This is a genomic window from Endothiovibrio diazotrophicus (assembly GCF_054657215.1).
Genome location: NZ_BAAHXB010000025.1, coordinates 1 through 54,477, shown reverse-complemented (window position 1 = coordinate 54,477; position 54,477 = coordinate 1). Strand labels below are relative to the sequence as shown.

50 protein-coding genes and 1 riboswitch are annotated in these 54,477 nt (G+C 65.1%); of the genes, 10 read left to right on the top strand and 40 right to left on the bottom strand.

The features are described 5' to 3' along the window. On the bottom strand, positions 1–231 hold a 231-nt coding region (locus tag ACYQ2W_RS08980), incomplete at its 3' end, for a nucleotidyltransferase domain-containing protein (protein WP_459865431.1). Between the two features lie 217 nt (positions 232–448). Between ACYQ2W_RS08980 and ACYQ2W_RS08975 the strand changes: the two genes are divergently transcribed. The 5 genes from ACYQ2W_RS08975 (at position 449) to ACYQ2W_RS08955 (ending at position 4,243) form a co-directional block, all read left to right on the top strand. Beyond that, entirely contained in the window at positions 449–823 is a 375-nt protein-coding gene (locus ACYQ2W_RS08975) for an HVO_A0114 family putative DNA-binding protein (RefSeq protein ID WP_459865429.1), read from the top strand. 179 nt (positions 824–1,002) lie between these two features. Next, positions 1,003–2,067 carry a DNA methyltransferase gene (locus ACYQ2W_RS08970; protein ID WP_459865427.1) on the top strand — a complete coding sequence of 355 codons (1,065 nt, stop codon included), beginning with the start codon at positions 1,003–1,005 and terminating at the stop codon, positions 2,065–2,067. Continuing rightward, positions 2,045–2,968, top strand: coding sequence for a hypothetical protein (locus tag ACYQ2W_RS08965; protein WP_459865425.1), 924 nt, complete (start codon positions 2,045–2,047; stop codon positions 2,966–2,968). Before ACYQ2W_RS08970 ends, ACYQ2W_RS08965 begins: the two co-directional genes overlap by 23 nt. 123 nt (positions 2,969–3,091) lie before the next feature. Further along, complete coding sequence (locus tag ACYQ2W_RS08960) at positions 3,092–3,658, top strand: hypothetical protein (RefSeq protein WP_459865423.1); 567 nt, start codon at positions 3,092–3,094, stop codon at positions 3,656–3,658. 294 nt (positions 3,659–3,952) lie between these two features. Beyond that, positions 3,953–4,243 carry a hypothetical protein gene (locus ACYQ2W_RS08955; protein ID WP_459865421.1) on the top strand — a complete coding sequence of 97 codons (291 nt, stop codon included), beginning with the start codon at positions 3,953–3,955 and terminating at the stop codon, positions 4,241–4,243. 19 nt (positions 4,244–4,262) lie between these two features. Here ACYQ2W_RS08955 and ACYQ2W_RS08950 read toward each other — a convergent pair whose 3' ends face one another. After that, positions 4,263–4,646 (bottom strand): homoserine dehydrogenase, encoded by a 384-nt coding sequence (locus ACYQ2W_RS08950; protein ID WP_459865419.1) that lies wholly within the window; start codon positions 4,644–4,646, stop codon positions 4,263–4,265. A gap of 173 nt (positions 4,647–4,819) precedes the next feature. Next, complete coding sequence (locus ACYQ2W_RS08945) at positions 4,820–5,464, bottom strand: cysteine hydrolase family protein (RefSeq protein ID WP_459865417.1); 645 nt, start codon at positions 5,462–5,464, stop codon at positions 4,820–4,822. 95 nt (positions 5,465–5,559) lie between these two features. Between ACYQ2W_RS08945 and ACYQ2W_RS08940 the strand changes: the two genes are divergently transcribed. After that, the gene (locus ACYQ2W_RS08940) at positions 5,560–6,537 is read left to right on the top strand and encodes a GlxA family transcriptional regulator (protein ID WP_459865415.1); all 978 of its coding nucleotides are present in this window, start codon (positions 5,560–5,562) and stop codon (positions 6,535–6,537) included. A gap of 343 nt (positions 6,538–6,880) precedes the next feature. Here ACYQ2W_RS08940 and ribB read toward each other — a convergent pair whose 3' ends face one another. Further along, positions 6,881–7,546, bottom strand: a complete 666-nt coding sequence (gene ribB, locus ACYQ2W_RS08935) for a 3,4-dihydroxy-2-butanone-4-phosphate synthase (RefSeq protein ID WP_459865413.1) — start codon at positions 7,544–7,546, stop codon at positions 6,881–6,883. A gap of 149 nt (positions 7,547–7,695) precedes the next feature. Then, positions 7,696–7,845, bottom strand: a riboswitch (FMN riboswitch). 331 nt (positions 7,846–8,176) lie between these two features. Here ribB and ACYQ2W_RS08930 point away from each other — a divergent pair. Next, positions 8,177–10,693, top strand: a complete 2,517-nt coding sequence (locus ACYQ2W_RS08930; RefSeq protein ID WP_459865411.1) for a beta propeller repeat protein — start codon at positions 8,177–8,179, stop codon at positions 10,691–10,693. Positions 10,694–10,972: 279 nt separating this feature from the next. Here ACYQ2W_RS08930 and ACYQ2W_RS08925 read toward each other — a convergent pair whose 3' ends face one another. Both ACYQ2W_RS08925 and ACYQ2W_RS08920 read right to left on the bottom strand, forming a co-directional pair. Next, a complete protein-coding gene (locus ACYQ2W_RS08925; RefSeq protein WP_459865410.1) occupies positions 10,973–11,296 on the bottom strand; it encodes a HesB/IscA family protein in 324 nt (107 codons plus the stop codon). 205 nt (positions 11,297–11,501) lie between these two features. Then, on the bottom strand, positions 11,502–11,918 hold the full coding sequence (locus ACYQ2W_RS08920; protein ID WP_459865409.1) for a hypothetical protein: 417 nt from the start codon (positions 11,916–11,918) through the stop codon (positions 11,502–11,504). Positions 11,919–11,974: 56 nt separating this feature from the next. On the opposite strand from ACYQ2W_RS08920, the gene ACYQ2W_RS08915 reads away from it, so the two are divergent. Beyond that, positions 11,975–12,292, top strand: coding sequence for a hypothetical protein (locus ACYQ2W_RS08915; RefSeq protein WP_459865407.1), 318 nt, complete (start codon positions 11,975–11,977; stop codon positions 12,290–12,292). A 92-nt stretch (positions 12,293–12,384) separates the two neighbouring features. On the opposite strand, the gene ACYQ2W_RS08910 is transcribed toward ACYQ2W_RS08915, so the two are convergent. The 33 genes from ACYQ2W_RS08910 to dnaE all read right to left on the bottom strand — a co-directional run bounded on the left by ACYQ2W_RS08910 (position 12,385) and on the right by dnaE (position 51,377). After that, positions 12,385–12,750, bottom strand: coding sequence for a hypothetical protein (locus tag ACYQ2W_RS08910; RefSeq protein WP_459865406.1), 366 nt, complete (start codon positions 12,748–12,750; stop codon positions 12,385–12,387). After that, positions 12,747–13,076 carry a (2Fe-2S) ferredoxin domain-containing protein gene (locus ACYQ2W_RS08905; RefSeq protein ID WP_459865405.1) on the bottom strand — a complete coding sequence of 110 codons (330 nt, stop codon included), beginning with the start codon at positions 13,074–13,076 and terminating at the stop codon, positions 12,747–12,749. Before ACYQ2W_RS08905 ends, ACYQ2W_RS08910 begins: the two co-directional genes overlap by 4 nt. Before the next feature lie 112 nt (positions 13,077–13,188). After that, complete coding sequence (locus ACYQ2W_RS08900; protein ID WP_459865404.1) at positions 13,189–13,461, bottom strand: DUF6129 family protein; 273 nt, start codon at positions 13,459–13,461, stop codon at positions 13,189–13,191. A 367-nt stretch (positions 13,462–13,828) separates the two neighbouring features. Further along, on the bottom strand, positions 13,829–13,981 hold the full coding sequence (locus ACYQ2W_RS08895) for a hypothetical protein (protein WP_459865403.1): 153 nt from the start codon (positions 13,979–13,981) through the stop codon (positions 13,829–13,831). Positions 13,982–14,016: 35 nt separating this feature from the next. Continuing rightward, positions 14,017–15,825 carry a glycosyltransferase family 2 protein gene (locus ACYQ2W_RS08890; RefSeq protein WP_459865402.1) on the bottom strand — a complete coding sequence of 603 codons (1,809 nt, stop codon included), beginning with the start codon at positions 15,823–15,825 and terminating at the stop codon, positions 14,017–14,019. Between the two features lie 20 nt (positions 15,826–15,845). Then, positions 15,846–16,628 carry a hypothetical protein gene (locus ACYQ2W_RS08885; RefSeq protein ID WP_459865401.1) on the bottom strand — a complete coding sequence of 261 codons (783 nt, stop codon included), beginning with the start codon at positions 16,626–16,628 and terminating at the stop codon, positions 15,846–15,848. Between the two features lie 74 nt (positions 16,629–16,702). Further along, positions 16,703–17,737, bottom strand: a complete 1,035-nt coding sequence (locus ACYQ2W_RS08880) for a hypothetical protein (protein WP_459865400.1) — start codon at positions 17,735–17,737, stop codon at positions 16,703–16,705. A gap of 897 nt (positions 17,738–18,634) precedes the next feature. After that, a complete protein-coding gene (locus ACYQ2W_RS08875; RefSeq protein ID WP_459865399.1) occupies positions 18,635–19,684 on the bottom strand; it encodes a glycosyltransferase family protein in 1,050 nt (349 codons plus the stop codon). After that, positions 19,681–22,104 carry a glycosyltransferase gene (locus ACYQ2W_RS08870; protein ID WP_459865398.1) on the bottom strand — a complete coding sequence of 808 codons (2,424 nt, stop codon included), beginning with the start codon at positions 22,102–22,104 and terminating at the stop codon, positions 19,681–19,683. The genes ACYQ2W_RS08875 and ACYQ2W_RS08870 overlap by 4 nt, the downstream gene beginning before the upstream one ends. A gap of 9 nt (positions 22,105–22,113) precedes the next feature. Further along, positions 22,114–25,179, bottom strand: a complete 3,066-nt coding sequence (locus ACYQ2W_RS08865) for a glycosyltransferase (protein ID WP_459865397.1) — start codon at positions 25,177–25,179, stop codon at positions 22,114–22,116. Between the two features lie 64 nt (positions 25,180–25,243). Then, positions 25,244–26,041: a PIG-L deacetylase family protein gene (locus ACYQ2W_RS08860; RefSeq protein WP_459865396.1), complete on the bottom strand. Its 798-nt coding sequence runs from the start codon at positions 26,039–26,041 to the stop codon at positions 25,244–25,246. Positions 26,042–26,212: 171 nt separating this feature from the next. After that, entirely contained in the window at positions 26,213–27,193 is a 981-nt protein-coding gene (locus tag ACYQ2W_RS08855; protein WP_459865394.1) for a class I SAM-dependent methyltransferase, read from the bottom strand. A gap of 4 nt (positions 27,194–27,197) precedes the next feature. Beyond that, positions 27,198–28,082 (bottom strand): hypothetical protein, encoded by an 885-nt coding sequence (locus tag ACYQ2W_RS08850; protein ID WP_459865392.1) that lies wholly within the window; start codon positions 28,080–28,082, stop codon positions 27,198–27,200. Then, a complete protein-coding gene (locus tag ACYQ2W_RS08845; RefSeq protein WP_459865390.1) occupies positions 28,079–29,284 on the bottom strand; it encodes a glycosyltransferase in 1,206 nt (401 codons plus the stop codon). The genes ACYQ2W_RS08850 and ACYQ2W_RS08845 overlap by 4 nt, the downstream gene beginning before the upstream one ends. Continuing rightward, positions 29,284–30,027, bottom strand: a complete 744-nt coding sequence (locus ACYQ2W_RS08840; RefSeq protein WP_459865388.1) for a class I SAM-dependent methyltransferase — start codon at positions 30,025–30,027, stop codon at positions 29,284–29,286. Before ACYQ2W_RS08840 ends, ACYQ2W_RS08845 begins: the two co-directional genes overlap by 1 nt. A gap of 10 nt (positions 30,028–30,037) precedes the next feature. Further along, positions 30,038–31,738, bottom strand: coding sequence for a GNAT family N-acetyltransferase (locus tag ACYQ2W_RS08835; protein WP_459865386.1), 1,701 nt, complete (start codon positions 31,736–31,738; stop codon positions 30,038–30,040). 44 nt (positions 31,739–31,782) lie between these two features. After that, positions 31,783–32,970: an ABC transporter ATP-binding protein gene (locus ACYQ2W_RS08830; RefSeq protein WP_459865384.1), complete on the bottom strand. Its 1,188-nt coding sequence runs from the start codon at positions 32,968–32,970 to the stop codon at positions 31,783–31,785. Then, on the bottom strand, positions 32,967–33,779 hold the full coding sequence (locus tag ACYQ2W_RS08825; RefSeq protein ID WP_459865382.1) for an ABC transporter permease: 813 nt from the start codon (positions 33,777–33,779) through the stop codon (positions 32,967–32,969). The genes ACYQ2W_RS08830 and ACYQ2W_RS08825 overlap by 4 nt, the downstream gene beginning before the upstream one ends. Before the next feature lie 56 nt (positions 33,780–33,835). Continuing rightward, positions 33,836–34,906: a type II secretion system minor pseudopilin gene (locus tag ACYQ2W_RS08820; RefSeq protein WP_459865380.1), complete on the bottom strand. Its 1,071-nt coding sequence runs from the start codon at positions 34,904–34,906 to the stop codon at positions 33,836–33,838. Then, complete coding sequence (locus ACYQ2W_RS08815) at positions 34,903–35,574, bottom strand: prepilin-type N-terminal cleavage/methylation domain-containing protein (protein ID WP_459865378.1); 672 nt, start codon at positions 35,572–35,574, stop codon at positions 34,903–34,905. The genes ACYQ2W_RS08820 and ACYQ2W_RS08815 overlap by 4 nt, the downstream gene beginning before the upstream one ends. Beyond that, positions 35,571–35,951 (bottom strand): type II secretion system protein, encoded by a 381-nt coding sequence (locus ACYQ2W_RS08810; RefSeq protein WP_459865376.1) that lies wholly within the window; start codon positions 35,949–35,951, stop codon positions 35,571–35,573. Before ACYQ2W_RS08810 ends, ACYQ2W_RS08815 begins: the two co-directional genes overlap by 4 nt. After that, positions 35,948–36,487, bottom strand: coding sequence for a prepilin-type N-terminal cleavage/methylation domain-containing protein (locus ACYQ2W_RS08805; protein ID WP_459865374.1), 540 nt, complete (start codon positions 36,485–36,487; stop codon positions 35,948–35,950). Before ACYQ2W_RS08805 ends, ACYQ2W_RS08810 begins: the two co-directional genes overlap by 4 nt. 62 nt (positions 36,488–36,549) lie before the next feature. After that, positions 36,550–36,969, bottom strand: a complete 420-nt coding sequence (gspG, locus tag ACYQ2W_RS08800) for a type II secretion system major pseudopilin GspG (protein WP_459865372.1) — start codon at positions 36,967–36,969, stop codon at positions 36,550–36,552. Positions 36,970–37,082: 113 nt separating this feature from the next. After that, positions 37,083–39,251 carry a type II secretion system secretin GspD gene (gspD, locus tag ACYQ2W_RS08795; protein ID WP_459865370.1) on the bottom strand — a complete coding sequence of 723 codons (2,169 nt, stop codon included), beginning with the start codon at positions 39,249–39,251 and terminating at the stop codon, positions 37,083–37,085. A gap of 74 nt (positions 39,252–39,325) precedes the next feature. Continuing rightward, positions 39,326–40,534 (bottom strand): type II secretion system F family protein, encoded by a 1,209-nt coding sequence (locus tag ACYQ2W_RS08790; protein ID WP_459865368.1) that lies wholly within the window; start codon positions 40,532–40,534, stop codon positions 39,326–39,328. Positions 40,535–40,767: 233 nt separating this feature from the next. Further along, complete coding sequence (locus ACYQ2W_RS08785; protein WP_459865366.1) at positions 40,768–42,219, bottom strand: GspE/PulE family protein; 1,452 nt, start codon at positions 42,217–42,219, stop codon at positions 40,768–40,770. After that, a complete protein-coding gene (locus tag ACYQ2W_RS08780) occupies positions 42,216–42,779 on the bottom strand; it encodes a hypothetical protein (RefSeq protein WP_459865364.1) in 564 nt (187 codons plus the stop codon). Before ACYQ2W_RS08780 ends, ACYQ2W_RS08785 begins: the two co-directional genes overlap by 4 nt. 30 nt (positions 42,780–42,809) lie before the next feature. Next, entirely contained in the window at positions 42,810–44,123 is a 1,314-nt protein-coding gene (locus ACYQ2W_RS08775; RefSeq protein WP_459865362.1) for a PilN domain-containing protein, read from the bottom strand. Further along, positions 44,120–45,049 carry a dTDP-4-dehydrorhamnose reductase gene (gene rfbD / locus ACYQ2W_RS08770; protein WP_459865360.1) on the bottom strand — a complete coding sequence of 310 codons (930 nt, stop codon included), beginning with the start codon at positions 45,047–45,049 and terminating at the stop codon, positions 44,120–44,122. Before rfbD ends, ACYQ2W_RS08775 begins: the two co-directional genes overlap by 4 nt. 107 nt (positions 45,050–45,156) lie before the next feature. Next, a complete protein-coding gene (gene rfbC, locus ACYQ2W_RS08765) occupies positions 45,157–45,717 on the bottom strand; it encodes a dTDP-4-dehydrorhamnose 3,5-epimerase (protein WP_459865358.1) in 561 nt (186 codons plus the stop codon). Next, the gene (rfbA, locus tag ACYQ2W_RS08760) at positions 45,714–46,598 is read right to left on the bottom strand and encodes a glucose-1-phosphate thymidylyltransferase RfbA (RefSeq protein ID WP_459865356.1); all 885 of its coding nucleotides are present in this window, start codon (positions 46,596–46,598) and stop codon (positions 45,714–45,716) included. Before rfbA ends, rfbC begins: the two co-directional genes overlap by 4 nt. 2 nt (positions 46,599–46,600) lie before the next feature. Next, positions 46,601–47,659: a dTDP-glucose 4,6-dehydratase gene (rfbB, locus tag ACYQ2W_RS08755; RefSeq protein WP_459865354.1), complete on the bottom strand. Its 1,059-nt coding sequence runs from the start codon at positions 47,657–47,659 to the stop codon at positions 46,601–46,603. A 124-nt stretch (positions 47,660–47,783) separates the two neighbouring features. Continuing rightward, complete coding sequence (dnaE, locus tag ACYQ2W_RS08750; RefSeq protein ID WP_459865352.1) at positions 47,784–51,377, bottom strand: DNA polymerase III subunit alpha; 3,594 nt, start codon at positions 51,375–51,377, stop codon at positions 47,784–47,786. 582 nt (positions 51,378–51,959) lie between these two features. Here dnaE and ACYQ2W_RS08745 point away from each other — a divergent pair. Together ACYQ2W_RS08745 and ACYQ2W_RS08740 are read left to right on the top strand one after the other, a co-directional pair. After that, complete coding sequence (locus ACYQ2W_RS08745) at positions 51,960–53,033, top strand: hypothetical protein (protein WP_459865350.1); 1,074 nt, start codon at positions 51,960–51,962, stop codon at positions 53,031–53,033. Positions 53,034–53,058: 25 nt separating this feature from the next. Further along, positions 53,059–54,162, top strand: coding sequence for a hypothetical protein (locus tag ACYQ2W_RS08740; RefSeq protein WP_459865348.1), 1,104 nt, complete (start codon positions 53,059–53,061; stop codon positions 54,160–54,162). A 202-nt stretch (positions 54,163–54,364) separates the two neighbouring features. On the opposite strand, the gene ACYQ2W_RS08735 is transcribed toward ACYQ2W_RS08740, so the two are convergent. Beyond that, positions 54,365–54,477 (bottom strand): type II toxin-antitoxin system YoeB family toxin (locus ACYQ2W_RS08735; RefSeq protein ID WP_459865433.1); only part of this gene is annotated, 113 nt, incomplete at its 5' end.

Here is a 54,477-nt window from a genome sequence, read left to right as displayed (position 1 = left end):
CGAGACCACTACCAACAGGTCGTAGTCCGAGAAATAGCGGTGGATCGGGTCCTCGACCCAATCCCCGCGGGCGTAACTGCCGAAGAGCACCAGCCAGTCGAGGGAAACGGTCGAGCAGAGCACCTCCTTGATGCGTTCGAGCTGATACCGCTTCGCCTCCGGGAGGTGGTCGAGGGTGTTGGTAAGGCAGCGAGGGGCCTTGTCGGGTGGATCGGAAGGGGCGGTGGTCATGGCATGAGCGACGAAATGACCGTGTTGTTTTGCACAGTATCGGAAGGTTGCCGCCGTCTTTCAAGGGAGGGCGATCAATTTCCTCCCCATTCCGGTGGCACCCAGCGCCCCTTGACCCCTATATACCCTGCTGATATGGTATGCGCATGAGGCCCACCGACACCGATTATTCGCTGGGGACACTCCTGGATCTGGACGGCAATGTGGTGGCTAAAACATGAGCATAAAGACGATTAAAGTCGGGATTCTGTCTTGGGAGAAATATCAGGAAAGAACGCTGGCAATTGCTCGGGGCGAACTCAAGCCCAAGCCGAGCGACCCGAAAATTTACTTCCCCTCTCTCAAGGCCGCTGGAGAAATCCTCAGCGAAAAGAATCTTGAGCTATTACGGGTAATCGCCACAAGAAAGCCCGGCTCCATATCCGAATTGGCACCCATGGTCCATCGGGCGCAGTCGAACCTGACGCGCACTCTCCGCAAAATGGAGCAGTACGGTCTCATTGAAATGGTGCCGGAAGGTAAGGCCGTCAGACCGGTAGCAAAGGCGAACAAAGTTCATGTCGAGGCCGATTTCAATCTCGCAGCAGCCTAGTCATGAGCGAGCTCCCCCCTCACATTGCGTCACAGGTGGCCTTGATTCAAATGCTCATACTAGCCACATCTTGAACGTAGGCATTGCACAAAAACAAAGACCTGACCCTAACGGTTTTCCTAACGATTTCCATAAGTCTTGGTAAAATAGTAGAACGAGTCCTAAGTAGGAACTAAGACATGGCTAAAATCCTTAAATATCAAAAGCGTAGAACCTCCCCAATGTTGGTCGAGGATACCGCGCGCCCTCTCATAAGTCTTCATCTAGGAGACTCTCTTGAAAACTACGAAAAGTGGCCTAGCCCCACAGCAATTGTTTCTGATGGCCCTTATGGATTAGCCAAATTTCCCGGTGAGCCTAACGGTGTAGATAGTCTAGCTGAATGGTATGCCCCACATATCGCCGAATGGAGTAAAAAATCAACCGCCGAAACAACACTTTGGTTTTGGTGTTCCGAATTGGCCTGGGCGGAAGTTCATCAAGTTTTAAAGCTTCACGGGTGGAAGTACAAAGCCGCGCATATTTGGGATAAAGGTATAGGTCATGTCGCTGGCAATTGCAACGGAGATACAATTCGAGGTTTTCCCGTTGTAACGGAAATATGCGTTCAGTATGTTAGAGAAATACAACTTCGTGATATAGAGGGAAAACCCTGTTCAATAAAAGAATGGCTCCGTAGCGAGTGGCTGCGAAGCGGTTTGCCTTTATATAAAACTAATGAAGCATGCGGAGTAAAAAACGCAGCCACAAGAAAATACTTTACTCAATGTCATTTATGGTACTTCCCGCCTCCCGAAAAGATGGAAATATTGGCTAACTACGCTAATAAATATGGCCAATCCACAAATAAGCCATATTTTTCTCTCGACGACACTTCTCCATTAACGGCAATAAAGTGGAGTCGCATGAGAGCAAAATGGAATCATACGCATGGAATAACCAACGTATGGCAAGAACCCGCTGTTCGAGGGAAAGAACGTATCATAAAGAAAGGAATGAAATCGCTTCATGCAAATCAAAAACCTTTAACTTTAATGGATCGAATTATCTCCGCGTCCACCGATCCAGGTGACATCGTATGGGAACCCTTCGGTGGACTATGTTCTGCATCGGTAGCTTCGCTAAAGCTTGGTCGCGCTTGCTATGCATCAGAAGTAATACCGGAGTATTTTGATGCTGCATCTGAACGAATAAAAGAAACTTATAAGGAACTGCCGTATTATGAGCGAAAGCGTAATACCTAATCCCCCGGAACCCATCGGTCCAAATGAGAGCTGGGAACACTACGAGCTATACTTGGCAGTTAAGAAGGCGGTCTATTCACTGCCTTCTAATTTTGAAAGCTCGTTAAATATTGACGGTGTTCTTGCAACTGACCTCTTTGCCTTCAACTCATCACTTGGGGCCACAATTGAGCAACAAGTTGTCAATTCACTGAATAGGCTTCGTTCCGTCTGGGATCCAGAGCAGCATTATGCACTTTATGAATTTGAGCGGCAGCCTCAAACATTCCCAGACGTCGTACTAAAAGCAAGTGCTCCCAATGTAACACCAACAATTATTCTTGGTATTGAGCTCAAAGGTTGGTACATCCTTGCAAAGGAAAAGGAACCTAGCTTTAGGTACAAAGTAACTCCCGCCGTATGCGCGCCAGCTGATTTACTTGTTGTAGTTCCGTGGGCTTTGCAAAACGTAATTTCAGGATCTCCTATAGTATTTGAACCTTTCGTAATGGGGGCGCGTCACGCTGCCAAGTATCGAAACTGGCATTGGGAGCACAAGCGAAAAGGAACATCAAAAAAAGGTATACACCTGTCCACAGTAGAACGATCCTATCCGACAAAATCCGATATGATTTCAGATCGCCCCGAAAGTGATGGCGGTGGCAATTACGGGCGATTAGCCCGCTCTGGTGTAATGGAAGAATATATCTCCAAGTTATTTACAGACAAACTTGCGGGAATTCAGCTTTCTGCTTGGCAGCAATTTTTATCAATATTCACCGAGAGCGCGTCTGAGAGTGATATTGATATTGCGCTACAAAGAATTGCTAAGAACGCCACATTATCAAGCTCTGATCCTAATGCAACCAAACGCCTAGCCGAGAAATTCCGAGAAACAGCTGACCTGCTAGAGCAATCATAAAAAATCTAACATGCGGCCAAACTCCGAACTCGGACCACCCAAAGCGGCTTTCGCTGCGCTACAGCCACACCGCTTTGGGTGGCCGGTTAGCCTTGACGTTATGGCTAAAAGGGGTAGTTCCAGGTGATACTAGAAGATTTACGAATTAATATAGAAAATATTTTAGGGAATTTAAAACCGAATAAGCTTTCGGCATATAAACTAACACAAAACAGATTGCATGAAGTTAACGTGGCAAATGATATCATATATCGCCGCACATATACTGGATTTTACGTTTTAAGGCTGCCGAAGTCAGAAGCATATAACTTGTATTTTACTCTTATAGAAAAACACAAAAACAATAATGCGATCTCCCTAAATTATATTTTGAAAGAACTAAAATATGTCACCGGAAGGATAGAAACATCTTTTGGATCAAAGCTACTTGCCACGATAAACCCAAATGTTGCTCCGTTAGATAAAATTGTTTTAGGCAATCTTGGTTTATCGTTACCTTCTTATAATGCTCATGACAGAATGCAAGAATGCGTAAAAACACATAAAGCCCTAGTGGAAAAAATGAATCACCTAATTACTCTGCCGGAGTTTATTCCACTCAAAACAAAGTTTGAACAACGCTTTCCTGATTATACCTTCACAGATACAAAGATTCTTGATTTGTTATTGTGGCAATATAGGACGCCATAATGAATAAGGTTAGATCGTGTTCGCTGAGCGCGGCGAACCACGATCTGAACCGTTTGTTGGACAAGCCGTGGTCTAGGTAGGGCGGTGTTTTTCAAGATAGTTGTCGCGTTTTTGCGATCACGCCGCACCGGCGCGGTCGTCGTTGGCTCGCTCCGGATGCAGGGCGACCGAGTCGATGGGCGCCCGGTTCCTGACCAGCGTGCTGGATTCCTCTCCTTCGCCTGAGCGTATACCTGCTCGCGCTTGCTCAGGATCGCGTTGTCTTCACCACGGTGGCGCTGCCCGGGGTGACGCGTGGAACGCTGCTCCGCCCGCCGTACCCGCCTCGGCGACCCGTCCCGCTGTCCCCGCTGCGGCTGCAACCTCCAACGGCCGCAACAGGCCGAGAGGGCGGCCCGCCGGGCCATCGCCGCCGCCCTCACGGCACTGGCGCGAAAACGACCGGAAGAGGCCCTGCACCATGCCCGCCACGCACGGCGGCTGAAGGACGGAGACGCCGCCCGGCTACTGGGGTGGTACGTCCGAAAAAGCGCCGAAACCGATCCCGGCGACCGAGCGGGCGGAGAAAACCGCGACGCGCTGTAGGCTTAGAGTTTCGCGGGCCTTAGTAGCCTCGTTCGCCCTCGTGACCACCCAGCGCCTCCTCGCTGACCACCGCCCACAGCATCCGCGCCATGGTCTCCGGGGCGATGATGGTGTGGCGGTTGCCGCTCGCCTGCATCTGCTCGCGCAGCCCCTTGCGCACCGCCGGAGCGCCGGTGAGATCGAAGATGACGTCGACGCGGCCGCCCATGGCGACGATCTCGTCGAGGGTCTTCACCTCGATCCCCTCCTCCACCGCCCGCTGCCGCCCGGGGGTGTCCTCCAGCTCGGCAACGCAGAGGATGTTGATCCCCCGCGACTTCAACCGCAGCATCTCCTCCAGGAAACGCTCTCCCACCTCACCCAGGCCCACCAGGGCGATATCGGCAACGGTAACCGCTTTCATGACTTCTCCTTCATCGTTGTATCGCGTCATCAACACTGAACATGGAACGTTACGGCACCTACGGCGGGCCTGTCGAGCGGTGATCCCCGCCATAGGCACCAAATTCAGGAGTAAACGCCGATCCGATGAATTTGTTCAACGAAAGAGGTGCTTGCCGACAGGCTGGCGTTTCACTAGGGAATGTCGTCCACTGCCGCAGCCACGGCCGCGAAGCGATCGGCCAACGCCGCCAGACTGGCCCGCTGCACCTCACCCGCCGAGACCATTCCCCCCTTGCCGTCGGGCAGATCGCGGGTCGCGGTGACCGACGCCACCACGGTGGTGGTGTAGCCCAGATCCAGCGCCGCACGCACCGTGGAGCTGAGACACATGTGGGTCATGAAACCGACGACGATCAACTTCCTGCGGCCGGTGGCGTCGATCGCCCGTTGCAGGCCGGTGCCGGCGAAGGCGTTGGGCAGCCGCTTTTCGATCACCGTTTCACCCGCCACCGGGGCCATCGGCGCGGCGATGGCGAAGTAGGGGCCGTCGGGGTCGAACAGACCGGGAGCTCCGCGGTGGACCACGTGGATCACCGGTGTCCCCGCCGCCCGCGCCCGCTGCAACAGCCGCCGGCCTGCGGCCAGCGCCGCGTCGATGCCGCTCAACGGCAAGGCGCCGTCCACATATTCCCGCTGCGCGTCGATCACCACCACGACGCTCTCGGAGAGGGCGGACGGGGCGGGGTGGGCGCCGGCCATTTCGAACAGGGTGGCCGGCGGTTCGGCGGCGAACAGCAGGGTGGGAAACAGGCTCAGCAGCAGCGACAGTCTCTTCACGGAGTCTCTCCTCTTGGTTAAGTGAGACCCCAGGGTGCGACTTCAGAGAAGGTCGCCGTAGTGGCAGAATAGCCAAAAACCGTGCAGCTTCTGCCATGCCCGAAATCGCCCTGCTGATCGAACCCGGCGCCACCCCCTCCAGCGTCACCGCCACCCTCGACCTGTTCCGCATCGCCGAACGCCTGGCGCCGGAAACGGCGTGTACGCTCTCCCTCTTCTCCACCGACGGCGGCCCCGTGGAACTCTCCGCGGCGCTACGCATCGACACCCGCCCCCTCCCCGCCCGGCTGGAGGGTTTCGACACGGTGATCCTGCCCGGCTTCTTCGCCATCGACGAGGACGATCTGCTGATGCGACTGGCGACTCAATGGCAACCGGTGATCGAGCGGCTCGCCGCCCTCGATCCGGCCACCCCGGTGGCCGCCAGTTGCTACGGCACCTTCGTCCTCGCCGAGAGCGGCCGACTCGACGAGCGCGCCGCGACCACCACCTGGTGGCTGCGCGAGGCCTTCACCCGACGCTACCCGCGGGTACGCCTCGACGCCGACCGGGCGCTGGTGGAGGACGGTGCGGCGATCACCGCCGGGGCGATGACCGCCCACACCGACCTCTCCCTGCACGTGCTGCGCCGCCTCCAGGGGCACGCCCTGGCCCGCCGGGTCGGCTCGATCATGCTGGTCGACGAGGGGCGCGCCTCGCAGCGCCCGTTCATGGCGCTGCAACGCCGCTTCGCCGAGCCGCTGACCGATGCCGCGGTGGCGTGGATGGGGTCCCGCCTGGGCGAGCGGCTCACCGCGCAGGAGCTGGCCGCGGCGCTGCACGTCAGCTACCGTACCCTGCACCGGCGCTTCCACCGCACCACCGGCCAGCCGCCACTGGGCTACCTGCAGGCGCTGCGCGTGGAGCGCGCCAAGGAGTTGCTGGAGACCACCCGCCTGGGAGTCGAGCAGATCGCCAACCGGGTGGGCTATGACGACCTCTCCGCCTTCCGCCGCCTGTTCAAGCGGCTCACCTCGGTGACCCCCGCCGGTTACCGGCAGCGCTTCCGCCGTTCGCCGACGGGAGGGGGATGACGAGGTCCGACGGTTCCTGCTGCACGCCTCGATCGACGAGGAGAAGTTCCGCCCATCGCTGCGCCAAGCCTTCGGCCGCGCCCTCGGGATCGACCGCTCGTCCGTCATCGACCTGCCCGGCGACCCGCCAAGAAATGCGCGTAGGACCGCGTCCCAGCGAGGTCTCGCGCATTCAGATGTAGGAGCGGCCCTAGGCCGCGATGGCGCCGTCTCCGTTCCTACCGCGAGCCGAGTTGAAGATCCCACTCCGTCGCCATCGCGGCCTAAGGGCCGCTCCTACAGCGGAATAGGGAAAATCGTCGCGCGCCGGACGCCGGGACGGCGGCCGGCGCGCTGCGGGGCGCTACCCCACCCGGCCCAACGCCTCGCGCCGATAGGCCACCAGGTCCTCGATGCTCAGCACCGGCATGCCGTGGCGCCCGGCGAAGTCGACCACCTGCGGCAGCCGCGCCATCGTCCCGTCGGGGTTGGTCAGCTCGCACAACACCCCGGCCGGGCGCAGCCCTGCGAGCACCATCAGGTCCACCGTCCCCTCGGTGTGGCCGCGGCGGGTGAGCACCCCGCCCGGCTGGGCGCGCAGCGGGAAGACATGGCCGGGGCGGGCCAGGTCGTCGGGGGTGGTGGCCGGATCCATGGCGGTACGCACGGTGGTCACCCGGTCGGCGGCGGAAACCCCGGTGGTCACCCCCTCGCGCGCCTCGATCGAGACGGTGAAGGCGGTGCCGTTACGGCTGCTGTTCTCGTTGACCATCATCGGCAGTTGCAGCCGGCGCACCGCCTCGTCGGTGAGGCAGAGGCAGACGATGCCGCTGCATTCGCGGATCAGCAGCGCCATCTGCTCGGCGCTGACCGACTCGGCGGGGAAGATGAGGTCGCCCTCGTTCTCCCGCTCCTCGTCGTCGACGAGCAATACGCCGTCGCCGCGGCGCAGGGCATCGAGGGCCCGCTCGACGCGGGTCCGCGGCGCGCCGAAGCGGGCCAACAGGGAAGGTTCTTGGATCTGATTCATGGAGTGCTCCTAAATGAAAGGTTCCAGAATCAGGGCGTAACGGGACGTGCCGGTCCCCGGCGAGCAGGCGAACGAAATCGACCGCGTCCCCGGAAAACCGGCGAACAGGCGCAACGAAACCCGACCGCCGCGGCCGGGTTTGCGCAAGGCCTTATCCTCTCCCATCCGGACTGTCACCGTCGGCTCCGGCCTCTCACCGGATCTGCTTGACCCCACGCGGAAGCGTGGGCGCTCGCGGGCTCCTCCGTCACTGCGGAGATACCGCCGGTGGGGAATTTCACCCCGCCCTGAGAATAAGTGGATCATGATGCTCTGATAGAGCACCGCCGAAGATACCGGCGGGCGAGGGGGCGACGCAAGCCCCCTTTCCGACCCCGTAGGTCGCGGCTACCGCTGCGACGCGAACGGGGGCAGCGGGGTGTGAACACCGGCGCCGCGACCGAACGGACCCTACCGTCCGGCAAGGCTCGAGGACGGAAAAGGCGCCGCTGCCCCCGTTTCCGTCGCCGCGGTAGCGACGACCTACACATTCGGGCGGACACGGCGCGCAGGGTGGTACGACGCGGCCCGACAGGCTAGCCTTAACCAAATGGATTTTGGCGCTTAATTTCCCACCAAAGGAGCCTGATCATGCGCAGGACCCCGCCACCCCTCCTCATCCTCCCCCTGACCCTCCTCCCCTTCACCGCCCACGCCGCCCTGCAGAAGGTGAACCTGGGCATCTACGGCGGCCAGGTGATGGACGTCGCCGCCTACCCCGACGGCACCACATCCGGCGTGCTGATCGGCGTCGACAGCATCAAGGGTGTCTACCAGTGGGACGCCACCCGGTCGCGCTGGAGCAGCGTCACCTATCCCACCATCGTCGGCCCGGCGATGCAGTTGGAGGCGAACCTGGCGAGCGGCTACGGCGACGATCTCTACACCATCATCCACACCGTCGGCGGCCCCGCCGAGGTGTTCGCCAGCGACAGCGGCGGCGCGCCGGGCAGCTGGTACCCGCTGGCCACCGCGATCAGCGAGCCGACGGTGCTCCTCGGCCACGCCTCGGGGCTCTACGTCGGCACCCGCGACGGCAAGGTCTACCGCTCCGGCGGCGGCACCGCCGACCCCTTCACCGTGGTCTACAGCGATCCGTCGGGGCGCGAGGTAACCTCGGTCAGCGCGGTCTCGGCGAGCGACGGCTACGTGATGCTGCGCGACAGCGCCATGACCCCCTATCTGGAGCGAGTCAACTTCGGCGGCGGGGCGGGCAGCGCGATCACGCTACCCACGGCCACCGCCTCCGGCTCCACCACGGTGGAGGTGCAGGTGGTGGGCGCCGATCCCTCCGACCCCAGCGGCAACACCCTCTACATCGCCGGCAGCTCCGCCAATCCCCAGGCCTACCGCTCCACCGACGGCGGCGCCAGCTGGCCCGACGCCTGGGACCGCGACGCCGGCGTCGGCTCGCCGAACTACTTCGAAGGCTACCCGCAGTACGTCAAGTTCAACGCCGGCCGGGTCTTCATCTCCGGCTCGGTGCTCGACGCCGGCGCCGCCACCTGGGAGCGTGCGCCCAACCTCTCCACCCGCATCGGCGTGGCCACCATCACCACCCACGCCAACGACGGCGCCCTGGAGGTGGACCCGCTCGACCCGACCACGGTCTACGCCGCCACCGACTGGGCGATCGGCGAGTTCAACCACACCGCCGGCAGCGGCTGGGGCGCTGCCACCGAGATGGGCAACGCCTACGGCATCGGCGGGGTGATCCTCAACGACTTCTCCTTCTACGAGTACAGCGCCACCTCCAAGGAGCTGTGGATCGCCGCCAAGAGCGGGCTGGGCCGGGCGCGCCACTTCGACCCCAGCGACCCCACCAGCACCTCGCGTCCGAGCGACTGGATCTTCCCGATCTTCCCGCCCGACAGCGGCGAACCCTTCACCGCGGTGGCCATCGACCCCAACGACCCGGACCACGTGCTGGCCGGCAACAACGGCGGCAAGATCTACCTCAACACCGCCGCCACCACGGTGAGCGGCGCGGTCGGCGGCTGGAGCCGCACCTTCGAGGCGGAGGCCCACACCGCCTCCTTCGGAGCCAACCGCCCGGACCACTCCGACATCACCCGCATCGCCTTCGTCCCGACGAGCTGCCCGCGGGTCTACCTGGCCGGGCGCAACTGGGAGAGCGGTCGCGACGGCGGCGTCTTCTACAGCGACGACGGCGGCACCACCTGGAACGAGGACACCCGCAACAGCGACGGCACCCCGCTGGCGATGCCGGTCAACGCCCTGTGGGTGAGCGACGACACGGTGTGGGCGGGGGTCGGCGACGAGCGCGGCAGCGCCCGCGGCCTGCGCTGGCGCCTGTCGGTCTGCGGCAGTTCATCGTTCTGGCAGCCGACCACCGGGGCGAACCTGGACAACGAGGTGGTCAGCGCCATCGACGGGGTGCGGCTCGGCGGCGATTACACCGTCTACGTCGCCACCCACGGCGGCGCCTACAAAGGAGAGAAACCCTCCGGTTCGTCGAGCTGGAGCTGGAGCGACGTCACCCCCGCGGGGGCAAGCGGCGCGCCGTTCAGCGCGGTTACGGTCAACACCGCCGACGCCGACAACGCCTTCCTGGCGGTGGACAACTGCATCTTCGAGACCACCGACGGCGGCGCCACTTGGGCCACCTTCGGCAGCTCCTGCTCCACCACCCACGAGGCGGTGCGGGTGCTGCGCTTCGACGACCTGCTGGTGGGCACCGCCGAAGGGGCCTACGCCTACGCCCCGCTGCCGCTCACCGGGGCGGAGCCGAGCGAACAGGTCCAGGTGGCGATCGACGCCTCCCCCGCCCAGCCGAGCGCGCAGACCCCGCTCGACATCATGGCGCACTTCCCGGCGGTGGCGGACGCCCACATCTACTACGTGGTGGTCTACAACGGCGCGGTGCTGATGCGCCAGGGGGCCGACCGCTGGGTGCCCTGGGACCAGACCCTGGCGGGTCTGGAGCCGGCCGACGGGCCGCTCAATTTGGGGGATGACGACGGCTGGGGGATCGCCGAAGGGCTACAGGGACTGCCCGGCACGTTCCTCTTCTACGCCGCCTACCGCGACGCCGACGGCGTGCTCCACTACAGCGCCGAGCCGCTGCGCCTGGAACTGGCGCCGTAGGGTTCGCCGAAGCGGCCCACTCGCCGACAGAGACGGAGGATGGGAGGGGAATCGCAGGCGGGGAAAGGTGCTACGTCGAACCTCGATCCAAAACCAACGGCGCGCGCAGCGCGCCCTATAGGGCGGGCCGTGCCCGCCGCGGCGTCGAACCCCGGCTCCAAGGTCGGTGCCGGCGGAGAGGCTGCGGCGCGCACGGCGCGCCCTATAGAGAGGGCCTGCCCGCCGCGGCGTCGCCCCCCCCGATCCGAGGTCGATTCCGGCGGAACGGCCGCAGCGCGCTTACACCGAAAAGGACTTGCCGCAACCGCAGGAGCCGGTGGCGTTGGGGTTGTGGTAGACGAAACCGCTTTCGAGCATGGTGTCCTTGAAGTCGATGGTCATGTCCTGCACCAGCCCGGCGGACTGCGGGTCGAGGTAGATCTTCATCCCCTCGGCCTCGATCACGGTATCGTCGTCGTTCTGCTCGCCGGTCAGCGCGATCTCGTACTGGAAGCCGGCGCAGCCGCCAGCGGTGACCCCCACCCGCAGGCCGATCACCGGCTCTTCGGAGAAACGGATGAAACGGCGCAGCGCCTTGGTGGCGGATTCGGTCAAAGTGATCATGGTTCAGATTCTCCCATTGGAGGTTGGTTGAAAAGAGTCGTAGGTCACCGCTACCGCGGCGACGCAAACGGGGGCCGCGGGGCGCGTGCCCAACCGAAGGATTGTCCGAATGCCACGCCGCCGGTCGGAAAGGGAGAGGAAGCCATCAAGCCCGCTGCCCCCGTTCGCGTCGCGGCGGTAGCCGCGACCTACGGCAGCCAACGCCCTACCCCTCCATCACCGTCTGATAGGCGATGCGCAGCAGTTCCAGCTCCGGCGGCTTGATGCCGCGGGCCTCCATCAGGGAGATGAAGCGGCAGTCGCGGGCCTCGGCGGCCTCGAAAGGGGGATCGATGGTGGTGAAGGCGACCAGATAGACCGGCCCGCGCCCCTCCGGGGTCTCCACCACGTTGAAGAACTCGCGCTCCAGCGCCAGCGCCTCCGACGGCAACCCGAGCCACTCGGCCAGGGGCTTGAGCAGGACCGCCGGATGGGCCACCACGTCGGGCGGCGGCTCTCCTTCCACCAGTTGGCACAGCGTCGGCAGCGGGGTCGGGAAACAGACTCCGTCGGGGCCGCGCAGGAAACGGGTGCGGGCACTGGTGTGGTGTTTGTGGAAGAGGATGGCGCGAGGTGGTTGCATGATTGGCCCGGTTCTTGATATTTGAATTGTTCGTAACTGTGTTGGGAACGGGATCGATGAAGGCACCGAAAATCGACGACTATCTGGCCCTCTTCCGCCTCTATGAAGGGGCGCTGAAGGAACCGGTGGAGCCCCGCGGCGAGCGCTTCGAGCTGCTCTTCGACCAGGTGATCCGGCTACTCCACTCGCCTTCGCCGCTGAACAACGAGATCCCCTTCCCGTTCCGCGACGTGGCTCGTCGTTTTAGCGACAACGATGCCGCCACGGTGGAGCATTTCCGCTACGACGAGAATCGCCAGTTCTTCCTCAGCGATCTCTACGACTTTCTCCACCTGCTGGCCGCCAAAAAGAGCCGCTTCCCGCGCGGTTCGTAGGGCGGATTAGCGCCAGCGTAATCCGCCGGGAGCGTAGACACCTTCGCCGAAGGCAGCCTCGTTCCGGCGGATTACGCTGGCGCTAATCCGCCCTACACCGCCTGCAACAGCCGCGGCTCGCTGTGGATCGCCCCGGGGCGCCCCCAGGCGGTGACCGCCTCGACGAACCAGCGGGAGTCGGTGGGGTGGGGCAGCAGCACGTCGCACTCGGCGTAGAGGCTGCCGTCGGCGTTGACCACCAGTTCGCCGCTCTTGTAACCGCGGGCGTCGCGCCACTCCACCACCAGGACCATCGAGCCGTCGGCGGGGTCACGGCGCAGGGAGGCCGTCCCGGCCTCCCACGCGGGGGAATAGAACTTGTCGACGCCCAGCTCGCGGGCGGCGCGCTCCAGCTCCCTCAGCACATGCAGGCCGAGGGGGCGGAGCTCGTCGAGACGCTGGCCGAGCTCGCCGCTCATCCCCATATCTCCGGGTCCATCAACAACCGCTCCACCGGCTCGCCGCCGATCAGGTGGCCGTTGACGATCTCCGACACGTCCTCTTTCTTCACCCCGCCGTACATGATCCCCTCGGGGTAGACCAGCACGTTGGGGCCGGCGGTGCAGGGGCCGAGGCAGCCGGCGCCGGTCACCTGCACCCCGTGGGTGATCAGGTCGCGGCTCTGCCACTGGAACATCAGCTCCTCGAACACCTCCTGGCAGCCGTTGGCGCCGCAGGAACCACGAGGGTGGCCCGGCGGACGGGACTGCATGCAGACGAAGACGTGTTTGGCGGGCTTGGGCATATCACTAACTCCAGACTAAAGATTTTTCCGCAAATGAACGCGGATGAACGCAAACGGAAAGGGGGAAAAGAGACCCCGTTGCGTTCATTCGCGTTCACTCGCCAAACAAGGTCTACTCGTCCTCTTCTTCGACGGTGGCGAAGAGCAGGCCGGAGGCGTTGGCGGGGTCGCCGGTCAGGGCGAGGCAGTGGCTGGAGGCGTCGATGAGGTAGACGTTGAATCCCTCCCGCTCGGCAACGGGCGGGAGATCGGCGGTCACGTCGTCATCGGAGCAGAACGAGAAGATGGTCTGCGGATAGGCCTCACGCAGTTTTCCGATGGAGGCCTCGTCGACTCCCTGCCCGGCCGCCAGGTCGGCGATGCGTTCGATCAATGCTTGCTCCACGGCACTCTCCCCATTTCCTGAACAGATCGTTCAAGTAATCGGGAGCAATCGACGTGCCACGACTAAGCGATTGATTTTCTGAAGACCACCCGGAAAAAACGTGTAGGAAACAGGACAATCGTCTTGTTGGGAGACGGAAACGAGCCACCGGACGTGCGGGAGGGACCCACCGACCTCGACTGTGGAATACCCACAGCCCCAACCAATCGCCTCCAATAGCCGCTGCTTGCGGATCGGCTTGATCAGATGCTCATCGCGCCCCACCGTCGAGCATCGTCCGCCGCCAGACGTTCGGCATAGCCGGGGTCGAGGACGATCAGCCCCAACATGTCGATCCGTTCGGTAACCATCGGCGTCTCCAGCACCGTCACCCCGCAGCCGGCCGCCTCCGCCTGGTGGTGGGAAAGTCCTTCGCCGTCACCAAGCGCAGCGGCCGCCCCAGCTCCCGCTCCGGAAAGCTCATCAGCGGCGAGAACATGGTGTAGATGACGGTCGGATTGCGCCGCGGGAAGATCCCCACGACCAGCGGCTCCGCCGCCCCCGCCCCCGGCAAGATCAGCGAGGAAGTACCGCGCGAGGAGGAAAGGCCAAATGGAACAGGCCGTTTTCCAATGAGAGGTTGGGGCTATAGAAGGGGTCGCCTCCCTTTCTCCCCCACTTATGCTCCATGTACTCCACTTCAGCAGGATTTCCAACGCTCCTTCCCGGCCGCGAAAACCACGACAGCGGCCGTTGATCGAGCCGCGCGAACGGGGTCCATACCACGCGCCAGCCCTGCTCACGGATGGAAAGGCAGAGATTCACATCGTAGAAATCCCGCACCCGTTCATCCGCGCAGAATCCACCAACGGCCTCCAACACCGTTTTGCGCAGCGCCATGCACATGCCGCTGATCGCCGAGAACTCCTGAACCAGCAGGGAGCGGCCAAAATAGCCTGGATCCTGGACGGCGATGCCACGATGCGGCCAAAGCACCAGCGCATCCCCCCCGATCACCAACCCCGCGTGGCACAACACGCCATCGTCAAACCCCAGTTTCGCCCCGACAGCTCCCACCTCGGGCCGCAACGCCTGGGAAACCAGCTCGTTCAACCACTCGTCGTCCACCGGCACCAGACCGGCCTCGACGAAAAGCACTACCTCCCCCTGTGCCAGCATCGCTCCGCGATCCCTCCGCTCGGCCGGACTGATCCCGGCGTCTACCACGAGGGTGCGTAGCGGGCAGGAAAGGGAAACGCCGTCAGCCCCCCCCTTGTCGGCCGTGACGACCACCACCTCCAACGCAGGGTATCCCGCATGTTCGGCGATCCCAAGGAGGGTCTTTTCGAGTGCGCCCCTGCTGCCGCCATCGATCACCACGACGGTGGCCAGCGGCGCCTCCCGCGGCAGCGGGTAGCGCACCCGCAATCCGGCGCCGAACGGCCCGGCCGCGGAAACTTCGGCCTGCTGGCCGCTCCGCGCCAACCGATCCTTCACCGCCCGAACTGCCGCCTCGACCGCGTAGGGCTTCTCTTCGATGGACGAGGCGGTACTCCCTTCGATCGCACGCCAATGATAGAGGACGGCGGGGATATGAACGATCTGGCCCGGCTCCAGGGAATCGGTGGCCCGCAACGCGAGGTCCCAATCCTGGGAGCCTTCGAAACCCTTGCGGAAGCCACCGATCTTTCGAATCAGTTCGGTCCGGTAGACCCCGAGGTGGCTGATCATGTTCTGACCGAGAAAGAGGTCGAGGTTCCAATCGGGCTTGAAATAGGGGTCGTAGCGGCGACCGTGCTGATCCACCTTGTCCTCGTCGGAGAAGAGGATCCCGGCGTCAGGGTGGAGGCGGATGGCGGCGGCCACTTGCCGAAGCGCATCGGAGGAGAGCAGGTCGTCTTGGTCGAGGAGGGCGACGAAATCCCCGCTGGCGAGCGCCAGCGCGCTGTTCGAGGCCTCGCTGATGTGGCCGTTTACGGAACGGAAGACCACCTTGACCCGCGGATCGCGAGCGGCGTATTCGTCGAGGAGAGGTTTGATGTGGGAGGCGCTGGAAGCGTCATCCGCGATGCAGAGTTCCCATCGCGAGTAGCGCTGCCCAAGCACCGACTCGATCGCAGCCCGCAACCAGCGCTCCGGCGCGTTGTAGACCGGCATCACCACGGAGATCAGCGGCCCGGGCGGCGCTTCCGCACCCCTTCGATCCTTGCTGGAAAGTGAGGATTCCTCGTAACGGGCAACCCATCGGGCATAGTCGGCACGCCGAACGACGCGGCGACGCAGCCGCCAGATCACCCCCGCCCATCCCTCATGCCCGCACACGCGCCAGAAGCGCGTGAACAGGCCGGGACGGCCGTCGCCCGCCGGCACGGACGCAGGCTTCATATCCCCCACGCAGCCCCCCCCTACGGGGTGGACAGCGTGAAGGTACCCGTAGTGCTGGAACCGGAATCGAACTGGAGGATCAGTTGGTAGGATGGCCCCGAAGAATCACCGGGAGATGGCGTGGGGGTTGGGGTAGGAGTCACAACTGGAGTGTCGGTATCCGTCGACCCCGAAACGCAGTTGTTCAGGTAGCAGTTGGACAAACCATCCAAATCGCCAGTACCCCCGGCCCAGGAGCGACTGCTGCGCCACTGGTTGTAGAGAGCCATATCGGCGATATGCCAACGAACCGTCATGCTCAGGATCTGGTACGCCAGGTCGCGAGCCTCCACGGTCAAGTAGATGATCTTCGGCTCGGTCAGCGCCGGCGGAGTCACCGTCGCCGCATCGGCAGGCCAGCCACGGGAGAACACGTTGTACTGGACATTGCAATCCCCATCGCTCGAACTTTGATACTCCTCCTGGGAACAGAGACCGGTATAACCCACATCGTTGGGCTGCTGGAGACGCACATTGAGCCAGTCGACCCCCGGCGGAGCAAGCAGTCGAAGCTGGAGGCTGGATCCAACGGGAAGGCTGAGCCAGCGCAAGGAAGACGAAAATGCGGGAGTGGAGCCGGTCTGGGGGGCGTTCCGCACCCACGACAAGGTCGTGTTCGACGACGTCACCGCGGGAAAGGCTTCCGTCCAATCCGGGAGAGACGCCTGATAGGTGTACTGGGTTGCCGCCACGGCATTTTCTGCGCCCATCGAAGAGAGCAGAACACCGCCACCGACCAGCAACGCCGAGAAAAACTTTTTCACTGACATACGTTTACCCCACAAAAAAAATGCCCGGCGCAAGCGCCAGGCATTTAGGTTACTCCCTTTTCAACTCATTAGCGAGTCAGGGGAGCGGTCACCGAGCCAGTGCTGTTGTAGTAGTGGGCATAACCGATGGTGGGGACACCCTCGGACACCGGCCAGGTGTAACCCTGGCTGTCGGTACCACCGTTGGCACTCAGGGCGAAGTTGAACCAACCGGACTCGGGGTTCCAGGTGGAGGAACCGGAGATCATCTCGTAGTTCACCTCGTGGATCAAGAACTCACCCGGGGTGGTGGAGACGGTGCAGGGCGACACGATACACAGGGAGGTAACTTCCACCGGAGCGGAGTTCTCCTGGTTGTCGAACAGCGAGAGGCCGTACTGCACGGAACCGTCGGTGTGGAAGGGAGCCTCGTAGACGGCGCCGTTCCCGCTGTAACGCCCGGAGATGATGTGGCGGTACTTGGTGGGGAAGGTGATCTCGAAGAAGGTCGACTCGGAACCGGAGGTGTAGACCTCGGACACGTTGGAGGCCACCAGGGCGCCCTCAATGTCGTTCAGGTTGTCGCCGCTCACGGTGTTGGCAAAACCGGAACCGATGTTGGTCTCGGCGCCGACCGCAACGTCGAAGTCGGTGTTGTCGATCACATGGGTGGTCACACCGGCAGTGTGCCCGTTGGCGCCGCTGTCGAGGGCGATCATCGGCAGCAGGAGGCGATCGCTGGAGCCAGAGATCTCGATGTTGCCGAAGATCTGCGCGCGGGTGTTGTAGTCCGCACCGTCATTGACACCGCCGGTGTAGTTGGCGTTGTTGGTGACGTTGTTGGAAGCGGTGTTGAGCAGGGTCTTGGAAGTATCGAAGATGCGCTTCAGGTCGAACTTGCTCATGCCCTGGCGAACGGTCACGCTGGTGCCGTCGGTCAGGGTGATCACGCCACGGGCGGTGTAGGCACCAACCACTTCGACGTGGCCCAGGGCGCAGGTGTCGCTGGTGGGCTGGGTACGGGCCGCAGCCATCGTGGAGCTCCAGCCACCGTCGACCTGCGAGGCGAACTGGGCGCTGCCGTCGGAGGCGAGGGCGGCCAGCAGGGAGTCATCATCGGACACACCTCGGGGCTGCCGTTGGCGTCCAGGCGGACGTCGACGTAGGCCACGTCACCGGGGGTCAGATAGAGGATCATGTCCTTGCACTCGTCGGAGTGCATCTTGGAACGGAACACCAGCTTGGCCTTGACGGCATCAGTGGTGCTGGGGTTCACCACCTTCACACGACTGGTGTTGAAATCGTCAGCACGTGCCACGTACATCGAACCGAGCAGGACGCCACCGCGCGCGGTATTGGATACCTCCACCGCCATCGCGTTGCTGGCGGCAAAGGAACCCGACACCAACACACCAGCGATCGCGGAACCCAAAAGCTTTTTCTTAAACATATGCATATGCTCCTTATTCCACCTTACGTGTTTTCGACAGTTATTGAATTGAATAACGCGAGCTCAATGCTCACTGGCCGGAGCGGGGCTCACCGCCCGTCGCTGTGCGAACCCGCTTGACGGATGCAATTGATACCACTTGCCGGGCAATATTGCAACACATCGTTGGAAAAAACCATCACCCTGGCAACCGGATGTATCATTTACACCACATCCCTCATCACGTGACCTGGATCCCGACACCGCCCCCTCCTTCAATATGGAGGGGAGAGGATGCCGATATCCGCGTATTCGTATCCGCAGCGAGCGACCTAAATCTGTGCCCATGCCGACGGGATGAGGAAGCTATCACGCAGCGCGGAAAATTCCAAGCTTTGGGCGCCATTTCCCGCTTCGGCAATGGTGCATCCGCCCGTTTTCCCGGCATTCCGGGGTTTGCAGGAGGTGCGGAAGAGATACGATACCCCAAAATCGCGTCGGATTGCGGTTCGTCTTCACGGGTCGCTCCCGGCACCCTGCCTCCCGCGACGCTTGGGCATTCCTGCATACCGCGCAGCAACGGACGCAAGCGCTACCCCCGCAACCGACGAAGGGCCTTCAACCAGTTCCCGGCGGACACCGCCAGGGTCCGCGTCGCCCGCACCGAGGACGCCGCCCGCTCCGCGATCGAGCCGCGCAGTTGGGGCTGTGCCACCGCCTCCTCCAGCATCTCCGCCCACGCCTCCGGCTCCTCCGCCACCAGCCACCCGGTCTCCCGGTGAGCCACGCTGCTGCCGTAGGCCGGTCCCTTACTATAGATTCCCGGAATCCCCAGCAGCGCGTAGTCCAGATACTTGATGTCGGATTTGCACCGGTTGAGGGGGGTCGCCTCCAACGGGGCGATGCCCAGATCCCAGGCGAGATTGCGGCCGGCCCAGGCGACGAAATCGGGATAGCGGTAGAACTCCCGGTTGTCCAGCAACTCGAACGGGAGCCCGGCGAACAGTTCCGCCAATGCCGGGTCGACGCTCACTCCAAGCATCTGGAAACGCACCTTTCCCTGGTGGCGACGCAGTACCTCGCGCAACGGCTGGAGCACCATCATCAGGTCCTGCTGGTGACTGAAAGTGCCCATGTAACCGACCGTCAGCGGCTCCCCGTCCACCGTCGCCGGACGGGAACGAGGGACAAACAGCTGCTCGTCGAGGGCATTCTCCACCACCTCCACCCGGGGATTGAGGCGGCGCATCCGCTCGCCGAGGGGATGGGTCGAAACGATCACCCCGGCGGCCTCTCGCGCCAGCAGACGCATCGCCATCCGCTGCTCCTCGCCCGGACCGCCCCGCCAGGGCTGGCCCAGATGGTGGTCCAGCAGATTGTCGTCGAGGGTATAGACCAGCGCCGCGCCGCGCTCATCCACCCGCCGCAGCAGGGACTCGGCGGCGTCCATGCCGAAGCCGTCATGCCACATCCGCTCCACCACCACCAGATCGACCGTCTCGTCGGGCAGATCGGTGGCGGCACTTACCGTCAGTTGCCCCTGCAACGACGGGTGGCGCAGCGGACGCAGCAGTCGGATCTCGGAGCAGCCGTGGGGATCTCCGTTGCGATCATGCTCGAACAGCAGGTGGACGCGCATCATTTCTCCCCCTCGTTGCCCTCACCGAACAGCAGGTGGGCGATGTTCCATGCCGGACCATCCGGATGGTATGCCGCCGCGGCGTGGATCGCCTCGCGCCCCAGGCGAACGCGGAGCTCGTCGTCGCGCACCAGCCGCTCGGTGGCTTCGATCATCGCCTCCACCGAGGCCGTATCCACAACCAGCGCATTCTCTCCGCTCCTGGCGAAGCTGTCGGCGCCACCGCGCTGCGGTACCACCACCGCGCAACCGCAGGCCATCGCCTCCAGCGCGGTGAGCCCCATCGCCTGGAATTCCGAATAGTCGACGAAGACGTCCACCTCGTTGAACAGCTGCGCCAGCCCCGCGGAGGTCTGGATGCCGACGCAGCGCCAGGCGAAGTCGACGGGCAGCGCGAGAAAGGCCGGGTCCTCCTCGTCGACGCCGAACAGCACCACCTCGATCCGCCCGCCCAGACGCTGCACCAGCGCAGCAAGGACTTCCATGGTCCGCAGCGGCGCGCGGCGCGGCGTCGACGGGCGAATCATCGCCGCGACCCGCACCGGGCGACCGGGTTGGGCCTGCGCACGGCCCGGAAACGGCTGGAAGAGCTCGGTATCGCAACTGGCGCCGATCACCGTCGCCTCGATCCCGATCCGCTCCTTCAGCTCCCGGCGATTCCACTCCGTCTTGGTGAAACGGTACTGACCCGGATACGCCCCGTAGGAGTCCCATGCAATGCGGTATTCACCCGAATCCTCGGGCCAGAAATAAGGTTCGAAGTCCTGGATATAGTACCCGAGCCGGGGGCCGTTCTCGCGTCCTGCCAGCGACTCGAGCCAGAACACCGACGCGTAGGTGGTCGCAACCACGGCGTCGAACCCCTCGCACACGCCGGCAACCGCCTCCTGGGAGGGTGCGAACAACACCGGGATATCGAGTTCGGGGTAGGCGACGGAGAAGCTCTGCCGACACACTTCCAGGTTGACCAGCCGCACGTCGATGCCCATGGCCGCCAATGCGCGCGCCTCCTGGATGACGACGTTGGCCCCGCCCCCCGCCTCGGCCACCGGCAGCACGATCGCGATCCGCCGCCCCTCCCAGCGCCGCATCCCGTCACCGCGCAGCGCGTGGCGCGCCCACATCTGCTCGGCGCGGGCGCGGATGCCCTCCATCGCCGGATCGTAACGGCAATGCATCACCCCCGCCTGAATCGCCTCGTCCCCATGCTTCTGCGCCAGGATGCGCCCGGCCCGGTCGGCCAGTTTCTTGCGCCGCTCGTGGGAGTAGCTCTTCGACTGCGCGTGGTGGACATAGACGTCATCGGCCACCGCCAACGCCCAACCGGCGGCCCCGGCACGCAGACAGTAGTCGTTCTCCTCTCCGTAACCGGCACCGAACGCCTCCTCGTCGAAGAGGCCGATGTCATCGATCAACGCCCGCTTGATCATCATGCAGAAACCGTTGAGGAACGGCAGGCGGGGGTAGATGCGGGCCGCCTCGGCGGCCACCCGCTCGCTCATCTCGCAATAGGAGACCCCTTCAGGCAGCGGATTCTCGGCCCAATCCCCGTCGACCAGAATGCGCGGGACGGACTGCCACGAGGCGGTATTGCTGAGCGGGCCGACGATGCCGATCCGCGGCGCGGACTCCGCGGCCATCACCATCCGGTCGACCCACTCCGGACCGACGATGGTGTCGCTGTTGAGCAGCACGACGTAGTCACCGTCGGCGGCCCGCATCCCCATGTTGGCGGCGAAGGTGTAGCCCCTGGCCTGATCGTTGCGAATCCGTAGCGACCCTTGCGCCGCGCAGAACGCCTCGAGGTAGCGCATCGTCTCCTCGGCGCTGCCGTCGTCGACGACGATGATCCGATACGGCGGCAGGGTATAACGCACCACCGACGAAAGGCAGCGGCGGACGTCCTCCAGCGCGTTGTGGACACAGACCACGACATCCACCGTCGCCTGGTGGCGCACCAACGACCGATCCCGCCACCCCGGCCGCTCCCTCCTCTGAGGGTCGACCGTCTCCTCGCCAACGCCCCCGTCATCGGCTCGCAGCTCCGCGGCGTAGTGGCGGGCACCGAGCAACCACTGGCGCGGGCCGTGACGAAACAGCAGACGCATACCCACCGCCGCCAGTCGCACTACGCCCCACAACCCGCCGCCGTGGCGGCGCACCAGGTGGGCGAGGAGCTGCAACAGCATCCTCGCGTGGCGCGGGAGCAGCGCGATCACCCGCATCGGCGCGGTGATCCGCCACGAGGTGGAGGCGCGCATCGCCTCGATCACCCGTTGCTGCTCAAGCGCCTGTTCGCGTAGCCGCGCCACCTCGAAGCGGTAACGAGCCAACTCCCGGCGCAGTTGGGACGTCTCATCGCCGCCACCAACACCGTTCTCTCCAGCCACTTCCGTCTTATCCACGTTCATCTTCTCGCTCATCGTCGTCCACTAGTAGAGTGGAGGCACCCCGGGCGACCACGACAGCCCCGGACTTTCCCCTCCCAGGATCACCGCGGGGTGGGAGTAGGGGTCGTAACGAAACGGCCCGGACCAGCGCGCCCGCAACCGCTCGATCTCGTCGGCGCGCTGTGCGCCCCCCTCCAGCTCCACCTCGACCACTGCCCGCAGTTGGGCGAAGGGGGTCCATAGATTGCGGTATCCGCGATCGACCAGACGTAGACAGAGTTCGACGAAGTGGAGGCAGTGGGATACCTCCGACTCATCGAATCCATCTACCTCCTCAAACGCCGAGCGGCGCACCGCCAGACACTCCCCGGAGACGGCGAGGAAGTTCTGGATCAGCATCGCCCGGTCGCAGTAACCGCTATGGTCCGCCGAAAAACCGGCATGGGGGTAACCTACGCCGTCCCCGATGCCGAAGACGGTGCCGGCATGGCGCAGCCGCCCGTCGGCAGCCAGCAGCCGTGCGCCCACCGCCCCCAGCTCAGGGCGTGCGGCGTGGCTCGCCAACTCAGTCAACCACTCGCCATCCAGCGGCTCCAGGCGGCTGGAGAGAAAGCAGAGCAGCTCACCGGAGGCACGGGCGACCGCCCGATTGAGGGTTTGCGCCGGTGACGTCCCCCGCCCCACCGCAACCCGGGCGGCATCACCGGGTATCCCCTCCACCCCGGCCACCACTACCTCCGGCGAGACCCCGTCGAGGCCTTCCAACAACCGCTCCAGGCGCCCCTGCCAACCGGCATCCCCCTCCTCGACGAGATAGATCAGGGAGATCGCCCCCGCTTGCGCGGGCAACGAATAGCGCACCCGCGGGGTCCCCGGCAGCAGCGGGGAGTCCTCCGCACGGGCCGCCACGCCCCGCCGCTCCAGGTGGTCCTGGATCGCCCTCCGCGCGGAGGTCGCGGCGTGGGGTTTCGCCTCCGTCCCGAGATCCCCCGCAGTGCTGCCGGGGACGCTACGCCGGTGGTAGAGCACCCGCCGCAGGTGGCGCACCTGCCGATCGCCCGCCTGCTCCACCACACGTAGCGCCAAGTCCCAATCCTGCGCTCCCTGGTAGCCCTCGCGGAACCCACCCACCGCATGCACCGTCGCCGTCCGGTAGACACCGAAGCGACTGATCATGTTATGGGAAAGGAGCAGATCGGGGCTCCAATCGGGCTTGAAACAGGGGCTGCTGCGCCGCCCCTCCTCGTCGATCTTGTCTTCGTCCGAATAGATCACCTGCGCGTCGCGATGCTTGTGCAGCTCCTCCACCACGCAATAGAGGGCGTGCGACGGCAACTCGTCGTCGTGGTCGAGCAGCGCCACGAACTCCCCCTCGGCCAACGCCAGGGCACGATTGGAAGCGGCGCAGATAGGGCCGTTCTCCTCGCGAAAACAGACCTTGATGCGGGAATCCGCGGCGACCGCCTCCTCCAGCACCGCGCGGACCCGCGGCGAGGTGGAGGCATCGTCGGCGATACACAGCTCCCAATGGGGGTAGATCTGCTGGCGCACGCTGTCGATCGCCTGCCGCAGAAAACGCTCCGGCGAGTTGTAGGTGGGCATCAGCACCGAAATCAGCGGCCGGTACTCGTAGCCGTCGATGCGCCGGCGAATCACCTCCAGATCCACCCCGTCCAGCGTATCGAACAGGCGGTTCCAGTGCGGATAGTCGATCTGCGGCGGCCCGACCATCGGCTCCTCGATCACCGGCGGGGCGGGCGGGGCGGCGGCGGAAGCCGGCGCGGGCGGCTCGGCCTCGACGGCTTCGGACACCGCAGTCGTGGTGTACTCCACCGGCCCCACGGGGCTACCGGAGAGCAGCCGGCGCACCCAGCGCAACGGCGCGCTCACCCGCCACGAGGTGGAACGGCGCATTGCCTCCAGCACCCCGCTCAGCGCCCCGATCTGCGTCTCCAGCCGCGCCATCTCCCCGCGCAACCCGGCGATCGCGGCATCGCTCTCCGCCAACTGGCGCTGCAGCTCGGCCTCGCTCTCGCGACGCCACGCCACCTCCTCGGCGACCCGCTGCCGGTAACCCTCGATGAGGGCCCCGCGGCGGGCCGACTCGTGCATCTGTCGGAGACACTCGGCGGTGAGCGAGCGCCCCCGCTCCGCGGCAGCCTGCGCCAACGAGCGGAAACGCTCGACCCCCGCCTCGCGCGCCTTCTCGGTATTCTTCAGATGGGTCGACAGATCGGAGATATGGGCCGAGTGATCGGCGCAGCGCTGCTCCAGCTCACCGCGGATGCGCGCCAAGTCGCCGTTGACCCGCTCCAGGCCGTCGACGTGCTCGCGCGCCTCCCGATCGGCATCTTCGAAAGCGAGGTCGATCACCTCGCCCGACCAGTGGCCGAGCCACTTCTCCAGCACCCGCGCGCGGTGTCGATGGAGATCGGCGGCGGAACACCCCAGCCCGACGCCGGAGCCTCCCCCCTGGCGGTAGGAGGCGCTGATCCGGTCGACGTGGAACAGCGCCGTGTGCTGCGCCACCTGCAGCCAGAAATCCCAATCTTCGTAGACCGCCAGCGACTCGTCGAAGCGCACCCCCTGATCGAGCAACGAACGGGAGAAGAGCACCCCGTGGATCGGGATGTAATTCCCCTTGACCAGCCGAGGATAGCTGAAGGGACGGTTCAGCTCCCCCAGCGACTCGCCGTCGTCGGCGACCAGCCGCACCCCGGCGTAGGCGGCCGCCACCCCGGGATTGGCGCGCAGTGCCGCCACCAGCGCCGCGAGGTGGTCCGCATCGATCTCATCGTCATCGTCGAGAAACAGCAGCAGGTCCCCGGTCGCCAGCTGCAGACCGGCATTGGCCGCCGCCGACCGGCCGTGCGGCGCATCGTGGGCGACGTAACGGAGCCCGTCGAGCGCCTCGAGGCGACTCTCCAGCAGCTCCGCCACCTCCTCGCCCCCGTCGTTGACCACCACCAGCTCGATCGGCCGGTGACTTTGGGCGACCACCGAGTCGAGCGCCAGGGCGAGCAGTTGCGGGCGATCCTTGGTACGGACGATGACCGACACCAGGGGCGCGGCTGCGAGGGGCGGCGGGGCGGCTTGGGGGGTGTTCATGGTAACGACGGCGGGCGGTCTGGACAAAACGGCCGGCCATTATACCGGCACGTGCGCGGAAATCTCAGCGGCGCGTTCGGCACAGCCGGGCAAACCATCCACGGCGCGCGGGCGCCTCCTCACCCTCCGGCGCGTCGGTCCAGTAGGGGGCGAGAAGCCGCCGTACCTGGGTAGCATAGTCGCGCACCAGATCCTCCCGCGCGAACTGGTGGAACCCCTCCGCCGCCACCACCCCGGGGGGCAGGGTAAAGGTGCGCGCCACGTCCAGCGCATGGGAGACCCCGTAGTAGTTGTTTTCCGCCAACTGACTGACGTAACACTCGATCGCCGCGCGCTTTTCGGCCATCACCGCGGAGATGTCGATCAACCGGTTGATCGGCCCCTGCACCGTGATCTCGTAGGCCGCCGCCAGCGGCCGCACCCGCCGCTCCCGGCGTAGCGCCTCCCACACCAGCCGGGAGGCGGCGCGATGATCCACGTGGGGCTCCATCGGCGAGGGGAAGAAGACCTGGGCGGGCTGCCGTTCGCCGATCAGCGCCACCACCCGCTCCTGCAACGCCTCACTGGGCACCAACCCACGATCGGGCTGGTCCCAGAACAGCAGCTCCCCCCCCCCCAGTGCCGCCAGCGCCGCCCGCGCCTCGGCTTTGCGCCTGGCGCACAACGCCTCCCGGTCGCCGCTGCCACCGAGGGCGCCGTCGGTCAGAATCACCACGGCCACCTCGATCCCGGCGCGGGCGGCCAGCGCCAGGGTGCCGCCGAGGCCGAAGGTCTCGTCGTCGGCGTGGGGGGCGAACAGCAGCCACGGGCCCGGCGGCAGCTCGCTGGTCGCGTAGGGGAGGAGGTGGCGCTCTTCGATCATCGGATGGACTCCATCGAGGAAATGCATTCCTTCCGCGGCAACAGTTCACCCCATCAAGAAGCTCAACCGCGGATCAACGCAGATTTCCGCGGATTGGGCCGAGGGCCCATCTGCGGAAATCTGCGGTTCAATCAACAAGGCGAGCCGTTACCTTCCGCGTCCCTGTGACCATCATCGGCGGCGGGCGACGATCAGTTTGAAATCGCAGCCGAGGACCCCCTCGGCCATCAACCTGCGCTCCTCGGCGAAGAGTTCGCCGATGATCCGGTTGTGCGCCGGGTTCCCCTCGTCGAAGTGGTTGACGATCTCGCCGCCGAGCACCAGGGCCAACAGGCTCCCCCCCAGTTCGTGGACCACCAGCGGTTCGAAGCGCCGCGCAAGCTGCGCCTCGATCTCGCTGGAGCGCACCGCCTCCGACGGGTCCATGGCGATCATCTCCTCCGGCGTGGCGCGGGACGCCCGGTAGCGCCCCCCTTGGGGCAGGGTGCGCAGTGCCTCCGGAACCCGCTCGTCGAGGAACCGGTTGGCCGCCTCCAGTTGGGCGTCGCTCCACTGGCAGCGGGAGGGACCGACGAAATCGACCACCACCAGCAGCCCCGCCGGCCGGAGACAGCGCCACATCCCCTCCACCACCGTCTCCAGCGCCTCGATGTGATGGAGCGCCGCCTTGACGACGACCGCGTCGTAGCCCTCCTCACCGAAATCGCCGGCGTTGACGTCACCCACCTCGAAATGCAGCCGTCCGGCGAGCCCCCCTTGCACCCGTTGGCGGGCGAGTTCGATTCGCCCCGCAGCCAAATCGATGCCGGTGACCTGGCCACAGACCTCCGCCTCCACCAATTGCTGCTCGAAGGCGCCGTCGCCGCAGCAGAGACTCAGTGCACGACCCTGCTGCAATCGGGGGAACGCTTCACGCAGATAGCGGAAGAGGTTGCGCGTCTCGTCGCCGAAGCGTTCCCGCTGGAGCAGCGCCAGCACGGTGGGGTGATCGGCCCAATCGACCCAGCGCCGGCCCGAGGCGTGCTGACGCGCCTGCCACTCGTCCCAGTAGCCGGCCACCCGCGCCGGCTCCTGCGGCTCGGCAGCCGCCGGAGCAGCGGGAGCCCACCGCGATCGGAGCCAGCGCAACAGGGCCAAGGGATCGCTCGCCATGGGATCAGTCGGGGTAGCGCATCTTCTTGGCGATGGCCACTGCACTGCACTCGCAGTAGGTGGCGGTGGCGCAGGGGAAGTAGGTGGGTTGGCACGGCTCGAAGCGGCGCTCCTTGAGATTGCCGCACGCCTTGCGCTCCTCCACGTGGGGGCACCCCTCGACGCTACCGTCGTTCCAGATGTGGAAGAACTCGCTGCCCGCCGGGCAGAGCACGTGGGAGTGGCGGGCGAACAGCTTGGCAAAATCCTCCTGGTGGACCCGGGCGGTCATCTCGCCGAACTGCTCGGCGAGGCGGGCGATCTGCGCCTCGTCCGCCTCGCTGAAGGCGCTGTTGACGTCGCGGATCATCACCAGCGGGCGCCCGGTGGGGCGGAAGATCCGCTCCTCGTAGAAGGCGAGCGCCTCCTCCCAGCGATCGCGCTCGACCGGGGTGAGGACGAAGCCCATCAGTATATCCTCGGCGCCCATCCGCTCGATCACCAGGCGGGCATTCTTCTCCCAGGCACCCAGCGCCTTCTTGGCCAGCAGCTCGGTGTAGTGGAGCGTCAGGTTGACGTACTCGATCTTCGCCAGCTTCTCCGCGGGGAGTTCGGGGAGCTCCTGGATGATCATCCCGTTGACGTCCAGCACCACCCCCACGTCGTGGTCGAGCAGCCGCTCGAGCAGCCGCTCCGGCTTGCGGTAGCCGGCGAAGAAGTCCCCCCGTCCGGAGAAGCCGAAGAGCGCCGAACGCCCCTCGATCTCGCCGAGCAGAAAGGCCAGATCGTCGTAATTCAGCGACGGCTGGTGTTTGACGATGGGATTGACGATGCAGTAGTGGCAATCCAGCGGACAGTGCCCGGAGGAGGAGACGAAGAAGGCGTAGTCGTAGACCTTGTCCAGTTTCATGGCCGGGAGTAGACCTCGAGGTAGCGGGCGACGATCTGGTCATCGGAGGGCCAGTGTCCGCCGAGCAGCCGTTCCGGATGTGGCGGGAACGCGTGGGGGGATGGGGCGTCCAGAAACGCCCGCAGAGCATACCACAGCTCCCGCTCCGCCAACGGCACCAGCCGGGCGGCCCCGCCGATCACCTCCGGCACCGCGTCGACCGCGGTGCAGATCGTCGGCGTGCCGGCGAGCACCGCCTCCACGTTGGCCAGCCCGAAGGACTCGGTGGTGGAGGGGCTGACGTAGAGGTCGGCGGCCGCCAGGTAGAGGCCAATGTCGTCGGTCAGCGCAAACAGCGGCGGCCGCGCCAGCCCGGCCTCGCGGGCGCACCGTTCGAGGGGCTCGCGATCGCCCTCCCCCACCAACACCAGTTGCAGCGGCCGGTCGGCGGAGAGCTGCGCCCGCTCGCCTTTCTCACCCACCGCGGAAGAAGACTGGTGGGAAAAGCGCGCCAGGGCGTCGATGAGCCGCTCGAAGCCCTTCATCGGCACCAGCATGCCGACGCCGAGCACCACCCGCCAATCGGCATCCCAGCCGAGGCGGCGGCGCGCCTCCTCCCGGTCGTAGAGGTTGATCCGCGGCAGGGGATGGGGAATGGCGCGCCAGCGCGGCGGGGGCGCGGTGAAGCCGAGATCCTCGGCGATGCGCCGCCCCCCGCTCTCAGTGGGGGTCACCACCCAGGCGGCGCGGCCGAGCACCCGCCGCTCGACCACCCGGAACAGCCAGTGGGCGAAGCGCCCCAGGGGGACCACGTGGCGGTGCACCGCCTCGGCGGTGCAGCGGAAACTGTGCATCGTCACCCCCCAGCGCGGCGCCTGCCGACGACCGGCCACGGCGAGCCACGCCCCCAGGGCGATGAAGGCGTTGTGGCAGTGGAGGTGGGTGTAGCCCTCGCGCCGCGCCCGCTGCGCCGCCCGCCGGCCCACCGCCATCGCCACCGCCACCACCTCGGCGAGGCTGCCGAGCGGCGCGCCGAACCGCCGCGCCACCAGGGCGCGCAAGCGGTCGATGCGCCGCCGGTCCCGCGCCTCCAGCACCTCGCGGGTGACGTAGTCCACTTCGCAGCCCTGCCGGGTCAGCCCTTCGGCCAGCGCGGCGATGCTCTTGCCCAGTCCGAAGCGCCGGTCCCCCACCGCCTCCTGGGTCACCATCAGGATCCTCATCACGGCACCGACGGAGGCCGCTCCGGCAGGCTCGCCACCTCCCACAGGCCGAGGGACTTGTCCGCATAGATCCCCCCCTCGCCGAGGTAGCCCTCGTCGATCACCTCCAGGGGCGGCGGGAAGCGGTAGGGGGGGCGGGTGAGGTTGAGCGGGCGCCAGATGCCGGTGGGGATGTCGCCGTTGTCGCGTCCCTCGTCGGTGAAGGTGGTGGTGAGCAGGTAGCGGGCGCCGCTGCGCTTGATGTTGGCCAGCGCGTCCCACACCTGCCCCTCCGCGAGGTGGACCAGCAGGTCGCGGCAGAGGATCAGGTCCACCGAAGGCAGCGGGTCGCGGGTCAGGTCGAGCACCGCGAAATGGTGGCGGGGGCCGCCGTAGTGCCGGCGGTTGGAGTCGATCAGCGGCGCCACCACGTCGGCCCCGTAGTAATGCTCCAAGGTGAGGTCCATCTCCTTGAACCAGTGGAAGTCACCGCACGGGACGTCCAGCACCGAGCGCACCGCCAAACGCTCGAGCAGAGGAGGAAGCGCGGCGCGGATGGCTGCGGTGTTGGCGAGGTTGGAGCCGGTGCCCGAACGGGACTCCCCGTCGCCCCACAGATTTTCATCGTAGATCAGGCGGAAGCGCGCACCGGGACCGAGCAGGCGTAGCGCCAAGCGATTGCGCCACTCGGCACAGCCGGCCCGCGCCGGCCCCTCCGGGAGGAGCCGGCACAACGCGGAGAGAAGGCGGAAAAGGGTCAGCACCCGCGCCACCTCAATGGAAATCGGTGTCGCCGGAGGTCAGCCACCAGCGCCCCTCCGCCACCTCGGGGGGAGGGCCGGCGCTCCACACGTTGGCCGGCACGTAGACGTCGATCTCCTCCTGCGTGCCGCCGGGGCCGAGCCGCTCGGCGAACGGCGCGGTAATCCAGCAGAAGAGGTCCTGCGCCCCCGCTTCGGCCGCCAACCGGCGGGCGTGGAAGACCAGCAGCGGCATCCGCGCCAGCGGCGCCACCAGATCCAGCAGCTCCATGCTCTCGCCCACCCGGCGCAGCACCACGATGCCGAGGGGCCGGCCGGTGAGCCGGCCGGAAACCAGCCACAGGGTGTAGTCGTGGTCCGGGTGGGAGACGTAGCGGTAGCGCAGCTGGGCGGCATCGCGCACGCCGACGATCGCCTCGCTCAAGTCCCGCCGCATCGCCGCCCACAGCCCGGCGACGCAGCGCTCGAAGCCCGCCCCGTGCGGATCGAGGGCACGCACCCGCGAACCCAGCCGGGGGCGGGCGTGCAGCGCCGGCCAGCGCACCGCGATCACCTTGCCCACCTCGGCATACAACCCCAGCCGCCGGGCGAGGACCAGGTGGCGCCGGCTGGGGAAGCCGAAGCCGAGCAGGTAGGGGTTGCCGTAACCGATGTACTCCTCCAGGAAGGTGGCGGTGGAGAGGAAGAACGGCCCCTTGCGGGTGAGGATCCCGCGCTGCTCCGGGGAGACCATCACGTCGCCGATCTGCACCACGCGGGCCGGTTCGCCGCGCAGCAGCACTTCGCGCCCCATGCCGCCGTAGTGGGCCACCAGCCGCCCGTCGGCCCACACCCCGGTGGCCGCCGCCCCGGCCAGCCCGCCCCGGTACTTCCAACGCCAGAAGTCCGCGGACATCTCGCTGCCGAACACCTCGCGGAACAGCTCGCGCACGGCGGGCGCATCCGCCTCGCCGATGCGGGTCACCCGCCAGGTCGGGGTGCGCTGCTTGTCGAAACGGAGCAGCCGGTAGGCGCGGCGTCCTTGGGCATAGGCCTCGCGCCGCGTCAGGCAGGCCGCCCGGAAACGCTCCGTCCGATCATCGGGCGGGAGCCCCTCCAGGGCGGAGAGCTGACGTTCCAGGTAGGCGACGACATCGTCGGAAAACTCCGCCTCGCCGCCCGGCGCGAATCCGCAGCGCTCGGCGGCCGCCTGGAGCTGAGCGAGGAGGTGGAGCGCCCCCCCCTCCTCGGCGTCGCGGAACCGCTCCACTTCATCGAGGATCACTACCCGTCCGCCCGGATCGAGCAGCCGCTCGGCGCGGTCGAACAGCCGCAGGATATCCACGTGACGGGCCGCATCGTGCAGGAGGACGGCGAGGAAATGGCCACGCGTCTCCTCGAATGTCTCGTACCCGCCGCGGCGCAGTTGCCCGGCGGCCAACCCCTCGACGAGCGGGGACTCCACCCCCTCGGGGACGAGCCAGACCACCTCGTGGCCACGGCGGGTCAACGGCGCCAGCCAGCCGGCGCCCTCGATCCCCACCAGCAGGATACGGGCCGGGGGCGGCGGCAGCGCGGCGAACAGCGCCTCGGAGACGGCATCGCCGACCCGCCCGGAGATCTCCCCCGCCTCCGCCAGGAGGGCGGCGGGAAGATTCCCCGCCAGCACCTGCAAAGCGACCGATGAATCGAACGCAAAGGCGAGAGAGGATTGGGCGGTGGCGGAGTCGGTCATGGTCTCATCACGGTCGAGGGGGCAGGTCGGTTGGGCCGCGCGGGTCACGACCAGTGGTGGGGCAGGATCACCATCCCCTGTTCCAGGCCCTCCTGGGTCACCTCGAGGTGGGCGGCGCCGATCACGTAGTCATACAGGTGGATCGCCTCCTCGCACAGCAGATAGGCCTCGATGGAGTAGCGCCCCTTGAGCAGCGGCAGGTGGGGATAGACCACGGTGGCCTCCCCGTTCCCCTGCGCGTCGCGCGTCACCTCGACCCCATCGCTCAACGTCCCCGCGCTGGTGACCGCGCGCCCGTCCTCGGTCTTCAAGCCGAAGCCGACGGTCGGCGTCGGCAGGGCCGGGTCGGAGGAGAAGGCGACCCGCACGGTGAGCTCGCTGACACCGCTGCGCACCGCCAGGTCACGGCCACGGGCGCCGTCCACCGACACCTCCACCCTGCTGATCGCCGCGACCCGCCCTTCGTGGGAGGGCTTGCGCGTCACCCCCGGCACCGGGGCCTGCGACGCCGCCCCCTCCAGGGAGCCGGAGTAGGCGGCGATCACCCGCCCCGGTTCGCCGTCGGCGACCACCGCGCCGTGCTCCAGCCAGATCACCCGATCGCAGATCGCCTCCACCTGATAGAGCGAATGGGAGCAGAACAGGATGGTCTTTCCCGCCCGGCGAAACGCCATGATGCGGTCGAAGGACTTGCGGGCGAAGGCGCCGTCGCCCACCGACAGCGCCTCGTCGACGATCAGGATATCGGGCTCGACCGCGGTGGCCACGGCGAAGGCGAGCCGCATGAACATCCCCGAGGAGTAGGTCTTCACCGGCTGGTCGATGAACTCGCCGATGCCGGAGAACTCGACGATCCCGGGGAAGAGGCGGTCCATCGCCGCCCGCGAAAGGCCCGCCAGGGCGCCGCTGAGGTAGACGTTCTCCCGCCCGCTCACCTCCGGGTGGAAACCGGCCCCGAGTTCCAGCAGGGCCGAGACCCGCCCGTTCACCGCCACCGTCCCGGAGGACGGCGCCAGGGTGCCGGTCACCAGTTTGAGCAGCGTGCTCTTGCCGGCGCCGTTGTTGCCCACCACCCCGACCACCTCGCCGTGGGAGACCTCCAGGTCGATCGGCCGCAGGGCGTAGATGTCGTGGTGGCGCGGGCGCCCGGTCAGCACCTCGCGCAAGCGGTCCATCGGGTTGTGGTAGAGGCGGTACTGCTTGCTCACGCCGGCGAGGTGGATGACGGTCACAGCGCCTCCCGCATGTGCGGCATGGCGCGCCGGTAGAGCACCCAGGCGGGGGCGAGCAGCAGCAGCCAGTAGATCAGCGGCCGAAGCAATTGGCCTTCGCCCCAGGGCGCCCCCTGCACCGCCCCGTGGATCAGCGCCATCAGGTCGGCAAAGGGGTTGAAGGCGAGCAGCCAGCGCGCGGACTCACTGAGCACCTGGGGGGAGTAGAGGATCGGCGTGAGGTAGAGAATAATGGTCAGCACGAAGGGGAAGAGCTGGCGCACGTCGCGCAGGAACAGCCCGACCACCGCCAGCAGATAGCTCAGCGGGATCAGCCAGATCAGCAGCACCAGCACCACCAGCAGCGCCGCGGGGAGCGCCGCCACGCCGACCAGGAAGCCCACGGTCCCGGCGTAGATCACGCCGTAGATGCTGCCGGCGAGCAGCAGCGGCACCAGCGGCAGGATCTCCAGGGGGAACGGGGTGCGGCGATACAGCGCGGACATCGAATCGAGCACCAGCAACGAACGCTGCATCACCTCCGAAAGCAGCAGCCAGGGGAGCATCCCCACCAGGAAGTAGTCGAGGAAGGGGGCCTTTCCGGGCAACTTGACCCGCAGCACGACGTCGAGCAGGAACCAGAAGCCGACCACCTGCAGGGCCGGCTGCAGCAGCATCCAGAGGGTGCCGAACAGCGTGCCCGAGGTCTGACCGGTCATCTCGCGACGCACCAGCATGGTGATCAGGGCACGGTGGGTCGCCAGCGCCCGAGACGGGCCGACCAACCCGCCGACGCTGTTCACCAGATACTTGCGAAAAAATCCGAGCATCGACAAAACCCAGAAATCATAAAATAATCAAACAGATAAAACACGAAAAAGGGCGCCTACTCTACACCATCCGAACGCCCCTTGCCAGTCGTCGACCGAGTCCCATCGGCGGCGGTCTCCTCCCCCTCCGCGACCACCACCACCCGCTCGGGCAGCGTGCCGAAAGGGCGCACCTGGAGCACCTTCGGCGGATGCTCGAAGCCCTGAGCCTGGACGATCTCCTGGTAGCCGTAGCCGACCGCCGGCTCTCCCTCCTTCGGCACCGCGCTCACCGCGACGGTGTAGAAGTTGCCGGTGGCGAACTGCAGCCACGGCAACAGTTCAGGGAGCACCGTGACGTCGACCAGATCGGTGAGGTCGACCCGGCTCTTGAGGTCCGCCTCGGCGCGCGCCTCGAGGATCTTGCCGAGGGTCTCCTCGTCCATTCCCGGCAGCAGCGCCAGCGCCTCGCGGGAGGCGACGTTGGGGTTGACCCCGCTGTTACCGCCGTAGATGGTGAACACCGCGTTGAGGTCGATCCCCTCCAGCACCTCGTCGAACCCCTTGATCAGCCGCAACTCCTCCACCGACTCCAGGCGGCCGTTGCGCGGCCGGTAGGGGGGATCGAGTTTCTCGTAGTACTTCTCCTCGGCACCGTTCACCCGCTCCAGGTCGTCGCCGTCGATCCAGTCCTGCCAGGCATCGAGCAGCGCCTCCACCTGGTCGTCGTCGTCGACCCGGGTGCGCAGCAGCTCCTCCATCCGCGCCCGGCTGAGGTTGTTGAGGTTGATCTTGCCGGCGTGGTCCCAGACCCGCACCTCGACCCCCTCGGGCAGCGGGAAGGCGGTGGTCAACGGCTGGCCGTTGAAGCGGTTGGCCGCGATGCGCCGCTCGCTCAGCGGCCCCTGATCCTTCAGCGGCTCGGGCATGCGGACGAGCATCAGCTCCATCTCGGCGCGATGCACGGCGTCGAGGGTGGCGGCCCAGCGCCCCACGGCTTCCCGGTTGTGGAAGGCGGCCTTGGCGGTGAGCCGCGCCTCGGAGGCCATCACCGCGGCGAACACCGCCGCGGTGGCGATGAACCACAGCACCAGCACCAGCACCATGCCGCGCTGACGTCCACCCGCGAGGAGGGGCCACCGGCTCACTGCTTGGTCACCTTGGGACGAACACTGCTGTGTTCATAGGCGGCGATCGGCGCCACCACCTCGAGCGGCGCGCGCCCCTCCTCCAGGGGCTCCAGCACCACCCGCACCGCCCGCGGCAACACCAGGTTCTCCTCCGCCGACCACTCCTCGACCCACTCGCGCTTCTCCTCGTCGTCGGGGTCCACCTCCAGATACTGGAAATGGGCGCGGTACCCCGGCACCAGCAGCTGCCCGTCGGCCTCGTCCAGCCGCTCGGCGGGCGATTCCGTAAACGCCGGAACGATCCGCAGCCAGACCCCCTTGTCCGCGGAGTCGGCCCCCTCCGGCAACTCGCCGTTCACCCGCCAGGCGGTGAATCCGGCGTGCTGGTCGGGCGACAGGGTGGAGACCCAGGAGAGTCCGTCGGCGTCCCCCTCGAAATAGAGCAGCGGCTGGTTCTTCTCCTCGTCGCGGTAGAAGAAGGGGAGCGCCCCTTCCAGGGCCCGCTCCAGTTGGAGCAGCCCGAGGGAGAGGTCGAGCCGGTCATCGAGGCGACCGCGGGAAGAGGTCCAGTCCCGGCCGAGCTGATGCAGGGCCGCCGACAGCAGCCCCATCAGCAGCACCGAAAGGGTCAGCGCCACCAGCAGCTCCAGCAGGGTGAAGCCCCGCTGAGGACCCTGCAGGCTCACTGGGCGGTCTCCAGCTTCTTCCAGCGGGTCGTCTCCTGGAGCGGCTCGCCGCGGTCGTTGACCACCGTGAAGCGTTCCAGGGCGTAGAGGATCTCCTTGGTCTGGCGCTCCGGCGGCGGCACCAGCTCGCCGACCTCCATCTTCGCCCGCCACGCCTCCCGCTCCGGCTCCTCGGGATATTCGGGCTTCTCCTCCACCTGGGCGGCGTTCAGCGCCGCGCGCTGGAAGAGCGCCTTCGCCAGGGCGTCGCCGGAGGCGAAGGAGAGCCGCTTGCTGCCGCCGAGCAAGCCGAACAGCGCCCCCACCGCGAGCCCGGTGATGGCCAGGGCGACCAGCACCTCCAGCAGGGTGAAACCGCGGGCGCGGCGACGGCTCACCCCTCCTCCCCCGGCAGCTTGGCGCGCACCCGTCCGGTGACGGCATCGATGCGGATGGTGGCGGTGCGGGTGCCCAGTTTCAGGGCGAGTTCCCCGCCGCTGCTCCCCCCCTCGGGGAAGAAGGTGACCTTGAAGGGCGCATCCTTGCCCTCGGGCACCTTCCCCTCCAGCACGCTGAGGGAGACCCCGCGGCTGACCCAATGGCCCTCACCCGGATCGGTGACCCCCCCGGGCTGCAACACCGCCTCGGCGGGATAGCCCTGGATGATCGCCGAGCGACGGGCGTAGTTGAGCGCCGCCACCGCCTCGCGCACCTGGGCGCGGAACAGCGACCCCTCGCTGCTGCCGATGCGCGGCGCCACCAGGGCGGCGAGCATGCCGACGATGGCCATCACGACGAGCAACTCGAGCAGGGTGAAGCCGCTGACGCGGGTGCGCGGTAGGTGGCGCGCGGTGAATGGTGAACGGTGAATGGTGAACGGTGAGCGGTGAGTGATGAGCGGTGAGCGGTCGTCGAAGGGACTTGGATCCAACATGGTATTTACCGGGCGCGCGCCCAAGGCGGGCACCGCCCACAACCGTTCACCGCTCACCAGTATCACCAGTTGGTGATGTCGGCGTCGTCGCCTTCGCCACCCTCGTTACCGTCGGAACCCATGGAATAGAGGTCGTAGTCGTTGTTGTGACGGCCCGGACGGCGATACTGGTAGGCGTTCTTCCAGGGATCGACCGGGACCCCCTTTTTCAGGTAGGGGCCGGACCAGAGATTGCTGCCGCCGGGGTTGGTCGTCAGCGCTTCGAGGCTGTCGGGGTAGCGGCCGACGTCAAGGCGGTAGGTGTCGAGGGCAGACTCGATCATCTTGATCTGGGCGGACGCCGCGTCGCGCTGGGAGCCGGCGAACTTGCTGAACAGCTTGGGGCCGACCAGGGCGGCGAGCATGCCGATGATCGCCATCACGATCAGCAGCTCGATGAGGGTGAAGCCCGCGCTGCGGGTCTTTCCGGTGTAGGGCGCCATGTTACCTCCGTTTGTGGATATTTTTGGCGTCGCGAGTGGCCGGCCATTCTACTGAACGGCCGGCCACCGGTGCAAAGGGCTCGCGAAAGAGCATTGGACCCACGGGGTTCGGATCAGTTCCAACCGAGGCCATCGATGCCGTGATCGTTGAGCAACCTGGCGGCCTCCTTCAGACGACGGTAGATGCGCCCCATCGCCTCGGAGTTGTCTTCGCGGGGATTGATCAGCTGCGGGACGATGATCAGCGCCAGCTCGGTACGCTCGGTGCTCTTGCTGTCGTTGGAGAACAGGCTGCCGATACCGGGCAGGTCCTTCAGCCCCGCCAGGCCGGCATTCTCGTCCGTGTGCTTGTCCTGGATGATCCCGCCGAGGATCAGCGCCGCACCGTCGCGCACCACCGCCGAGGTCTGCACCTCACGGTTGGTGAAGTAGGGCAGGCCGAGGGAGGTGGCGTCCTTGCCCACCTGGGAGATCTCCTGGTGGACATCCAGGTTGATGATGCCGTCCTCGCTGATGTGCGGGGTGACGGTAAGGATGATGCCGGTATCGCGGTACTGGACATCGTTGTAGAGCGTGGAGGAGGAGGTGGCGGTGGTATCCGAGGAGGTGATCCGCGTCAGCACCGGCTCCTCCGAACCCACCTTGATCACCGCCTCCTGGTTGTCGCGCACCAGGATCGAGGGGCGCGACAACACGCGCGTGGCGGTCTTGCTGTCGAGGTAGTTGAGCAGCAGATTGAGGCGATTGCCCAACTGGTTGAACACCAACCCGGCCCCGGTGCCGTCACCGACCGCGCTGGCGACACCGAAATTGGTCGACAACTTGGTACGCCCGGTGCCGTTGAGCAACTCCCATTCGATACCGAAGCGGTTGGTGTTGTCCAGGGTCACCTCGGCGATGACCACGTTGATCATCACCTCCCGGGAGGGCAGGTCGAGCTCCGCGATGGTCTCCAGCAGTTGCTTGTAGTCCCGCGGCAGGGCGCGCACCAGCAGGCTGTTGGTGTCCTCGTCGGCGACGATGCTCACCTGCAGCGAGGCGGAGGCGGAGACCGCGGTGGGGGCGGCCGGCGCCGGCTCGGCGGCCTGTTGCGCCACCTGCTGGGCGGCTTCGGCCAGATTCTTCGGCGGCGCCTTGCCCTGCTCCTCGGCGGCCGGCTCCTTGACGATCTTCGGCTCCGGCACCGCCGCCGCCACGGCCGCCTTTGCCGTATCCTCCTTGTTCTTGAACACCTCGCTGAGGGTCGAGGCGAGCGCCTTCGCCTCCAGGTTCTTCACCTTGTAGATGAAGACCCGCTCCCCCCCCTCGCCCTCGCCGGAATCGAGGATGCGGATCCAGCGATCGATCTCGGCAAAGCCGCGGTTGGGGGGCGAAACCACCAGCACCGCGTTGATGCGATCGAGGGAGACGATCTGGAAGCTGCTGGTCGCCCCCTCCACCGCGGTGATGATGCCGGTGAGATCCTTCACCACGTCGGCCGCCTTGGCGTACTTCAGCGGATAGAGATGAAGACCGCGTCGGGCGAAGGGATCGGCGTCGATCAGCTTGAGCATCTGATTGACCCGCTCCAGCCGCTCGGGGGCGTCGAAGATGGCGAGCATATTGAGGTTGGGCAAGGTGACGATGTAGCCGCCACCGGGCTCGACCATCGGCTTGAGCACCGCCAGGGCAGCCTCGATGGTGGCGTGGCGCAGCGGCGTGACCTGCAGCACCACCGCTCCGTTGGCGCTGTCGAAGCTGCCCGCCGGGCCGATCTCCATGGGGATGATCGGATTCTGCTTCTTGGCGTAGTAGACCTCGCCACGCTTCTCCAGGTTGACCGAGGCGCTGGTCATCAGCAGCCGCAGCAGCGGCCACAGGTCCGCGTGGTGAAGCGGCCGGTCGGGGGCGGTGCGCAGGGTAACGGTGTCGGCGATCGACGGGTCGATGACCAGCGAGATGCCCAGCGCGTCGGCGATCTCCTCCATCACCGCGCGCAGCTCCACTTGGTCGTAGTCGAGCTGCACCACGTCGTCCTGGGGCGAAACACTGATCGGCGGCGCCACCTCGGAGGTGGTCGGCATCGGCGGCAGGGTGCCCAACTGGGTAATCTCGGGAACCTCCTTCTTCTTCGTCGGCGCCTCATCCGGCACGACCACCTGCTCGACCGGTGCCTTCGCCCGGTTTCCACCGGGCGCCACCAATTCGTCCACCATCCCCAACGAATCGTCGACGGGCGTCGCCGCGGGCTCCGGCGGGTTCATCGCGCACGCCTGGAGCATCAACGCACCCAGCGCCACCATCGCACCTCGCTTACCGGGAATGTTCCACTGCATAGGTATCTGCCTTCTCCACGCCGCAACCCGTTCGGCCGGCGCTATAGATTCACGTCATTGATACTGAAGACCGCCGACAGCATGGCGATCACGATCCCGCCGACGAAGATGCCGAGCAGCAGGATCAGAAAGGGTTCGAGGAACGCCACCAGGCGCATCATCTGCTGCTTGACCTGGGCGTCGAAGGTTTCGGCCAGCTTGTCGAGCACCTGGGCGGTGCGCCCGGACTCCTCGCCGACGATCACCAGTTGCGAGAGCAGTTGGGGGAAGATGGCCGCCGCGCCGAGCGCCTGGCCGAGGCTCTTGCCGCCGCGCACCTGCTCCTCGATCTGCCGCATGGCGACAATAAGTTGCTGATTGTCCATGACCCCACGGGTGATGTGAAGCCCCTTCAGCATGGGGATGCCGGCCCCCAGCAACGCCCCAAGGGTGCGGCAGAAGCGCCCCGCCTCCGCCTCCAGCAGCAACTGGCCCATCAGCGGCAGGGAGAGCAGCAGGCGGTCGCGCCGCTCGCGCCCCTCCGGCGTGGAACCGAAGCGCCGCCAGCCGAACCAGGCGCCGAAGGGGATCAACGGCAACGTCCATCCCCAGTAGACCAGCCAGTCGCTCAAGGCGAGCAGGAAGGCCGCCGAGGGGGGCACGCCGGTACCGCTGTCCTCGAACAGGGAGGCGAACTGGGGCACCACGAAGACCAGCAGCAGGATCACCGAGAGGATGCCGACGACGAACAGGATCGCCGGGTAGATCAGCGAGGAGACGATATGGCGCCGGGTCTCGTCGGCCTCGGCGAGGAAGCGCTCCAGCTTCGGCAGCAACCGGTCGAGGATGCCGCCCTCCTCGCCGGCGCGCACCAGGTTGACGTAGATGTTGGAGAACACCTTGGGGTGGGCCTGCATCGCCTGGGCGAGGCTCTTGCCCCCCTTCACGTCGCGCCGCAGGTCGGCGATCAGCTGGTTCACCGCCGGTTTCTCGGTGAGCCCTTCGAGCAGGCCGAGGGCCCGATCGAGCGGCACCCGGGTCTCCACCATGGTGGTCAAGCCGCTGGTGAAGTCGATCAGGTCGCGGTTGGTCACCCCGCCGCGGCTGAACAGCTCGCCGCCCCCGCCGCCGCCGGCCTCCACCTTTACCGGGGTGAGGCCGCGCCGACGCAGCAGTGCCACCACCTCGTGCTCGTTCTCGCCCGCCACCTCCCCCTTCTGCTCGGTGCCGGCGGCGTCGAAGGCCACATACCGAAACTGCTGCGTCGCCATGGACTATCCCACCGCCGGTGAAGAAGAAGAGGGTCCGCAAATGAACGCGAATGAACGCGGATAAGAGAAGCACTCCATCGACTGATTCAATCTGCGTTCCGACCATCGGCGGCGCGCGCGCCACGCAGGGCGGGGTGTGTGATGGCGAACAAACGCGGGCACACGAAAAGCGTTCCCCGCTTTTCTCTTCCATTCGCGTTCATTTGCGTTCATTTGCGGACAACTCTTCCTCTTCACGCCTGCCGGGTGACGCGGACGATCTCTTCGGGTGTGGTGAGGCCGGCGCGCAGCTTCTCCAGGGCGTCGGCGCGCAGGGTGGTCATCCCCTCCTTCAGCGCCTCGCCGCGAATCACGTTGGCGTCGGCGCCGGCGGCGATCTGATGGCGCACCTGATCGGAGAGGGTCAACAACTCGTAGATGCCGAGACGGCCGCGGTAACCGCTGCCGCCGCAGCGCTCGCAGCCGCTGCCGCGCCGATAATGGGTGATGTCGCCGGGGACCAGCCCCAGGGCCGCGGCCTCGTCGTCGCCCAGGGGCTGTTCGACGGCGCAGCTCGGGCAGACCTGGCGGACCAGCCGCTGGGCCAGCACGGCGAGCACCGAGGAGCTGATCAGGTAGCTGTCGATGCCCATGTCCTGGAGGCGCACCAGGGCGCCGGCGGCATCGTTGGTGTGCAGGGTGGAAAGCACCAGGTGGCCGGTGAGCGCCGATTCGATGGCGATCTCGGCGGTCTCCCGGTCGCGGATCTCGCCGACCATCACGATGTCCGGATCCTGGCGCAGGATCGAGCGCAGGCCGGCGGCGAAGGAGAGGCCGATCTTGGCGTTGACGTGGATCTGGGTCACCCCCTGGAGCTGGTACTCCACCGGGTCCTCGACGGTGATGATCTTCTGCTGCCCGTCGCGGATCTTCTCCAGGGTGGCGTAGAGGGTGGTGGTCTTGCCGCTACCGGTGGGGCCGGTGACCAGAAGCATGCCGTGGGGCTGGCGGATGGCGCGGCGGAAGGGCGCCAGCACCTCCTCCGGCATGCCCAGCTTCTCCAGACTGACGTGGACGTCGCCGCGATCAAGGATACGCAGCACGATCGATTCACCATGGACCCCCGGCAGGGTGGAGACGCGCATATCGAGCTGGCGTCCGCCCATGGCGTACTGGATGCGGCCGTCCTGGGGCAGCCGCTTCTCGCCGATGTCGAGCTTGGCCATCAGCTTGAGCCGCGAGGAGACCGCCGGCGTGACGTGGGCCGGCAGGGTCTCCAGCCGGCTCATCACCCCGTCGACGCGCACCCGCACGCCCATCTCGTCCTCCTCCGGCTCGAAGTGGACGTCGCTCGCCTTCAGGTCGAGGGCCCGCTCCAGCAGGTGGTTGACCAAGCGGATCACCGGCGCGTCGGAGGCCAGGTCCTTCAGGTACTCCTCGTCGTACTCGCTGCCGTCGGGCCCCTCGCCGGCCTCCATCTCAGGGGCGAGACGGGCGCGCCACGCCTTGACCAGCCGCTCGATCGCCTCCTCCTCGGCGGGCTGGAAGCGCACCTCGCGCCCCAGCACCAGGCGCACCCGGGCGCGCGCCTCGATCGACGGCGGCTCGGAGAACAGCAGCACCGGCTCCTCGGGGAACGACTCCACCGGGGCCATCCCATTCTCCGCCAGCAGGTGGGAGAAAACCGACAGCGTCAATCCGCTCATCGCCGCGCCTCCTCTTCCCGATCCCCCTCCGGCCGGTGGGCGAAACCCACCAGCTTGACGCTCCCCTCCACCTGATCGCCGCGTGCGCGAACGTCGATGCTCACCACCTTGAAGCGGTTGACCGAGCCGGTGAGCGCCTTCACGTATTCGTAGAGCCGCCGCCCGGCGATGGAGAAGTGGACCGTCTGGGTCACCAGCAGCCACTCGCCGGAGGCGTTGAACTCCGGCAGCTCGAACGACTTCACCGTCGCCCCGACGCCGGCGCTCAGCTCACGCAGCACGCCGATCATCCGCGCACCGATCAGGTCGGCGGTACCGCCGCCGATCAGCGACGCCTCCACCTCGTCGGCGATCACGCTCTCCTCGCGGTGGCGCTGCTGCCACTGCTCCTGGGTCTCCAGCAGCCGCTCATAGCGGTGGATCTTATGGCGCAGGTCCTGCACCTCGTCGTTGTGGCCATGCAGGTAGCCCCACACCCCCGGCAACAGCTCGAAGGGGATCGCGTAGAGCAGGATCATCCCTGCGAAGAGCTGGAGCAGGCGCTTCTCGCGGGAGCTCATCGCGTCCCTCCCGACGCCCGGCGGACGGTATCAGCGTTCAACGGGCAGGTGCTCCTGTAGGTAGCCGGCCACGTCGACCCCGGCCAAGCGGAAACGGATGCCGAAGCGGTCCCCCTGCTGCCGGCCGGAAGAGCCGCGGGTGGCACGGCTGAAGGCCACCTCCTCGAACCGCGGGGTCTCCGCCAGGGCCGCCACCAACCCGGCGGGATCGGGGCTGTAACCCTCGAGCTCCACCACCCCGCCGTCGATCTGCAGGCGCTCGATCCAGCTATCCCGCGGGATCCGCGCATTGAGCAGCTTGATCACCCCGGCGACGTCCTGATCGGGAAAATCACGCACCGGCGCCAGGCGGGTCTCGATCCCCACCGTCTCCGCACGCAGGCGACTCGCCTCCCGGGCGTCCACCTTCAACCTCTCCAGCTTGCTCTCGAAATAGGCCATGCGGCCGGCCAGCAGCCCCCAGACTCCGAGGAACAGCCCCGCGGTGACGGCGGCCACGATCAGCTGGCGGCGGCGCAGACGATGACGGCGAGCGGCCTCCGTGCGCAGGCTTGCCGCCCGCGGGACGAAACGCAGCGGGGTTTCGGCGTTCCGCGCCCCGGACCACGCCGCCTCCCCCTCCAGCATCTCGGGCTCCGCGTCCTGCCCCTCCCCCGCCAAGGCCTCCCCCACCAGCGCCTCCCGCCACTGGTCACGCAGCGCCGGCTGTTCCAGATCCCCGCGCGCGCAGCCCAGCCAGCGCACCGGGCGCCCGGCGGACCACTCGACACAGGTGAGGAAGTCGCCCTCCGCCTCGCAACGCCAGCGATGGCCGGTGGCGGGGGGGATCAGCGCGGGACGGGGGGCCAGCGCGGCGAGAAACAGCCCGCGCTCCTCGAAGGCGTGAAACAGCGACTCCGCCCGTTCGTCGTCCAGCCAGAGGGCGAGGACCCGCCCGCCGGGCGACGCGGGAGGGAGTACCCGCAGGGCCATCGGCTGCTCGACGCCGGGGAGCAGATCGGGGAGCTGCAGACGGACCGCGTCGTGGAGCTGCTCCGCGGAGAGCCCGGGCATATCCAGGGCGAGGGCGAAGAACTCGTCGCCGGGCAGGGCCAGCGCCACCTGCAGCCGATCGCCGGGGAGCAGCCGCCGGGCGGCGCGCGCCACCGCCTCGGCGCTGCCCTCCGCCAGCGGCTCCTCGCGGCCGGCGACGGGGTCGATCAGACGATCGGCGCAGAGCAGCAGCAGCCGCTCCTGCACCTCCTCGTCACGCTCGCCCCCCTGCCGCCAACGCCGCCAACGCTGCGGGGGCAACTGCGGCAACTGACGTAGGACGGCGACCCACGCCTGCAGACGTTCGTTCAAACCGGCGCCCCCGTGCCGTCATGGCCGACGCAGAGGTCCAGCGCCCGCTCCCACGGCGGCAGGCGGACGCCGAAGGCCTCTTCCAGCCGTCCGTTGTCGAGCACCGAATAGGCGGGACGGCGGGCGGGGGTGGGATACTCGGCGGTGGTGATCGCCTTCAGCTCACGCAACGCCGGCGGCGCCGCCCCCTCCAGGTGGGGGGCGCGGCGGAAGATGGCGGCGGCAAAGCCGTGCCAGGTGGTCTCGCCATCGCAGGTGAGGTGGTAAGTGCCACCGCGTTCGCTCAGCGCGCCGGGCTGGGCGACGACCTGGGCGGTCGCCTCGGCGATGGCACGGCTCCAGGTGGGGGTCCCGCGCTGGTCGTCGACCACCGCGAGGCGCTCCCGCTCGCCGCCCAGACGCAGCATGGTGCGCAGGAAATTGTGGCCGCGCAGGCCGTAGACCCAGGCGGTGCGCAGGATCAGGTGGTCGCCACCGACGGCGCGCACCGCCTCTTCGCCGGCCAGCTTGGTGCGGCCGTAGACCCCCTGCGGGGCGGTCGGGTCGTCCTCCCGGTAGGGGCGGTTCGCCGCACCGTCGAAGACATAGTCGGTGGAGTAGTGAACCAACGCGCAGCCGCACCGCTTCGCCTCCTCGGCGAGGACGCCGGGGGCGATGGTGTTGATCGCCTCGGCGAGCGCCGGCTCCTCCTCCGCCCGGTCCACCGCGGTGTAGGCGGCGGCGTTGACGATGAGCGCGGGGCGGACCTCCGCCACCACCGCGCGCAGCGCCGCGGCGTCGCTCAAATCGACTCGGGGAAGGGCCTTGGGGAGGGCCCCGCTCGCCCCCGGCGCGACCACCGCACCGAGGGTCGCCAGGGTGCGCTGGAGCTCCCAACCCACTTGGCCGGAGGCGCCGAGCAATAGAATGGGGTGATGCCGTCGCATGAAGGTCCGATAGGTTCCTGAATGGGGCGTGCCGGTCTTTGGAGTGGTTCACCCCGGACCGGGAAAGCGGTCATTATCGTTCTCATCGCCGCAATCGGAGCGGCGAATCAATCGGCGTAGGATAGCAGTCGATCCTCCGCCAGGTCACGCAGGCGGATCCCTTCCCGATCCTTGGCCGAAAGCTCCGGCGCAACGCTCAAGGGCCAATCGATTCCGATGTCGGGATCGTCCCAGGCGACCGTCCCCTCCACAGCGGGGTTGTAGCGGTCGGTCACCTTGTAGGCAAACAGCGCGGTCTCGCTGGTGACGCAGAAACCGTGGGCCAATCCCGGCGGCACCCACAACTGGCGGCGGTTGTCGGAGGAGAGCAGGACCCCGACCCAGCGACCGAAGGTGGGCGAGCCGCGACGGATGTCCACGGCCACGTCGAACACTTCGCCCTGGAGCACGTAGACCAACTTGCCCTGGGCGTTGGGGTTCTGGAAGTGGAGGCCGCGCAACACCCCGCGACGGGAGCAGGAGAGATTGTCCTGGACGAAGTCGCCGGGCAGACCCGCGGCCAGGTAGCGCTCCCGATTCCAGCTCTCCATGAAGAAGCCCCGCTCGTCGCCGAACACCTTGGGTTCGACGATCCGCACACCAGGGAGTTCCGTATCGATCACGTTCATCTGCACGCCCCCTGCTGCAACAGGTTGAGGAGGTAGGTACCGTAGCCGTTGTTCCGATAGCCCGTGGCGATCCGCTCCACCTCCGCCGCGTCGATCCAGCCGGCGCGGTAGGCGATCTCCTCGGGACAGGCGACCTTCAGCCCCTGGCGGGCCTCGATGGTCTCGATGAAGTTGGCCGCCTGGATCAGCGAGTCGTGGGTACCGGTATCGAGCCAGGCGGTACCCCGCCCCATCCGCTCCACCACCAGTTGCCCCTGCTCCAGGTAGCGCTTGTTGACGTCGGTGATCTCCAGCTCGCCGCGGGGGGAGGGGCGGATCGACTTGGCGATCTCCACCACCTGCCGGTCGTAGAAGTAGAGGCCGGTCACCGCATAGTTGGACTTGGGTGCCGCGGGTTTCTCCTCCAGGCCGGTGACCCGCCCGTCGGCATCGAACTCCGCCACCCCATAACGTTCCGGGTCCTTCACCCAGTAGCCGAAGACGGTGGCCCCGTCGCCCCGCTCGGCGGCACTACGCAGGGTCTGGGTGAGGCCGTGACCGTAGTAGATGTTGTCGCCGAGGATCAGGCAGGAGCGGGAACCGTCGACGAACGACTCACCGATCAGGAAGGCCTGGGCCAGCCCGCCCGGCTCGGGCTGGGCGGCGTAGGAGAGGGAGATCCCCCACTGGCTGCCGTCGCCGAGCAGCTCCTGGAACAGCCGCTGGTCGTCGGGGGTGGTGATCACCAGGATCTCGCGGATCCCCGCCAACATCAGGGTGGTCAGCGGGTAGTAGATCATCGGCTTGTCGTAGACCGGCAGCAGCTGCTTGCTCACCACCCGGGTAAGCGGATAGAGACGGGTGCCGGAACCGCCGGCGAGGATGATGCCCTTGACGCCCATGGTCAGCCACCCAGTCCGAGTCGCTCGCGGTCGTGATCGATCTGCGCGCGCAGCCGCTCGCCGTTCTCCAGGTACCACTTCACCGTCTTGCGCATGCCGGAGTCGAAGGTCTCGGCGGGCTCCCAACCCAGCTCGTCGCGGGTCTTGGTCGGATCGATGGCGTAGCGCCAGTCGTGCCCCGGGCGGTCGGTGACGAACTCGATCAGCGACTCGAAGGGGCGATGGGGCGAGTCCGGCACCAGCTCGTCGAGCAGCGCACAGAGGGTCTTCACCACCTCCAGGTTGGTCTTCTCGAAGTTGCCGCCGATGTTGTAGGTCTCCCCCGTCCGCCCCGCCTCCAGCACCCGGCGGATGGCGCGGCAGTGGTCGAGTACGTAGAGCCAGTCGCGGATGTTGGTGCCGTCGCCGTAGACCGGCAGTCCCTTGCCCTCCAGGGCGTTGAAGATCATCAGCGGGATCAGCTTCTCCGGAAACTGGTAGGGCCCGTAGTTGTTGGAGCAGTTGGTGGTCAACACCGGCAGCCCGTAGGTGTGATGGTAGGCGCGCACCAAGTGGTCGGAGGAGGCCTTGGAGGCGGAATACGGGCTGTTGGGGGCGTAGGGGTGGCACTCGGTGAAGGGGGGATCGGTCGGCCCGAGGGTGCCGTAGACCTCGTCGGTGGAGACGTGGAGGAAGCGGAAGTCCGTGCGCTCCTCCCCCGTCAGGGCGCCCCAGTAGCGGCGCGCCTCCTCCAGCAGGTTGAACACCCCGACGATGTTGCTCTGGATGAACTCGCCGGGAGAGTCGATGGAACGGTCGACGTGGGACTCGGCGGCGAAGTTGACCACCGCCCGCGGGCGATGCTCCTCGAACAGCCGGCGCACCAGCTCGCGATCGCCGATGTCACCCTGGACGAAGTGGTGGCGGGGATCGTCCGCCAGCCCGTCGAGGTTGTGCAGATTGCCGGAGTAGGTGAGCCGGTCCAGGTTGATCACCGGCGAACCCACCTCCGCGATCCAATCGAGCACGAAATTGGAACCGATGAAACCGGCGCCGCCGGTGACGATGATGGGCTGAGTCATGGAATTTCGCTTGAAATCGGGTCGGTCGATGGTCGAAAACGGGGCCGTGAACGAGAGCAAACCCTCACTTCCAACCCGGCCCTGGAAAGCGCGGCGGATTATACCCGAAGAGTCCCGATGCCGCCTAATAGACCACCTGGATCCGCTCCGACCCCGCCCAATCGCCCAGGCGCTGGAGCAGTTCCGAGGCCGGTCGCACCCGCCACCCCTCGTCCAGGTGGAGCGGCCCACGGGCGGATCCGTTGCGATAGTCGATGGTCACCGGGCAGGGGCCGTCGCGGAACGGCGCCAGCAGGTCGGCCAGCCGCACCCCCGGGCGCGCCTCCAGCAGCCGGCCGTCGAGGCGGATCACCAGCCGCTTGGCGTAGACCTCGCGTGCCTGGTCGATGTCGTTGATCTTCTCCGCCGAGAGGCGGAAGCCGCCGGAGTAGTCGTCCACCGACAGTCCCCCCTCCACCACCAGCACCTTGTCCTTGGCGAGGATGTTGCGGTAGCGCTCGAAGTCGTCGGAGAAGACCGCCGCCTCGACCCGCCCGCTGCGGTCATCCAGGGTGACGAAGGCCATCCGCCCGCGCTTGGTGTTGAGCGTGCGGATACCGATCACCAGCCCGGCGAGCACCACCTTCTTCTCCGGCGCCTTGCGCCGCCAGCGGTTGTTGTCCTCCTCGTCGTCGTCGCTCGGCGGCTCCGGCTGCGGCACGGTGGCACACACCTCGGCGATGCGCCCGGTGGTGAACTGGCCCAGCTCCTTCAGGTGACGCTCGATGGGGTGGCCGGTGAGGTAGAGACCGAGGGTCTCCTTCTCGTAGGCGAGCCGCTCATCCTCGTGCCACTCTGCACGGCTCTCGCGGGCGTTGGCCGGCAGCGTCTCCGGCGCGTCGCCGCCCACCGGCAGGCCGAACAGGTCCATCACCCCCGCGTCCTGATCGCGCAGATACTGCTCGGCGGCCTGGATCGCCTCGCCGAGCTGATGGTCGAGGGTGGCGCGGTTGACCCCCAGCTCGTCCAGCGCGCCGGCGCGGATCAGCGCCTCCAGCACCCGCCGGTTGGCCTTCTTCAGGTCGATGCGACGGCAGAAATCGAACAGATCGGAGAACGGCCCACCCGCCGCCACCTCGGAGACGATCCCCTCGATCGCCCCCTCGCCCACCCCCTTGATGGCGCCGAGGCCGTAGACGATCGCCCCATCCTCACGGACGGTGAACCTATAAGAGGAGGTGTTGACCGACGGCGGCACCACCCGCAGGTCCATGGCGTTGCACTCGTCGATCAGCGTCACCACCTTGTCGGTGTTGTCCATATCCGCCGAGAGCACCGCGGCCATGAACTCCGCCGGGTAGTGGGTCTTCAGCCACAGGGTCTGGTAGGAGACCAGGGCGTAGGCGGCGGAGTGGGACTTGTTGAAGCCGTAGCCAGCGAACTTCTCCACCAGGTCGAAGATCTTCATCGCCAGGGTGCCGTCGACCCCGTTGTTCTTCGCCCCCTCCTCGAAGGTGGCGCGCTGCTTGGCCATCTCCTCCGGCTTCTTCTTGCCCATGGCGCGGCGCAGCAGGTCGGCACCGCCCAGCGAGTAGCCCGAGAGCACCTGGGCGATCTGCATCACCTGCTCCTGGTAGAGGATGACCCCGTAGGTGGGCTCCAGGATCGGCTGCAGCGAGTCGTGCTGGTACTGGGCGTCGGGGTAGGAGATTTTCTCCCGGCCGTGCTTGCGGGCGATGAAGTTGTCGACCATGCCCGACTGCAACGGGCCCGGGCGGAACAGCGCCACCAACGCCACGATGTCCTCGAAGCAGTCGGGCAGCAGCCGCTTGATCAGCTCCTTCATGCCGCGGGATTCGAGCTGGAACACCGCGGTGGTGTTGGCCGCCTTGAGGTTGTCGAAGCTCGGCTTGTCGTCGAGCGGGATCATCGCGATGTCGGGGCAATCGGCCTCGGGATCACCGCCGCGAGTCTTGATGGTGCGGCGGATGTTGTCCAGCGCCCAGTCGATGATGGTCAGGGTACGCAAGCCGAGGAAGTCGAACTTGACCAGCCCCACCGACTCCACGTCGTTCTTGTCGAACTGGGTGACCAGGCTGCCGCCGCCCTCTTCACAGTAGAGCGGCGAGAAGTCGGTCAGATCCGAGGGGGCGATGACCACGCCGCCGGCGTGCTTGCCGGCGTTGCGGGTGAGCCCCTCCAGCTTCAGCGCCATGTCGATGAGCTCATGCACCTCCTCGTCATCGCGGTAGGTGTTGGCCAGCTCCTCCTCCTGCTCCATCGCCTTGGTCAGGGTCATCCCCACCTCGAAGGGGATCATCTTGGAGATGCGGTCGACGAAGCCGTAGGGGTGGCCCATCACCCGGCCGACATCGCGCACCACCGCCTTGGCGGCCATCGAGCCGTAGGTGATGATCTGCGAGACCTGACGGCGGCCGTAGGTCTCGGCCACGTAGTCGATCACCCGGTCGCGCCCCTCCATGCAGAAGTCGACGTCGAAGTCGGGCATGGAGACGCGCTCGGGGTTGAGGAAGCGCTCGAACAGCAGGTCGTAGGCGAGCGGGTCGAGGTCGGTGATGAGCAGCGCGTAGGCGACCAAGGAGCCCGCGCCGGAGCCGCGCCCCGGCCCCACCGGCACACCGTTGTTCTTCGCCCACTTGATGAAGTCGGCGACGATCAGGAAGTAGCCGGGGAAGCCCATCTGCAGGATCACCCCCAGCTCGATCTCCAGCCGCTCGTCGTAGGGCTTGCGCTTCTCGGCGAAGTCGGGGGCGTTGACGTCGAACAGCTTGGCGAGCCGGTACTCCAGCCCCTCCTTGGAAGCGTGACGGAAATACGCCTCCTCGGTGAACCCCTCGGGGATCGGGCTGGTCGGCAGATAATAGGTGCCGAGGCTCAACTGCACGTTGCAGCGCAGCGCGATCTCGACGCTGTTCTCCAGCGCCTCGGGGATGTCGCTGAACAGCTCCGCCATCTCCGCCGGCGACTTGAGGTACTGCTCCTCGGAGAAGCGCCGCGCCCGGTGGGGATCGTCGAGGGTGCGGCCGTCGTGGATGCAGACCCGCACCTCATGGGCCTCGAAGTCCTCCTTGGTGATGAAGTGGACGTCGTTGGTCGCCACCACCGGCAGCTCCATCATCGCCGCCAATTCCACCGCCGCGTGCAGGTACTCCTCCTCCTTGGGCCGCTGCGAGCGCTGCAACTCCATATAGAAGTCGTCGCCGAACAGCCGCACCCACTCGGTGGCCCGCTCCGCGGCCAGATCCCGCTTGCCGGCGAGCAGCGCCTCGCCGACATCGCCCAGCCGCCCGCCGGAGAGCGCGATCAACCCCTCGGTGGCGCGCACCGAGCCCTTCTCCTTATCCTCGTAGACCCGCAACAGCCACTCCCGCTCGAGGATCGGCACTCCCTGGTGCTGGCCGTCGGTGTAGCCCAGCGAGACCAGCCGGGTGAGGTTGCGGTAGCCGGTGTAGTCGCGGCAGAGCAGCACCAGCCGGAACGGCTTGGTGGGCGCCTCCGGGTTCTCGATCCAGACATCGGCGCCGAAGATCGGCTTGACCCCCGCCCCCTTCGCCGCGTTGAAGAACTTCACCGCGGCGAACAGGTTGTTCTGGTCGGTGATCGCCACCGCCGGCATGCCCATCTCGGCGCACGCCTTGACCAGCGGCTTGACCCGCACCATGCCGTCGACCATGGAGTATTCGGTGTGCAGGCGGAGATGGACGAAGGGGACGCTCATGGCCGTATTCTACGCGAGGACGGCCTATTTATGGGTGGCGTTTCTGCGCCGAGAACGAAGAGACGCGAAGAAGCGTTTTTTGCCTGAAATGGAAAAAACTCCATCCACCACCGGGCGATGCGCCGCCTTAAACGAGCCCCCAGTTAACGCCTCCCCTGTGAGGGCAGAATATGCAATCAAATCAAAGAACGGAAAAATCTGTACGCCATCCGCTCAAACTGCCCACGATCCTACGAACCCACAACACACAACATGACGCCATCCTTCACATCAATCAACACATCATAAAAAATCCATCCATACACTTCCCCCAAGCAAAAATCGACCTATACTCAACGCTGCCCCCCCCCCTCGAACAATGCGCAACACTATGAGCAGACAACCGCATAACCTACGCCGACGCAGCGAAACCCTTACGCACCCATTACAAAACTCTCAACGCGCACACCGATAAGCCCGCAAGAAGAAGACATACAATAACTACTTATAGCGAGACAAGAAACCAGCAAATCAAAATGCCATACAAAAAATAAATGACATACTTTCAACCGACCACGGACCATCCCATCACGGAGGAATATCGTGAAACGCTCCTACGCAATTGTTGTGGACATCCCAGAATCTGATGACACAAAATGCTTTATTGCATTTCCATTCAAGATAGAAGACACATCAAACTATCCAATCACTGACGTAATCAGCAAAGCGTTACTAAGAGAAAACATGACGCCCACCTGGACCAATTGGGCAGAACCCGGAATAATAATAGATACTAGAATTCGCTCTAACATAAGAGAGGCAAGCATGGTGATCGCAATATGCACACCATCAGCAGACAATTGCACCAACCCAAATGTAATGTACGAACTTGGTCTCGCAGACGCCATTGGAAAACCGACCCTCATCATGACGACAAACGCGGAAGAACTTCCTTTCGATATATCAAACAGAAATGCATTTAATTACAACCCATCCGACACCGAAGACAAAAATCACCGAGACGCCCTTATCGATAGACTTTGCCTGAGTATAAGCCATTTAAAAAGAGTTACGCGAAGCGAAGGATTCATATTAAAGGATGCACCGGGAATCCATGTAATCACAGCAACTGATAGGATATTTTTAGAAGCCCCATTTTGGAGCTATGTAAAGTCAGTTGAAAACATTAGCTACAACATCCAAGACGAAGTAGCAGCAATCACCTCTAATGCAAACAAGCTCTCCTACCTCGCCTCCCGTCTACTTTGGCCAAAAGGCACGGAGAAAAACGACACGTTGAATGATATTTTCACGACATGGAACGACTTCAAAAATTCTCACGAAAAACGCTTGAACAAATGCCTAGACGACACCAGCTTGGCCGATGCCAAAAATCTACTATTGGAACTCAAGACCCCATCAAAAGACGACAACATATCAACAATACTCCAGGTAGACTTGGAAAACCTGACAACAAAAGTCAAAGAGCACGCAGAGAAATACCAGAAATCCAGCGAATCTATTGACTCACTCATATTCAACGCATCAAAAGACCCATCAGGCCTTTATCGGGAGATTGACGCGATAGTAAAGAGTGTGGAATCACTTGGAACATATGCAAACAACACAACAAAACACCTCGATAAAGTGATTTACGATTCTTTTTGGGTATCTTAATATCGCACATCTGGAGAAAGCAGCGATGAAAGTATCATACGTCCTGAGCAATGACCGAGAACTTTATGATGTATTTTCACTCAACAAGGAAGACATATTGCATTCAGATGACTATCTTGAAAAGTTGAGAAAACATATATCAAATATTGTAGAAGTCGCCGGAAATGCAAAAAACATTCACGAATATTTCTTGCTTCACGACGCGATGGATCGATGGAGAGGCGCAGGCCGCGCTCTAGGAATTTCGGTTGACAAAGCACTGGTTCTTCCAGAAGGACTTACAAGAGAAGCACCCAAAAACCAACAAACGTGGTCGGAGGACAACTTGCAAAAATGGGTTGAAATCAAATCATTCGACATTAGGGAGAGGCACGCCATTGAATGGCACGAATCGAAACCAATATCTGAAATAATAAAGTCATACAATGAACAACTAACGCCCGATCAAGAAAGACAGGAAGCCGACTCAAATTGGCTTCACGCTGAACTATACGCAGCAGTCGAAATCATCGACGGAAGATTTCACTTGGTAAACTCAATCACATCAGATTCATATTGGAGACTTGAGGGAAAAAACGGGGGAAGATGGCTCTCAGATGTCAAGCGGCTGAAGGCATATTTTCACTGGAAGAGAAGAGGCGAGCTTTGGAGCGAAGAGACACGAAACGACTATTTGTCTGCCTGCCAAGAACTGTACTCCATGCTAACTGATGAACATCGAAAATCACCACAGTTCGCATTTTTTTCCATACAAGAATATATCGACAAAAATTTCCCGCCCCTCGAATCGAATTCCTCTCAGGATGAAAAAGAGATCAAAAGTAGAAGAAATCTGTGGAGCGAAACAAAAACCAATAGACTTATGGAAATCGGAGCATCCAATGACATATCTAAAAGCCGCAAGATAGCCGATCGACAAATTGCAAAATTTTATGACAACATTATTCCTGCTGTCGTAGAACAGAATGGCGACAGCACTCGGGAGGTTCTTGAGGCATTAGGCATGCGCAAGGGATTCGAACACAATCAAGAAATTGTCAATTGCTTTGAGATGGCGGTCGCTATCTATTTTTTGGACACAGACCTGATCAAAAATATTATAAACATAGAACCACCAATGCCGTCTTAGATATAAGCCATAGTGACCCCGAACCTATCGGGGTCACGAGTGCTTTCGGCGTAGCTGAGGGGCATATTTTGCACCTCTGGGAAAAAGCGTATGTTTTCACGTTCGTCACCACAACAAGACGAATGACGCACAGCACCTGGGGTCAGATCTTGTTTCTTGCTCAAAAGCCGGAAATTATCAGCATCTATCCAAGGTGTTCAACTCATTCATAGTGCGTCCACATACGCAAGATCTTCACAACATGGTCGTTCTCGATGACTTCGTAAACGATACGATGCTGGATATTGATACGGCGCGAATAGGCACCGGAAAGAT

What these genes read in the sequence shown, in the direction of transcription:
- ACYQ2W_RS08975 (WP_459865429.1), top strand. Translation starts at nt 449, where the DNA reads ATGAGCATAAAGACGATTAAAGTCGGGATTCTGTCTTGGGAGAAATAT.
- ACYQ2W_RS08970 (WP_459865427.1), top strand. Translation starts at nt 1,003, where the DNA reads ATGGCTAAAATCCTTAAATATCAAAAGCGTAGAACCTCCCCAATGTTG.
- ACYQ2W_RS08965 (WP_459865425.1), top strand. Translation starts at nt 2,045, where the DNA reads ATGAGCGAAAGCGTAATACCTAATCCCCCGGAACCCATCGGTCCAAAT.
- ACYQ2W_RS08950 (WP_459865419.1), bottom strand. Translation starts at nt 4,646, where the DNA reads ATGAAAGCGGTTACCGTTGCCGATATCGCCCTGGTGGGCCTGGGTGAG.
- ACYQ2W_RS08940 (WP_459865415.1), top strand. Translation starts at nt 5,560, where the DNA reads ATGCCCGAAATCGCCCTGCTGATCGAACCCGGCGCCACCCCCTCCAGC.
- ribB (WP_459865413.1), bottom strand. Translation starts at nt 7,546, where the DNA reads ATGAATCAGATCCAAGAACCTTCCCTGTTGGCCCGCTTCGGCGCGCCG.
- ACYQ2W_RS08930 (WP_459865411.1), top strand. Translation starts at nt 8,177, where the DNA reads ATGCGCAGGACCCCGCCACCCCTCCTCATCCTCCCCCTGACCCTCCTC.
- ACYQ2W_RS08925 (WP_459865410.1), bottom strand. Translation starts at nt 11,296, where the DNA reads ATGATCACTTTGACCGAATCCGCCACCAAGGCGCTGCGCCGTTTCATC.
- ACYQ2W_RS08920 (WP_459865409.1), bottom strand. Translation starts at nt 11,918, where the DNA reads ATGCAACCACCTCGCGCCATCCTCTTCCACAAACACCACACCAGTGCC.
- ACYQ2W_RS08915 (WP_459865407.1), top strand. Translation starts at nt 11,975, where the DNA reads ATGAAGGCACCGAAAATCGACGACTATCTGGCCCTCTTCCGCCTCTAT.
- ACYQ2W_RS08910 (WP_459865406.1), bottom strand. Translation starts at nt 12,750, where the DNA reads ATGAGCGGCGAGCTCGGCCAGCGTCTCGACGAGCTCCGCCCCCTCGGC.
- ACYQ2W_RS08905 (WP_459865405.1), bottom strand. Translation starts at nt 13,076, where the DNA reads ATGCCCAAGCCCGCCAAACACGTCTTCGTCTGCATGCAGTCCCGTCCG.
- ACYQ2W_RS08890 (WP_459865402.1), bottom strand. Translation starts at nt 15,825, where the DNA reads ATGAAGCCTGCGTCCGTGCCGGCGGGCGACGGCCGTCCCGGCCTGTTC.
- ACYQ2W_RS08875 (WP_459865399.1), bottom strand. Translation starts at nt 19,684, where the DNA reads ATGATGCGCGTCCACCTGCTGTTCGAGCATGATCGCAACGGAGATCCC.
- ACYQ2W_RS08870 (WP_459865398.1), bottom strand. Translation starts at nt 22,104, where the DNA reads ATGAGCGAGAAGATGAACGTGGATAAGACGGAAGTGGCTGGAGAGAAC.
- ACYQ2W_RS08865 (WP_459865397.1), bottom strand. Translation starts at nt 25,179, where the DNA reads ATGAACACCCCCCAAGCCGCCCCGCCGCCCCTCGCAGCCGCGCCCCTG.
- ACYQ2W_RS08860 (WP_459865396.1), bottom strand. Translation starts at nt 26,041, where the DNA reads ATGATCGAAGAGCGCCACCTCCTCCCCTACGCGACCAGCGAGCTGCCG.
- ACYQ2W_RS08855 (WP_459865394.1), bottom strand. Translation starts at nt 27,193, where the DNA reads ATGGCGAGCGATCCCTTGGCCCTGTTGCGCTGGCTCCGATCGCGGTGG.
- ACYQ2W_RS08850 (WP_459865392.1), bottom strand. Translation starts at nt 28,082, where the DNA reads ATGAAACTGGACAAGGTCTACGACTACGCCTTCTTCGTCTCCTCCTCC.
- ACYQ2W_RS08845 (WP_459865390.1), bottom strand. Translation starts at nt 29,284, where the DNA reads ATGAGGATCCTGATGGTGACCCAGGAGGCGGTGGGGGACCGGCGCTTC.
- ACYQ2W_RS08835 (WP_459865386.1), bottom strand. Translation starts at nt 31,738, where the DNA reads ATGACCGACTCCGCCACCGCCCAATCCTCTCTCGCCTTTGCGTTCGAT.
- ACYQ2W_RS08825 (WP_459865382.1), bottom strand. Translation starts at nt 33,779, where the DNA reads ATGCTCGGATTTTTTCGCAAGTATCTGGTGAACAGCGTCGGCGGGTTG.
- ACYQ2W_RS08805 (WP_459865374.1), bottom strand. Translation starts at nt 36,487, where the DNA reads ATGTTGGATCCAAGTCCCTTCGACGACCGCTCACCGCTCATCACTCAC.
- gspG (WP_459865372.1), bottom strand. Translation starts at nt 36,969, where the DNA reads ATGGCGCCCTACACCGGAAAGACCCGCAGCGCGGGCTTCACCCTCATC.
- gspD (WP_459865370.1), bottom strand. Translation starts at nt 39,251, where the DNA reads ATGGTGGCGCTGGGTGCGTTGATGCTCCAGGCGTGCGCGATGAACCCG.
- ACYQ2W_RS08790 (WP_459865368.1), bottom strand. Translation starts at nt 40,534, where the DNA reads ATGGCGACGCAGCAGTTTCGGTATGTGGCCTTCGACGCCGCCGGCACC.
- ACYQ2W_RS08785 (WP_459865366.1), bottom strand. Translation starts at nt 42,219, where the DNA reads ATGAGCGGATTGACGCTGTCGGTTTTCTCCCACCTGCTGGCGGAGAAT.
- ACYQ2W_RS08780 (WP_459865364.1), bottom strand. Translation starts at nt 42,779, where the DNA reads ATGAGCTCCCGCGAGAAGCGCCTGCTCCAGCTCTTCGCAGGGATGATC.
- rfbD (WP_459865360.1), bottom strand. Translation starts at nt 45,049, where the DNA reads ATGCGACGGCATCACCCCATTCTATTGCTCGGCGCCTCCGGCCAAGTG.
- rfbC (WP_459865358.1), bottom strand. Translation starts at nt 45,717, where the DNA reads ATGAACGTGATCGATACGGAACTCCCTGGTGTGCGGATCGTCGAACCC.
- rfbA (WP_459865356.1), bottom strand. Translation starts at nt 46,598, where the DNA reads ATGGGCGTCAAGGGCATCATCCTCGCCGGCGGTTCCGGCACCCGTCTC.
- rfbB (WP_459865354.1), bottom strand. Translation starts at nt 47,659, where the DNA reads ATGACTCAGCCCATCATCGTCACCGGCGGCGCCGGTTTCATCGGTTCC.
- dnaE (WP_459865352.1), bottom strand. Translation starts at nt 51,377, where the DNA reads ATGAGCGTCCCCTTCGTCCATCTCCGCCTGCACACCGAATACTCCATG.
- ACYQ2W_RS08740 (WP_459865348.1), top strand. Translation starts at nt 53,059, where the DNA reads ATGAAAGTATCATACGTCCTGAGCAATGACCGAGAACTTTATGATGTA.